The sequence below is a fragment of the Streptomyces sp. NBC_00878 genome (genome assembly GCF_026341515.1).
Lineage (GTDB): Bacteria > Actinomycetota > Actinomycetes > Streptomycetales > Streptomycetaceae > Streptomyces.
The window spans coordinates 170,335-227,296 of the sequence record NZ_JAPEOK010000002.1 but is presented as its reverse complement, the minus strand read 5'-3'; the positions used below and the strand labels follow the sequence as shown (position 1 = coordinate 227,296).

Here is a 56,962-nt window from a genome sequence, read left to right as displayed (position 1 = left end):
CGAGGACGCTCAGGGCGTCTCCGGCCTGGTCCTCTACCGCGCGGTGGCCGAAGACCATTCGATGCTCGCCAAGGACGGGCAGCCGGATCATCGTGTCCCGGTCCGGCTCACTGACTGATCGATTGCGGCAGCTTCAGGGCTCGAACCTGATACCGGCGGCGATCGGAAGGTGGTCGCTGCCGGTGGCGGGCAGAGTCCGGATGTGAGTGACCGTCATCGAGCGGGTCATGACCTGGTCGATCCGGGACACCGGAAGGGCCCTGGGCCAGCTGAAGGCGAAGTCCCGTCCCACCGAGTCCATCTGTGAGGTGACCGGAGCCAGCCCGCGGTCGTCCACCGTGCTGTTGAGGTCGCCCAGCAGGATCACCCTGTTCTGTTTCTCGGCGGCGACGGCCTCGCCCAGCAGGTCGGCGCTTTCGTCCCGCCAACCGGAACTGAAGCCGTTCCAGCGGATGCGGACCGACGGCAGGTGAGCGACGTACACCGCGACATCACCCCGTGGCGTGCGTGCCGTGGACCGCAGCCCGCGGTTCCAGCCCTCGCCGATCCCCGCCGGTTTGATGTCCAGCGGCCGGATGTCCGACAGCGGATACCTCGACCAGAGTCCGACGGTTCCCTCGACCGCGTGGTGGGGGTAGTCCGCTGCCAGGGCGGACTCGTAGACCCGCAACGCGGGAGACGTCAGCTCCTCCAGAGCGATGACATCCGGTGCGGCCCCGATCAGCGCACGCGCGGTGCCCGCCGGGTCGTCGTTCTCGTCGCTGACGTTGTGCTGGACCGCCAGGATGTCGTGCGCGCCGCGGTCCTCCTCGGACAGCAGCGGTCCGCCGAAGAGGGTCCCCCAGACTGCCACGGGCACCAGCAGGGCCACCAGCGCGATGGCCGAGCGGCGCAGCAGCGCCAGAACGAGCAGCAACGGAACGGCCAGGCCGAGCCAGGGCAGAAACGTCTCCAGCAGGCTGCCGAGGCGGCCCACCGCATTGGGTACGGCGGAGTGGAAGACCAGCAGCCCGGCAGTGAGCACGGCGAGCGACGCGAGAACACGCCCGCGTGCCCAGGCAGACCGGCCTCGCGCGTCCCTGCCCCACTGCCATCGCCATCGCTGCCGGTCGACGAGACTCAGCCACCGGCGCGGCCCCGCAGCCTTCGACCCCGGCGCCACACGGCTGTTCGCCTGCTCCCCCACGTCCCACCCATCTGCTGCCGCGGCCCCGTCCTCGCGCCACATCCATGAGCACGACGTGCCCAGTACGACGCCCAGTCCGGTGATCAGGTTCCGCCGGACACATCGGCGTACAGGAGACTGTCCTGCGTGAGCGTGCCTCGTCGCTCGCCGGCGCTGTGTCGGCGGGCGCTGACCCGGGAGGAACCGACAGCATGATCGTCTTTGGTACCAAGGGATACCTGTACCAGCTCGCGATACTGACGCTGGTGTGCGGGCACTGCGGTAATCCCGCCGCACACACCCTCAGGAAGCGCGTCACGAAGTTCACGCTGTTCTTCGTGCCGCTCTTCCCGTTCTCGACGAAGTACACGACGCAGTGCACGTTTTGCGGTGCGGAGCAGAAGGTGACCAAGGAGCAGGCGGAGCAACTGCAGGTCCAGGGCGCCGGCGGACACGGCGGTCAGCAGTACGGGCAGCCGCAGCAGCAGCCGTACCAGTCCTGAGCGGGGCCGGGAAGGAACGAGCGCGAGGGACAGTTCTCTGCAGGGTTCCATCAAGGTCTACCCCGGCGGCAGGGACCAGTGCGCACGCCACCGCGCCGACCCCTGTCTCGGGCCGACACTGGAACAGCTCAGCCTCTCCCGCCTCCGTGCCGACCTCGAGGAACACTTCGCCGATCGCACCTGCATCCCGCACCCCGAGCTCCGGAAGGTGATCGGCGGGCTCTTCGCCCGGTACGGCCTCGACGGCTGGGAGGCACGCCACTTCCAGACGGCCGGCAAGGAACCGGAAGGCTCCTGCGCGGACATCGGCTTCATCGACGAACCGGAACGCGTCATCTGGCTCGGGGACCACAAGGACGGCGCCCCCATCAACTGGCCGTAGACCGCCCCATGCCCGTACGGATGAGCGAGCCGAATCCCGGGACTCCGTGATCAAGGAGCGGCACAATGGCGGGAATGGTCCGATGCCGCTCCGGCGGCCGCACACACCCAGGACGCCTGACGTGTTGTCCGGGGAAGGGAAAAGACATGAGTGAAGCCCAGACCCCGTCCAGCGGTTCGGCGAGGCTGAACACCGGGGTGGCGCACAACGCGCGGGTCTGGAACTACTGGATCGGCGGGAAGGACAACTACGAAGTCGACCAGGCGGTCGGTGACCAGGTCGCCGGTATGTTCCCGGTGATCCGGGACGTGGCCCGTGCCGACCGCGAGTTCCTCGGCCGCGCGGTCCGGCACCTGACCGGTGACCTCGGGACACGGCAGTTCCTGGACATCGGCACCGGGCTGCCGACGCTGGACAACACCCATGAGATCGCCCAGCGGATCGCCCCCGAGTCGCGGATCGTGTACGTCGACAACGACCCCATCGTGCTCGCCCACGCCCGGACGCTGCTGACCAGCACCCGGGAGGGAGCCACCGACTACATAGACGCCGACGTCCACGACCCGGACGCCATCGTCCAGCGCGCCGGGGCGACCCTCGACCTCGACCGGCCCGTCGCGGTCATGATGCTGGGCATCCTCAACTTCGTCCTCGACACCGGCGAGGCGCAGGACATCGTCCGCAAGGTCATGGCGGCGGTCCCTTCGGGCAGTTGGCTGGTCCTGACCCATCCCACCACCGACGCCGATCTCGGCGGCGAGGGCAACATCCCGGCCATGAAGTTCTGGAACGAGAACGCCACCCCGCCGATCACCGCCCGCAGCCGCGCGGAGATCACCACCTTCCTCGAAGGCCTGGACCTCCTCGACCCGGGCCTCGTCTCCTGCGCGAGATGGCGCGCCGGCTCCGGCAGCCCCGCCCTGGTCCCCCAGTTCGGCGCGGTGGCCGTGAAACCCTGACCAGCGCACTGCTCCATGCCCCCCTGCCCGACGTACTGCGGGCAGGGGGCAGGGGGCAGGGTACGTGTCCGGTGGCGAAGCCGGGCGAGCGGGCAGACGATGGAGGGGAGGTTCGGCCGCCGTCGGCCGTGGACGTCGCGGGCCGACGACCGGACGCCGACAGTGCTGGGCAAGCCCAGCCGGGAAGGAGCCGTCATGATCGAGGTCAAGGCGGTCGACAAGCCGGACGAGCGGCGCGATTTCCCTCGCGGTCACCTCGAAGCCGTCCATCTCACCGGGCTCGACTTCGCCGTGGCGACGTTCGAACCGGGCTGGCGCTGGTCCGAGTCCGTGGCACCGATCGCGGGCACCGACAGCTGCCAGGTGCATCACAACGGTTACGTCATCGAGGGCCGTATGCGGATCCGTATGGACGACGGCGCCGAGAGCGAGGTCGGTCCCGGCGACGTCTTCGTCGTCCCGCCCGGCCACGACGCCTGGGTCGTGGGAGACGAACCCGCCGTGGTGCACGACTTCGCCGGAGGCATGGCACAGGACTACGCGAAGGCCGGGGACAGCTGACCGGAGACCGTAGGTTTCCTCGTCCGGTGACTTCGACACATCATCTTCGCCTCGGCCCGCAGCCATTCAGGGCGCCCGCGTCTATTCTGAGGACGCATGGACGGGGCTGTGGGCAGAGACGGGGCTGCGGGCACAGGGGCGACCGGTGAACTGCCGGAATCCAGCGAGCCGTTCTTCATCGCGCCACAGCAACCGGTGATCCTGCGGGCCGCGCGCGTCGAGTTGCCCGAGGAGAGTCCCGACCCCGTCCTGCTGCCCTCGATCACGCTGCTGGAGCGCGCCGCTTCCCGTGGGAGTGACCCGGACGGACTTCCGCTGCCGCCACCGCACATGCTCGCGGGGCAGTACCGGATGATCCGCCCGCTCGGCTACGGCGGTATGGGCGAGGTGTATCTCGCGGTCGACACCAAGGTCGACAACCGCGAGGTGGCGATCAAGGTCCTGCGCGGCGAGCAGGCGGCGGACTCGGCGGGAGTCCTCGCGCAGGAACGGCGGGCGCTGGTCGACCTCACCCACGACGACATCATCCGCGTGTTCAACTACGGGCACAATCCCGAGGTCGGGGACTTCCTGGTCCTCCAGTACGTGGACGGGCTCACCCTGGAGGAGGTGCGTGCGCGGGCGCGGGTGAACCCGGATGAATTCGGCGGCGGCCGCTTCCACGAGTTCGTACTCGCCTACGGGGTACGGATCCTGGGCGCGCTCGGACATCTGCACGCCGACCGGCCCGGCAAGGTCTACGGCGACCTCAAACCGGACAACGTCATGCACGACGGCACGACCACGAAGATCATCGACGTGGGAAGTGTCCGCATGGCCGGCCTGCCCGGCCACACCACGGAGGGGTACCGCGCCCCGACCGTCGGCCCGAGCGGTCAGTCCACCGGCCAGGACGACCTGTTCAGCCTGGGCGAGACCCTGCGGCGGCTGAGCGGACTGGGCGGATCGCCGGACGATCTGGCGGAGCTCGGCCACCTGGACCTGATCAGCGGGCGCGGCACATCGAGCGGCGCATCGGCCGGCACACCCGGCGGCACACCGGGCAGCGAGCCCGAGACTCCGGAGGGCCGCCCGATGACGGCGCCCCCTCCCGTGGGGCTCGGCCTGGTGTCCCTCGCCCGTGTGCTGCACCGCGCGACCCGGAGCGAGCGGGCCGAGCGGTTCGCCACCGCGCGGGAGATGGAGCAGCAACTGCGCGGAGTCTTCCGGGAGTTACGGTCGCTGCGGACCGGACTCGAGACCTTCGAACCGTCGCCGCTCTTCCTCCAGTCGTCGTACGCGCTCGACGCGGCGCTCGGTTCCGCGCCACCCCTCGCCCGGTGGGCCGCGCCGGATGCCCCCGCCCCGTACGCGCCGCCGTCGCCCTCCGAAGCCGCGCAGCGGCTGCCCGTACCGCGGCCCGACCGGTACGACGACCACCACGCGCAGCTGAGCAGGCTGGCCGACGCCGCCCCTGAGGCGCTGCTCCAGCACACCGCGGACTGGCGCGACTCGCCGGAGGTGCATCTGCTGCGCTGCCGGCTGCGGCTGCGCGGTGCCGGGGGCGGGACCGAGGCCGCCGAGCGTGAACTGCGTTCCGCCGAGGCGCTGATCGGGGCCGAGCGCGCTGCCCACGACTGGCGGCTCGGCTGGCACCGCGGGCTGCTCACGCTCGGCCGGGATCAAGTGGCCGCCGCCCGGAGTCACTTCGACGAGGTGTTCGCGGCGATCCCCGGCGAGTACGCGCCGAAGCTGGCCCTCGGCTACTGCGCCGAGCGACTCGGCCGGTGGCAGGAGGCGCTGACGTTCTACGAGGCGGTGCGGCTGCGCAACCCGTCGCTGGGCAGTGCGGCGTTCGGCGCGGTACGGGCACGTCTGGCGCTGGGCGGTGAGCGGGCGTGGGACGACGCCGTGCGCGCCCTGGACGCGGTACCGCAGCATTCGCGGCACCGAACTGCCGCGCGTACGGCCGCCGTTCGCGTCGGCGTCGAGCATGTACGGACCGCCGAGCGCCCCGACGAGGTGACCGAGCGGCTCCGCGAGGTGCTGGAGCGGCTGGCCCGGCTCTTCCACGCACACGGGCTGACGGACGAACAGGCCCGGGTCCGTATGACGGCGGAGGTGTGGGAGACCGTGCAGGGCGCGCTCGCGCGGGGTGCCGTCGACTCGGCGGGCCTGGCCGCGCTGGCCGCGGGCGCCGACGAACGGCTCGGTCTCCCGTCCGACGGACCCGGTCTGCGCAAGGACCTCTCCCGCCTCTACCTCACCCTCGCCCACCAGGCCGCCCGTTCCGCCGCACCGGAGGACGCGGCCGTCGCCGAGACCCTGTTGGACCGTGCCTACGAGGTTCGCCCGCTCGCCTTCCGACACCACAGGGACAGCCCATGGCTCGGAAAGAGAGTCACCACCTGGCTCCGGACAATCGCCCGTACGCCGACACCGACACCCCCAGCAACAGCAACACCGACACCAACAGCACCGGCACCGGCACCGGCACCGGCACCGGCACCGGCACCGGGGAAGAACTCCCGCGGGGTCTGCGAGTGAAGGGAGCCGCGCGTCCGCGGCCCGCGGAGGGCGATGCCCCGCGGCCCGCACGCGTCCCGCGCGCCGCGCGGGCGGCACGTCTCGTCGCCGCCGAACTCGGCCGCCGGGTCTGGCTCTATGTGTGGCCGTCGGCGACAGGCCGACGCAACCGCGCGTACCTGCGGGAGCGGCTCGTGGCGCTGCCGCTGCTCGCCGTGGTGGCGTTCGGGGCGCTCGGGTGGGCGTACACGGATGTACGGGACGACTCGGCGTACGTGCGGGACCGGCTGGCGCCCGCGCTGGTCGGTCTCGCGAACGCCAAGGCCTCGCTGTTCATCGCGCAGGGCGAGGCCGAGGAGAACCTCGCCGAAGGGCGGACCGGCGAGCTGAGCGGGCTCAGCGAGCGGTACCGGACGAGGGTGGCGCGGGCGACACAGAGTCTGAACCAGGTCACGCGCAGCGGTGCGCTGACCGTGGCCGAGGAGCAGGAACTGCGCGTGGTGTCCGCGTTGGTGGTGGACTACACGGGCTGGATCGGCCGGGCGCAGGGGCATGCGGCGGACTCCGTTCTCCGGGACGCCGAGCTCACCTACGCGCGCAGCATGCTCTGTTCGACGCCGGTCGCCGCCGCGCACCGTCAGGACCGCTATCCGCCGTGCAGCCCCACGGTCGGCTCCGCCGCCACCTCCATCGTCGACCGGGTGTCCGGCCTTGAGCGGCAGCTGCGCGAACGCCTCGCGGACCGGGCCGCCTGGGGCGGGGCGGTGCTCGGCGCCGCCGTGGTCGCCGGGCTCGGCGTCGTGCTGCTCGCCGCCGGGCTCTGGCGCACGGTGTTCTTCCTGCGCCGCCGCTTCCGGATCCGGCTCAGTATCCCGCTGGCGGCCGCCGCCCTGCCGCTGCTCGCGGTACCGCTCCTGACGACCGACGCGCTGCTCGCGTGGCACGCGCAGAAGGAGGCCGTGCCCGTGGCGGACGCGCTCGCGCAACAGACCTCGCCGCAGACGGAGACGATCGCGGAGGAGCGCCCGTTCGACGGCCCTGATCCGCAGGCCATAGAGGTGCTGGAGGCGCGGATCGACGACGGGCTGTCCAGCGGGCGGCTCGCCTTTCTGGACGGGGCCGCGCCCTTCGTGTTCCCCGCGGGTCTGGTCAGCGCCGCCCTCGCCGGTGGTGTCCTGCACGCGTACCGCCGCGAGTACCTCGTGGTCGCCCGCCCGGGAGCCGTCTCATGAGCCGTGTCCTCTCGTATCTCATGAGCCGTGGCAACAGCCGTGCCATGTCTGGCGTCAGCTGTGGCCTGCGTACCCTCCTCGCGGTCTGTCTGCTCACCCTCGTCCCCGGCTGTACGTCGGACACACCCGACCCGCTCGTGGTGCTGGGCCCGTGGACCGGCAAGGAGGGCAAGGCCTTCGAAGCGGCCCTGAACCGGCTCGACGACGGGACCGGCAGGACGTACACGTACGAGGGCACCCGCTCCCTGCGCGAGACGCTCGTCTCGCAGCTGGAGGCGGACGCCCCACCGGACGTGGCGATCCTCAACAGCATCGGCGAACTCACCGAGTACGCGCGCCGCGACAAGCTGAGGCCCCTCGTCGAGGAGGCCGCCGAGCGCGCGTACGCGCCGTGGGCACCGACGCTCCTCGTGGACAACAAGCGCCGCACGTACTGGGTGCCGCTGAAGGTCGACCTGAAGAGCCTGGTGTGGAGCAAGGAGGGCACGTCCAGCGACGATCCGTCCTGGTGCGTCGGGCTCGCCTCGCAGGCCACCTCGGGCTGGCCAGGCACCGACTGGATCGAGGACATCCTGCTCCACCAGGCGGGCCCGGACGTCTACGAGGAGTGGGCCACCAGCCGGCTCAGCTGGCTCGATCCGACCGTGCGACGGGCCTGGACGACCTGGGCGGGGCTGCTCGGTGATCGCTCACCGGAGTCGATCGAGCGATCCCTGACCACGTCGTACGAGGGCACGCCCGGGCCCGACGAACCCCTCGGGCTGCTGGCCTCCCCCGGCTTCACATGCACGCACGAGCACCAGAGTGCCTTCATCCGGTACGTGTACGCGGGCGACGACGTCCGGGTGGAGCCGTCGGCGCGGTTCCTGGGCGGGTCGGCCAAATACCGCGACGCGTACGAGGTCGCGGGCGACATGGCCGCCGTCTTCAGCGACGACCCGGCGGCCCAGGAACTGGTGGAGCGGCTGTCGAGTCCGGCCGGGCGGGAGCGCTGGCAGGCGGAGGCGGACCCGGCGGTGCGCCCGCTGTTCCCGAACACCACCGGCCTGCCGCCCACGGAGCCCGCGAACCCGATCGAGCAGGAGATCGACGGCCTGCTCAACTCGCGCGCCCGTACCCTCTGCTTCGACGCCTCGGACGTGATGCCGCCCGAGCTCCGGGACGCGTTCCACCGCGCGGTCCTGGAGTTCTTCCGGGACCCCGCGGAGAAGCATCTCGCCTCGCTGTTGCGGCAGTTGGAGACCGTGCGCGCCCAGGTGGACGAGGAGTCGGCGGACGACCGCTCGTTCCGGCCGCCCGAGGACATCTGCGCGTGACGCGACGGACCCCTGCATCGCGTTTTCAGGCCCGGGCCGCTGCCGCGATGTCCAGTGCCGCGATGTAGCCGAAGGTCATCGCCGGCCCGATCGTCGAGCCCGCGCCCGCGTAGCTGTGGCCCATGACCGCCGCGCTGGCGTTTCCGGCGGCGTACAGGCCGGGGATGACGGATCCGTCCGGGCGGAGCACGCGTGCCCGGGCGTCCGTACGCAGACCGCCCTTGGTGCCCAGGTCACCCGGGACGATCTTGAAGGCGTAGAAGGGGGCCAACCACAGAGGTGCCAGGCAGGAGTTGGGGAGGATCGCGGGGTCGGTGTAGTAGTGGTCGTAGACGCTGTCGCCGCGGTGGAAGTCCGTGTCCGTGCCGCTGCGGGCAAGGCCGTTGAAGCGGTTGACAGTGGCCCGCAGGGCAGCGGCGGGCACGCCGATCCCGGCGGCGAGGGCGTCGAGGGTCCAGGCCTTGTGGGCGGCGCCGGACGCGTACCAGGAGTCGGGAAGTGTGAACGTCGGTGCGATGTCCCTGAACAGGTAGCGGTTGCGGTAGTTCTGGTCGACGATCAGCCAGGCCGGGATGTCCGGGTCGGTCTCGTTGCGTTCGTACATGGTGTGCACGACATCGCTGTAGGGGGCCGCCTCGTTGACGAAACGGGCTCCGGCCGCGTTGACGAGGAGCCCGCCGGGCAGGGTGCGTTCGGCGAGGCAGAAGTAGGGCTGGCCGGGCAGCGGGATCGCCGGGCCCCACCAGGCGTCGTCCATCAGGTCGAGCGCGGCGCCGGCCCGTCGGCCGGCCTGGATCCCGTCACCGGTGTTCTCCCTGGCCCCGACGGTCCACTCGGTACCGATGGGCTGTTGCTGGTACTGCGCCCGCATGGCCGCGTTGTGCTCGAAGCCGCCGGAACCGACGATCACACCGTGCCGGGCCCGGATCAGCCCCGGGATTCCGTCCTTCGTGACGACCGCGCCCGCGGTAGCACCGTTCTCCGTGTACAGATCGGTGAGCGGGGTGTTCAGCCAGACCGGCACCTGGGCCGTGAGCAGTCCCGCGCGCAGGCCGGCCGCCAGTGACTGCCCCATGGTGAGGGGTTTCTGGCCGAGGAGCGCCGCCCTGGTGCCGCGGGCCAGGCATTCGGTGGCGACGGCGGCGCCCTTCACGCTGACCGCGGAGAGCGCGAGCCACTTGTAGTCGGCGCTGAAGACGACCATGCCGCTGGGGACGGTCAGGTACGGCGGGTTCAGCCGGGCGAGTTCGGCGCCGAGGATGTTCCCGTCGAGCTGGGCGGGTTCGATGGAACGGCCGCCGGGCAGTCCGCCGGGCAGCTCGGGGTAGTAGTCGCTGTACCCCTCCATCCAGCGGAAGCGCAGCGGGCTGTTGGCCAGTACGAACGAGATCATGGCGGGACCCTGCCCGAGGAAGGCCTGCCGGCGTTCCGCGGAGACGTCCGGGCCGACCACCGCGGCCAGATAGGCGGCGGCCTTCGCCGGAGTGTCGGGGACACCGGCGGCGAGGATCACCGGATTGTTCGGGATCCAGATTCCCGCACCGGAGCGCGCCGCCGAACCGCCGAAGGTGGCCGCCTTCTCCACGACCACGCAGCTCAGTCCCTGTTTCGCGGCCGTCAGCGCGGCGGTCATCCCCGCCGCTCCGGATCCGATCACGACGACGTCGTACGTACCGAGCAGGGGCGGTTCGGCCGCGTGACCGACACCGGGGAGGCCGGCCGCGAGCGCGAGCCCACCGACCGTCGCGGCACCGAGCACCCGGCGCCGCGACGGGCCAGGACCAGGACCAGGACCGGGACCGGGACCGGGACCGGGACCGGTGCCGGTGCCGGTGCCGGGCGCGGAGGGGGATTCGGTACGTCTCGCAGGATCCGCGCTGGTCGACATGGCAGCACTCCAACAGGGCGATGGAAGGTGAGGTCGCGCTGTGTCCCCCGGGAGTCAACTGACCTGTGGCGTCCCGGTTCTGATACGGAGTCAGGAATCTGGCGCGGGGGTCTTGTGAAGTCAAGAGGCACGCCGCCCCCGCGGACGGCCGTAAGGGGTCGCAGACCATGACGACCCGCCGGCCGGCCATCAGCCGTCCTCCTCATACGGATCGGCAGCCGGGACAAGGAATTCTCCGGCGCCGTAGTTCAGACTCCGCGCGGTTCTCACCAACGGCGTCAGCGGGTCTCTGCGGAAAGGCCGGAAGCGACGAAGTCGTAAGCGAGGAAGCCGGAAGCGTCGAAGGATCCCGCGTCGGCAGATTGTTCTATGGACAAACGCCACGGCGCGCCACCCCTTCCACTGGATAGATATATCTATGAATATGACCCTGGGCATCTCCTCGGGAAACACGGAGCCGCGCCCGCAGAGGGGGTATCACGTCCGCTCACACGGGCTACCGGTTCGAAGAGGAGACACATGAGAAGCGCTCCCCACCATCAAGCCGTGGAGTGGCTGGCGGCAGCCGCGGTGGACCCCCGGGCCTGCAAGCGCGAATGGGAACACGGAGCGAGTGGCGCCGTACTGCTCCCGTCGGGACGGTTCTGGGACGTCCTCAGCGTGCCCGAAGAGATCGGCCTGTTCGCCCTGGACGCTCTGTTGCGCCTCCCGCTGCCGATGCCCGGGCCCACGCTCGCCGATTTCGGCGCCCACCGGATCGGATTCTTCCTGCCCCCGGACCCGGGGAGCCGCTGGGTGGGGCAGGACATCCGCTACTCCGGGAAGGGTTCCTGGATCGCGGTGCCCTCGCCGCGCCGGACCACCGGCACCCTGCGCTGGCTGGTTCCGCCCGATGGCCACGGCACCCTGCATCTCCCGACCGCCCTGGAAGTGGCGCTCCATCAGGCCACGGAGATGCTCTCCGCCCTGGTGAACGGAGAACAAGCGCGCCCCGTCGGCCGCACGGCGCGCCCCGGGCCGGATCGCGGTCTCCTCAACTGAGTACGGCGGTCGGGTTGGGCCGCCGCGCCTCGTGCCACCGAGGTACCACGCGGCCGCGGGCCTGCCAGTCGGCGACCAGCGCGGCGTAGATCGGCGGGTCCGTCCAGTGGGCGTCGGCGCGTTCGACGGACCGCCGGTACTGGCCCTCGCGGCCCAGGAAGGGCCCCGTTGTGGCGAATGTGCTGTCCATGTCCGTGCAACGGGGCTCGTGCGCCGGTGGTACGCCCTCAGCGGCCAGGGCACCGGATCGAGGGAGCACACGCCCCTCGTTCGGGGCCATGTTTTCATCGGACCAGCCGATGTATCCCCGCCATGTGTCCCCCATCGGCAAGGTCATGCCCGCACATGCCGCACCCTGACCGGCTCCGGTGCGATGGAGCCGGCCAGGGCGATCGGGTCAGGAGCTGGGGCACTCCTTCCAGGCCAGGTGGTAGATGGTGCTGATGTCACCGTCGGTCGAGTCCATGGTCATGAAGCTGGTGCTGCCGGGAGTGGATGTGCCCGCGCTCACGCGGAGTTCGGTGTTGATGTTGAAGTTCCGCTGCACACCGCAGGGCGCCCAGACCAGCTGCGCCCACTCCGTTGTGTCCGTGGCCTGCCAGTTGTCGTCGTAGGGGCCCCTGAAGGGGTGCGTGATGGAGGCCGTGTTCGGCGAACCCTGGAAGTAGTACGAGGCCTTCTCGGTGCTGCTCGCACCCGCCTTGAGCGAGGCGAAGCCGCGGTAGTCCGTGCTGGCGATGGCGTATGTGAAGCCCCCCGGCACGGCGACGGTCAGGTTGAGCTGGCAGTTCTTGCGGAACGCGGTGGGGTCGGAGTTGCCGCCCACCTGGGCGAGGTAGTCGCTGTAGGTCACCGTGAACGCGGTGTTGTCCGGGGACACGGCGACGGCGGCGGTGCCCTGGGGACAGCCGGAGCCGTTCACCGTGGCGACCTTGATGACGATCTTGTCCGGGGGCGGGTCGACGATCCCGGTGGACGGGTCCTGCGCGGGGAGTGCGGTGGCGAACAGAGCGGCGACCGCGCCGCTCAACAGCATTGCACCAGCCATGGTGCTCCAATCCGTTGCGTCGGTGTTCCTACGGCGGGCGAACGTGCCCCGCCGTGAAATGGGGGGTGCGGTCGCCGCGTGCGCGACGAGCCGTCACGGACCAGGTGCGTTGGACCAGACATCGAGCATGGCGACGCATGCACATGGTCATGCGCATGCCAAAGTCACGCCCGTACGAGCCCGGCCTTGTGAAGGAGCTGTGAAGACCGGAGCGGTCGCATCGTATGTACGCCCGCCGGAAGCAGCCAGGTCGAACTCCGGCCATTCCTCGGCCTTGTTCCCAGCCACGGGTCCCGGACCTTGCCCTTCCGGTCGCGCCCGCCGGGTTCGTGATCTTCGTTTGTCCAGCATTCACGAGCCCCGGCAGCGCCCGTTGCCGGGCCGCCCCGTGTCATCGCCGTGAGGGGACAGCCGTATGCCCCCAGGCCGCCAGAGACCGTCGTCGCGGCACTCCCCGGAACTGCGGGCCGCCGCGCGCCACGTCGCGCGCCGCCGTTTCCTCACCGTCTCCGCGGCGGCAGCCGCACTCGCCTTCGGCACACACCTGCCCGCCCCCGGCGCGGCGAGCGCCGCCGAGCTCGACGCGGCGAGGATCGCTGAACCTGAGCCCGTGACCGCCGGTCCGGTCCGCGCCCGTAGCCGACAGGCCTCAGGACTCGGCCCGGTGGCGAACTGCCGAGAGCAGCCGCCGCACGCCCACCGCGTGCCCGCCGGTCCCGAGGACGAGCCACCGGTAGAGGCCGCCGGCCGGGCCGGGGAACCTGGCCCGGGTCTCGGCGGTCAACCGTGACCGGCCCGGACCCATGGGTTCCAGACGAAAGATCAGCGTGTACGACGAGAAGTCGGCCGCCCGGTCCTGCGGCCCACCGCCGACGAGTTCGTCAGCCCTCGAACTCCGTCAGGTCGATCCCGTACACCTGCACGTCGTTTCCGTGAACCAGGTCCTGTGCCCCGCCTTCCGCGTGCATACCGAGCTTGTCCAGCACGTTCAACGACCCGGTGTCGGCCGTGCGGCACACGGCCACGATCCGGTCGATGCCACGGTCCTGCAGGGCGAATTCAAGTGTGGCGTGGGCCGCCTCAGAGGCATAGCCCTGCCCCCAGAAGACCCGCGCGAGCCGCCAGGCGATCGCCACCTGCCCCGCGACCACGGCCGGGGAATCAGGAACGTACAGGCCGACCGCCCCCGCCAGTTCGCCCGATCCGAGGAGTTCGACGGCGAAGATCCCGAAGCCCTCCTCGTCCCACTCCTCCTCCCACGCCTCGATGTCCTCGGCGGTCTGTTCCAGGGAGCGGGGCGTACCGTCGCCGATCCATTGCATCACCGTCGGGTCGGCGTGGATCTCGGAGAGGGGTACGAGGTCGTCGTCCTGCCAGCGGCGCAGCAGGAGACGGGGGGTACGGATTTCGGTCATGCCCCCATCATCGCGTGAGCCAGACGACGAGAATGACCACGACCACGGCGAGAACGATCACCGCCGGAAGAGCGCGCTTGAGCACGGCGCCGCGCGCGACGCTCATCAGGTCCAGCGGCTGCGGTGCGGCAGCGGCCGGTGTGCGGGAGGCGGCGGGCACCGCCGCGGGGCGGACGCCGTTCGAGGCGGGGGCGAGGATGGGGGTAGGGGTAGGGGCGGGGGTGGCCGGAGCGGTCTTCCTCGCGGCCTCGGCGGCAGGGGTGCTCGCCTCCGTGGTCCCTCCGGCGGGAGCGGATTCCGCCGTGCCCCCTCCGGCGGCAGCGGTTTCCGCCGTCGCACTCGATCCGGTCACGGCTTCCGCCGTCGGCGCGACCGATTCCTTCGCCTGGTCCTGCCCCTGCCCCTGCTCCTGCTCCTGCTCCTGCTCCTGCCCCTGCTCCTGTCGCCGCTCCGTCGCGAGTTGTCCCTCCAGGTTGTCGACGAACTGGGTCAGCAATTTCCCGCTGACCTCCTCGATCACGCCTCTGCCGAACTGGGCGATCCGGCCCGTGATGGTGAGGTGCGTGTCCACCGTCACCCGCGTTCCGTCGCCGTCCTGGACGAGTCGGGCGGTGACAAGGGCGTCGGCGTTTCCCTGGCCGCGGGTGTCACGGCCGCGCGCGTGGAGTACCGCCGTACGCGCTTCGTCGTCCTTCTCCTCGAAGGAGACGACGCCCTTGTACTGGACGGTCATGGGGCCGACCTTGACCTTGACGACGCCGTTGTAGGTGTCGCCGTCCACGCCGGTGAGCTGGGCGCCGGGCATACAGGGAGCGATCCGCTCCACGTCGGTCAGCAGCGACCAGGCCTGGTCGGGCGGCAGGTTCACTCGGAACTCGTTGGTGAAATCCATGACGGACACACGATGGGCGCGGGCTGTCGGGCCGTCAATCCGCTCTTCAGGGTTTGCTTAAGACGCCGTGCGCGGGAGGCTGGAACCCATGGTTCGACCGCCCGCCGCGAACCCGTCAGCTCCAGATCGTGACGTGGACCGGTGGTCGGAACTCGTTCATCGGAACGCCCTTGGAGCGGGTCAGCACCGCCTGCGTCGCGGCCGGTGTCGTGACGAAGCGGCACAGCGCGGCGGCGGTCGTCGAGCGCCGTTCGCCGGTGAGCGCGCTCGCGTACAGCAGGCCGGTGAGCCGGGCGCCGCACACGTCGAGCACGGCCAGTGACCCGCGCCGCAGTTCGTCGCGTACGACGTGGTGGAAGGCGATGGACAGTCCGGCCCCGCCGGCCACCGCGTTGAGGGAAGCCGTGACGCTGGTGAAGGCCTTGGCCTTCGCGGCTTCGACTCCGACGTGGGCGAGGAAGGCGCCGGACAGGGTGTCCGGGTCCAGTCCGGCAGGGCCCAGCAGCCATGGCTCGTGGGCCAGTTGGGCGGGGGCCAGTCGCTGCCGGTGCCTGAGCGGGTGGTCCGGCGCCGCGACGACGACGAGTCGGAAGCGCAGGAAGGGGATCGACTCGACGCCCGGTTCCGGGCGCGGTGCCGGGCCGATCGCGACATCGGCACGGCGGTCGCGGAGCAACTCGCCGAAGACCGCCACCGGTACGGCGAGGGTGTCGGCGTCCAGGTCGGGCTGTCGCCGCCCGAAGGCCGCGAGCAGCGCGGGGAGGACCTGTTCGGCCCCGGCTTCGGTGGCCGCCACCCGCAGTTGGGCGGTGCCCGAGCTGGCCTGGCGGACCCGGTGGCGGGTCTCCTCGGCGAGGCCGACGATCTCGGCGGCTCCGGCGGCGAGGCGTCTGCCGCCCGGGGTGAGACTGATCCCGCCGGCGGCCCGGATGAACAGCAGGTCACCGAGTTCACGGCGGAGCGCGCCGACCGCACCGGAGACCGCCGCCTCGGTGACGCCGAGCGACTCCGCGGCGCCCTTGACCGAGCCCAGACGGGCCACCGTGACGAATGCGCGGAGCTGAGTCAGCGTCATGTCCGCCATTACAACGGCTGTTCTACCGGTAGGACCCCCTCCGGTACCCAGGTGTCTTAAGCATTCGCTTCAGTCGCCGTTGACCGCCCCCTTCCTGCGCGCAATTGTTCCCCCGGACCACCGGAAACCGGCCAGGTCCTCAATCGACGGACGGCTCCCGAGCGCGGTGCGTCACACCCGCGTGCCGGGCGGCCTGTCCGGGAGGGAGCGTGCCGTGCAGGTACCCGCTTCGTTCGACTACCAGCGCGCCCAGAGTGTGGACGAGGCGCTGGAACTGCTGCGGCGCTACGGCGAGGAGGCGCGGGTCGTGGCCGGCGGACACAGTCTGCTGCCGATGATGAAGCTGCGCCTGGCGGCCCCCGAGGTCCTCGTCGACATCAACGACCTGCACGAACTGGACCACATCGTCCTGGTCGGCGACGAGCTGCGCGTCGGCGCCCTCACCCGGCACCGCACGCTGTTGGAGTCGGAGTTGGTCGGCCGGTACTTTCCCCTCGTCCACGACGCGGAGAAGGTCATCGCCGACCCGCCGGTCCGCAACCGGGGCACGATCGGCGGCTCCCTCTGCCAGGCCGATCCGTCGGAGGACCTCTCCGCGGTGTGCGGCGCGCTGCACGCCCGCGCCGTCATCCGTGGGGCGGGCGGCGAACGCATCGTCTCCATGGCCGACTTCCACCAAGGACCGTACGAAACGGCCGTGGGCGTCGGCGAGATGCTGGTCGAGGTGCGGCTGCCGGTCCTGCCGGGTGCGGGCAGCGCGTACGAGAAGGTCGAGCGCAAGGCCGGGGACTGGGCCGTCGCCGCGGCGGGGGTGGCCCTGACCCTGCGCGAGGGGCGGATCGCCGACGCGGGCGTGGGCCTGGCGGCGGTCGGCGCCGGGGCGCTGAACCTCCACGCGGTCCAGACGCTGCTGAACGGCAGCGAACCGTCCGAGGCGCTGTACGAGGAGGCGGCCCGGGTGGCGTCCGAGAGCTGTTCGCCGGTGACGGACGGCCGGGGCAGCGCCGAGTACAAGCGGCATCTGGCCGGCGAACTCACCCGGCGGGCGCTGCGGCGGGCAGTCGCCCGGGCCGGGCGGCCCACCGGGTCCACGGCAAGGGAGACGTGAGACTCATGCGGATCACCGTCAACGTCAACGGCGACGACCACACCCGGGAGGTCGAGCCCCGGCATCTGCTCGTGCGCTTCCTCCGTGACGACCTGGAACTGACCGGCACCCACTGGGGCTGCGACACCAGCAACTGCGGTACGTGCGTGGTCCTGATGGACGGCGAGCCGGTCAAGAGCTGTACGGTCCTGGCGGTCATGGCGGCCGGTCATGAGATCCGTACGGTCGAGGACCTGGCGGACGGCGCCGAACTCGACCCCGTACAGCAGGGATTCATCGAACAGCACGGCTTGCAGTGCGGGTTCTGCACCCCGGGCATGATGCTCACCGGCCGGGCGCTCCTGGACCGCAACCCGGATCCGTCCGAGCAGGAGATCCGGGAGGCCATCTCCGGCCAGCTGTGCCGGTGCACCGGCTATCTGAACATCGTCAAGTCCATCCAGTGGGCGGCGAGGAACGGCCAGGAGGCCGCGGGGAGTCAGACATGACCACCGTCGAAGAACCGGACTCCGCCCCTCAGGAACGGCCCATCGGCTTCGGCCGGATGAAGCGCAAGGAGGACCCGCGCTTCGTACGCGGCAAAGGCCGCTACGTGGACGACATCCAGCTGCCCGGCATGCTGCACGGGGCCGTGCTGCGCAGCCCGTTCGCGCACGCCCGGATCGTCTCGATCGACACCTCGGCAGCCGAGGCCCACCCCAAGGTCAAGGCGGTGATCACCGGCGAGACGCTCGCGGGCCTGGGCCTCGCCTGGATGCCCACGCTGTCGATGGACACCCAGGCCGTGCTCGCCACCGACAAGGTGCGTTTCCAGGGGCAGGAGGTCGCGTTCGTCGTCGCCGAGGACCACTACGCGGCACGCGACGCGATCGAACTGATCGACGTCGAGTACGAACCCCTGGACGCGGTCGTCAACGCCCGGCACGCCCTGGACGCGGACGCGCCCCTCATCCGGGACGACCTGGAGGGCCGTACGGACAACCACATCTTCGACTGGGAGGCGGGCGACAGCGCGGCCACCGACGAGGTGTTCGCGCGGGCCGACGTCGTGGTCGAGCAGACGATGCTCTACCCGCGGGTCCACCCGGCCCCGTTGGAGACGTGCGGCGCGGTCGCCTCGATGGACCCGGTCGACGGCAAACTCACCCTCTACTCCACCACCCAGGCCCCGCACGCCCACCGCACCCTCTACGCGATGGTGGCCGGCATCCCCGAGCACAAGATCCGGGTCGTCTCCCCCGACATCGGCGGCGGCTTCGGCAACAAGGTCGGCATCTACCCGGGTTACGTGTGCGCGGTCGTCGGTTCGATCGTCACCGGGCGGCCCGTGAAGTGGATGGAGGACCGCTCCGAGAACCTGATGAGCACCTCCTTCGCCCGCGACTACCACATGACCGGCGAGATCGCCGCGACCCGGGACGGCAGGATCCTGGGTGTACGGGTCAAGGTCCTCGCCGACCACGGCGCCTTCAACTCCACGGCACAGCCCACGAAATACCCGGCCGGCTTCTTCCACATCTTCACCGGCTCGTACGACATCGAGGCCGCGCACTGCTCGGTCACCGGCGTCTACACCAACAAGGCGCCCGGCGGCGTCGCGTACGCCTGCTCCTTCCGGGTCACCGAGGCGGTCTATCTGATCGAGCGGATGGTGGACTGTCTGGCGGCCGAACTGGACGCCGATCCGGCCGAGTTGAGGATGCGCAACCTGCTGCGGCCGGAGCAGTTCCCCTACGAGAACAAGACCGGCTGGACGTACGACTCCGGCGACTACCCCGCCTGTCTGCGCAAGGCCCTGGACCTCGCCGGGTACGAGGAGCTGCGCAAGGAGCAGAGCGAGAAGCGGGCCCGGGGCGAACTCATGGGCATCGGGCTGTCGTTCTTCACCGAGACGGTGGGCGCCGGGCCGCGCAAGCACATGGACATCCTCGGCCTCGGCATGGCCGACGGCTGCGAACTGCGCGTCCACCCGACCGGCAAGGCGGTGGTCCGGCTGAGCGTGCAGACACAGGGGCAGGGCCACGAGACGACGTTCGCGCAGATCGTCGCCGAGGAACTGGGCATCCCGCCCGAGGACATCGACGTCGTGCACGGCGACACCGACCAGACGCCGTTCGGGCTCGGTACGTACGGCAGTCGCTCAACTCCCGTATCAGGAGCGGCTGCCGCGGTGGTCGCGCGCAAAGTGCGCGACAAGGCGCGGATCATCGCCGGGGCCATGCTGGAGGTGTCTCCCGACGATCTCGAATGGACCAAGGGCCGTTGGTCGGTCGCGGGCGACCCGGCGATGACGAAGACGATCCAGGAGATCGCGCTCGCCGCGCACGGGGCGCTGGAACTGCCGGAGGGGGTGGAAGGGCACCTGGAGGCGACGACCGTCTACAACCCGCCCAATCTGACGTACCCCTTCGGCGCGTACGTCTGCGTGGTCGACGTCGACTCCGGCACGGGCGCGGTGAAGGTGCGGCGCTTCATCGCGGTGGACGACTGCGGGACCCGTATCAACCCGATGATCATCGAGGGGCAGGTGCACGGCGGGCTGGCCGACGGGGTCGGGATGGCGCTGATGGAGTTGATCAGCTTCGACGAGGACGGCAACTGCCTCTCCGGCTCCTTCATGGACTATCTGCTGCCGACCGCGCTGGAGGTCCCGGCCTGGGAGCTGGACCACACCGTCACCCCCTCCCCGCACCATCCGATCGGCGCGAAGGGCATCGGCGAGTCCGCGACCGTCGGTTCGCCGCCTGCCGTCGTCAACGCGGTCCTCGACGCGATCGGCGTCCGTCACGCCGACATGCCCCTGACGCCGAGCCGGGTGTGGCACGCGCTGCACCGGGGCGGGGTGGAGGCACCCCAATGAGCCCTGCCGCACCCCCACTTGAGGCACGCATGGCCGAACTGACCGGACGCCACGAGCCGTTCGTGAAGGCCACCGTGGTGCGCGCCCGTCGTCCGGCGAGCGCGCGCCCGGGCGACACCGCGCTGGTCCTCGCGGACGGCCGGATCGAGGGTTTCGTCGGCGGTGTCTGCGCCGAGGCCACGGTCCGGGCCCAGGCGCTACGGACCCTGCGCAGCGGCGAGTCCCTGTTGCTGCGCATCTCGCCCGAGGAGACGGCGGCGGGCGTGCGGGAGGAGGGCATGGTCAGTGTCGCCAACCCCTGCCTGTCCGGCGGTGAGTTGGAGATCTTCCTGGAACCGCTGCGGCCCGTGCCGCGCGTCACGGTCGTCGGTGACTCCCCCATCGCCCGCGCCCTGACGGCCTTCGGGCCGACCCTCGGTTACGAGATCACACCGACCGGTGGGATCACCGCGGACGACCTGTCCGGAACCCTGGCGGTGGTGATCGCCTCGCACGGCCGGGACGAGGAACCCGTACTCGTCGCGGCGGTGCGCGCCGGGGTGCCGTACATCGGCCTGGTCGCCAGTCCCCGGCGGGGCGCCGCGGTGCTGGCGGGGCTGGACCTCGACGACGAGCAGCGCGCCCGCGTGCGCACCCCGGCGGGGCTGTGGATCGGAGCCCGTACACCGGGCGAGATCGCGGTGTCGATCCTGGCGGAGGTCATCCAGGTGGCGGGCAGCCGTTCCGCAGAGGCGGAGGCGAAGGCAGGGGTGAAGGCGGAGGCGGAGGAAGCCGTGCGGACAGCCACCGACCCCGTGTGCGGGATGACGGTCGCCGTCGCGGACGGGACCCCGTACTCCGACGCGGGTGGCGGCGACCGCCGCTGGTTCTGCTGCGCCGGCTGCCGTACGGCGTACGAGCAGGACCCCGCCCCCTACGCGGAGGCCGCCGCGTCGTGAGCGAGTACGTCGAGCGCTGTCTGCCGGGCGTCGAGAGTCTGCGGGCCGCGCTGGACTCGCTGGGGTATCTCGCCGACGACGGGCTGGCCACCGCGCTCTTCCTCGCCCTGCGCCTGCCGCAGCCGCTGCTCCTGGAGGGCGAGGCAGGCGTCGGCAAGACCGAGGCGGCCAAGGCGGTGGCCGCGATCCTGGGCAGCCCGCTGATCCGTCTGCAGTGCTACGACGGCCTGGACGCGGCGGAGGCGCTGTACGAGTGGAACTATCCGCGCCAGTTGCTCGGCATCCGCCTCGCCGAGTCCCGGCACGAACAGCTCGGCGAGGCGGACCTGTTCAGCGAGCAGTACCTGCTGCGGCGGCCCGTACTAGCGGCGCTCACCCATCCCGGCCCCGCGCCCGCCGTGCTGCTCATCGACGAGATCGACCGCGCGGACGACGACTTCGAGGCGTTCCTGCTGGAAGTGCTGGCCGAGGCGGCGGTGACCATCCCGGAACTCGGCACCGTCCGGGCCACCGTGCCGCCCGTCGTCCTCCTCACCTCCAACCGCACCCGCGACCTCCACGACGCGCTCAAACGCCGGTGCCTCTACCACTGGATCGACTATCCGGACACGGAACGGATCGTCGAGATCGTGCGCCGCCGGGTGCCCGGGACGTCACGGGAGCTGGCGGTGGCGGTATCGGCGGCGGTACGGCGCCTGCGCGCACTGGAGGTGCAGAAGGCGCCGGGCGTCGCCGAGACCATCGACTGGATCTCCGCGCTGAACCTGCTCGGCGTACCCCGTCTCGACGCCGGCAGTGCCGGGCGCACGCTCGGCTCCCTGCTGAAGTACCGGGAGGACCAGGAGCTGGTGCGCGAGCGCGGCCTGGACTGGCTGGTCGCGGGCCGGCAGCCGTGACCGCGGCGGCGGTTCCGCTCTTCGACCGGGCCGAGTTCGGCGCCCGGCTCGGCGAGGAACTGCGACGCGCCGGGGTGACGGTGACCCCGGAGCGGTCGGTGCGGTGCCTTCAGGCGCTGCGTCTGCTGCCGCCGGTGGACCGTACGGGGCTGTACTGGGCGGCACGGCTGGCGTTCGTGACGGATCGCGAGCAGATCGAGCCGTTCGACCGGGTCTTCGACGCGGTGTTCGCGGGCGGGCGACGCTCGGTGGCCGTTCGCAGGGCTGATGGCACGTCCGAGCCCGCGCCGGGCGCCGAACCCGAACCCGGGCGGCTCCCGCCGCTCTCCGGTCTCGGCCCGGACCCCACCCGCGCTCCCCTGCCCCACGGCGCCTTCGGCCAGGCATCGGACCGCGACCGTACCCAGGCCCCCGACAAGGACCGGCGGACCGAGGAGCTGCCGACGGCGGGCAGTGCGGCCGAAGTCCTCGCGCACAAGGACTTCGCCGCCCTCGAACCCGGCGAACTGGCCGAACTCAACCGCCTCCTGGCCCTGTTGACGCTGAAGGCGCCCATGCGCCGAGGCCGCCGCCAGGAGACCGACCATCGGGGCCGCCGCATCGACCTGCGCCGTACGTTGCGCGCTGGACAGCGCACCGGCGGCGAGGCGGTGGTGCTGGCGCGCAGCCGCCACCGTCTGCGGCGGCGACGGCTGGTGCTGCTGTGCGACATCTCCCGTTCCATGGAGCCGTACACACGGGCCTACCTGCGGCTCTTTCCACGAGCGGCGGCCGGTGCGGCGGCCGAGGCGTTCGTCTTCGCGACCCGCCTCACCCGGCTGACCCCCGTGCTGCGGCACACGGGTCCGTCCGGCGTGAACGCCGCGCTGCGCCGAGCGGGCGCCACCGCGCCCGACTGGTCGGGCGGAACCCGCATCGGCCACGCGCTGGGCGAGTTCACCAACCGGTTCGGCCGCCGGGGCATGGCCCGCGGCGCCGTCGTGGTGATCTTCTCCGACGGCTGGGAGGGCGAGGACCCCGGCGCCGTGGGCCGCGAAATGGCCCGCCTGGCACGACTCGCCCACCGCATCGTCTGGGTCAACCCCCGCAGAGCGACCCCCGGATTCGCCCCTCGCACGGGCGGCATGGCCGCCGCGCTCCCGTACTGCGACGCGTTCGTCAGCGGCCACAGCCTCACGGCTCTCATGGAGGTGGTGGAGGCGATCGCGGGCAACGAGACGGTCGTGCGGCAGCGCGTCGACGTCGGCCAAAAGTGAGCGGAAAGTAGGCAGATTACGCCTGGTGATGGTGTGTAGTGTTCCGTCGCGTGCTGGCTGAACAACGACACCAACTCATCCTGCGGGCCCTGCGTTCCGGCGGCACTGCCTCCGTGATCGACCTCTCCGAGCAACTGGACGTGAGTGCGGCGACCGTCCGCCGTGACCTCCTCAAGCTGGAAGGGGACGGGCTGCTCAGCCGCGTGCACGGCGGTGCGGTCATCGAGGAGGACCGTGCGCCGTTCGACGAGGCCGCCGAGGTCCAGGTGGCCGAGAAGGACGCGATAGCCGCCCGCGCGGCCGAGCTGATCGAGGACGGCCAGTCGGTCATCCTCGACAGCGGCACGACCGTCCACCGGCTGGCACGCCGACTGCACGGGCGCCGGCTCACCGTGATCACCAACAGCCTCGCCGTGTACGAAGAACTCACCGCGGAGGAGAACATTGCCCTGATGCTGCTCGGCGGCATGGTCATACGCGAGTCACGCATGCTGGACGGCTTCATGGCCGAGGACAACCTCCGCCAGGTGCACGCCGACTGGACCTTCATGGGCGCCTGCGGCGTACGCTCCGGCGGCCAGGTCATGGACACCACCGTCGCCGAGGTTCCCGCCAGGCGCGCCATGATCGCCGCCGGCGACAAGGTGGCGCTGCTGGCCGACCGGACCAAGTTCCCCGGAAGCGGCATGGTGAAGATCTGCGGCCCGGAGGACCTGGACGTGCTCATCACCACCGCGTCGGCGGTCGATGCGACCTGCACGGCCCTGCACGAGGCCGGCGTGAGAGTGATCACGACACCTCCGTCTACGGTCGACGGCGGGGCCGAGGTCGGCGTCTAGGCTGCCCTCCGAGGCACCGTGTGCCCGGCCCGAGCCACACGTTCGACGCCCCATGTTCGGCAAGGAGGCAGTCATGAACTCCCCCGGCAACAGTTCACAGAACGTCCCGGTACTGCGTCACCCACCTGGCCCCGCCGACAGCCTCCTGTGGGAGCCCAGCGAGCGCTGGGTACGCGGGACGAAGGGTGATGTCACCGTTGTCGACAGCCGACGGCCGGTTCTGGTGTGGGAGCCCGGTCGGCCGGTGCCGTTGTACGCGTTCCCACGTGAGGACGTGCGTACGGATCTGTTGCGGGAGACGGAGAAGTCCGCCGGGCGGCCGCACGCCGGTACGACACGCTTCTACGACCTCGACATCGGCGGTGAGGTCATCGCCGGCGCCGCGTGGACCTACCCCGGCGAGGAGTTGGGCTCGTACATCTCGTTCGAGTGGTTCGGGCGCGAGGTGCTCGATCACTGGTACGAGGAGGACGAGGAGATCTTCGTCCATCCGCGTGACCCGCACAAACGGGTGGACGCGCTGCCCAGTTCGCGGCATGTCCAGGTCGAGATCGACGGCACGGCCGTCGCGGACACCCACGCGCCGATCCTCCTCTTCGAGACCGGTCTGCCCGTGCGGTACTACATCCCACGCGAGGACGTACGCCTCGATCTGTTCACGCCCAGCGACCTCACGACCCGCTGCCCCTACAAGGGCGTGGCGACCGACTACTGGTCGTGGCCCGGCGGGGACGTACCGCCGAACATCGCGTGGAGCTATCCCGACCCTCTCTCGGCGGTGGGCGTGATCAAGGACCGCGTGGCCTTCTTCAACGAGGCCGTCGACATCACGGTCGACGGGGAGCGGCTTGAACGCCCGGTCACCCCGTTCACCAAGCTTCTGGAGGGATGAGGACGGCGGGCCGGGCGACGCCGGAACTGCCGGAGGCCGAGGCCGGGGCCCGGGCCAGGGCCAGGGCCAGGGCGTCAGCCCGTCTCAAGGGCTTCAGCCCGTGTCGGGCGTCGGGCCTCCGGGAGCGATCAGTCCGGTCTCATAGGCCAGGACGACGGCCTGGACGCGGTCGCGGAGGTCCAGCTTCGAGAGGATGCGGCCGATGTGGGTCTTGACCGTGGTGGGGCTGAGGAACAGGCGGTCCGCGAGTTCGGCGTTGCTGAGGCCCGTCGCGAGCAGGCGGAGCACCTCCAGTTCGCGTGGGGTCAGGCCGGACAGGTCGCGGTGGAGTGTCGGCGGCCGGGGCTCCTCGCGATGGGCGAAGCGTTCGATCAGCCGGCGGGTGATGGCGGGTGCGAGCAGCGCGTCACCGGACTGGACCAGGCGGACGGCGGCCACCAGATGCTCGGGCGTGACGTCCTTGAGCAGGAAGCCGCTGGCACCGGCGGTGAGCGCCGCGTAGACGTAGTGGTCGAGGTCGTACGTGGTGAGGATGATGACCCGGATACCGTCCGCGCCGTCGTCGGCGAGGATCCGGCGGGTCGCCTCGATGCCGTCCATGCGCGGCATCCGAATGTCCATGAGGACGACGTCGGGCCGGGTGCGCCGGACGGCGGCGACGGCCTCCGCCCCGTCGGCCGCCTCCGCCGTCACCTCGATGCCGTCGGCGGCGAGGATCATCCCGAAGCCCGTACGGACCAGGGCCTGGTCGTCGGCGATGACCGCGCGCAGGGGCGGCCCGGTCACGCGGTCCGCCACGGGAATCGTGCCGTGATCCGGTATCCGCCGGTGAGGGTCGGCCCGGCCGTCAGGTCGCCGCCGTAGACCGTCAGCCGCTCGCGCAGCCCGATCAGCCCGCGGCCGTTGCCGTTGCCGTTGCCGTTGCCGCCGGCAGCTCCGTTCCCGTCCAGCGAAGGGGAGTCGTACGCGGCACCGGTGTCGGTGACCTCGATCTCCAGGCAGTCGTCGGTGTGACCGATCGTGACGGAGGCTTCGGCGCCCGGCGCGTGTTTGATCGTGTTGGTCAGTGCCTCCTGCACCACGCGGTACGCCGCGAGGTCCACCCCGGGAGGCAGCGGCTGAGGTGGCAGGGACACCGCGACGGCGACCGGTGTCCCAGCGGCGCGTACGCGTTCGATCAGGGCGTCGAGGTGTGCGAGACCGGGCTGCGGTTCGAGGCCGTCGGCGGGGCTGTCGGGGCGGCCCGTGTCCGGTCCCGCGAGCAGTCCCATCACGTGCCGGAGTTCGGCCATGGCGGCCCGGCCACCGGCCTCGACCGCCAGCAGTGCCTCCTTCGACCGCTCCGGCGCCGCGTCCATCACCTTGCGGGCCGCGCCCGCCTGGATCACCATCACGCTGACATTGTGGGTCACGACGTCGTGCAACTCCGCTGCTATGCGGGCGCGTTCCTCCTCGACGGCCCGGCGCATGGCCTCCTCCTGTGCCTGCTGGAGCTGGGTGAACCGGTCCCGGCTCGCCGCCAGCCGCCGCCGCCCGATGCGGACGAAACCGGCCAGCACCCCGGCTATCAGCAGCACCACCGCCGGGCTCGACCAGCCCGGGAACACCGGCTCCGTCTCGCGGAACGCGACGCCCGCCAGCACGGCGGCCGCGACCAGCCCGGCCATCGCCCCCGCCCGATAACGGCTGTACATGACCGCGCTGTAGGCACCGATGACGCAGGTCAGCACGTTGATCCAGGAGGCGTCCTCGCCGATGGCCAGTGCCGCGCCCAGCACGACCCCGAACGTGGCCAGCGGAAACCGTCGCCTGGCCACGAGCGGCAGCGCCGACACGACGACCACGGGCCAGGGCACGGCGGTGGGCTCCTCCACCAGAGGGCCGGGGCCTGGGCCGACCACGGGGGGTCGTGGTGGGAGCGGCGGCTCGGTCCCGTACCCGGTCGTGGGGTTGATGCGTACCGGTCCGTCGCCGGGATAGCGCGCCGCCACGATCAGCGCGACGACGGTCAGCACGACCGCCAGCACCACATCGGCGTACACCGACCGCCGCGACAGCGGGGCCGGTTTCCTCTCCGGCCGTAGCGCGTCGCGCAGTTGCCGGTACCTGCTGCGGCGGTCCTCCGTCTCCATCGGCTCATTGTGTGGCTCCCTGCCCGGTTCCGCGTCCGCCTGTGCGACCGGAGCACTGTCCGGCAGGCGTACGTCGCAGGGATGACCCCTCGGCCGGGTCGTTCGCGGGGAGGGCCCGATGTCGGTGCCGCGGCCGACGCGCCCCAACACCCCACGCTCCTAAGTTCGCTGAGCCCGGCAACACCGCGAACGAACCGGACGCGACCAAGCGCAACCCAGCCCGGCCACCCCACCCCGGCCACCCCGGCCACCCCGACCACCACGGCCAACCCGGCCAACCCAATCGAAGCGAACCGATGCCACCGAAGGACGGTCGACTCCCATGACTCAGGTGATCCAACTGGACGGCGTGGCCAAGCGCTACGACAGCGTCGGCACGCCCGCGCTCGGGCCGCTCACGCTCTCCGTCGAGCAGGGTGAGGCCCTTGCCGTGACGGGCCCCTCCGGCAGCGGCAAGTCCACGCTGCTGAACCTCGTCGCAGGCCTGGACAAACCGACCGAGGGCACCGTGTCCGTGGCCGGCCGGCAGCTCGACGCTCTCAACGAGCACGCGCTGGCCCGGTTCCGCCGTGAACAGATCGGCATGGTGTTCCAGTTCTTCAATCTGCTGGACGACCTCACCGTCGCCGACAACATCCAGCTCCCGGCCCAACTGACCGGCACCGCACGGCGGAAGACGGCGGCCCGTGCCGCGGAGCTCATGGAGGTCCTCGGCATCCAGAAGCACGCCCGCGCCTACCCGGGCCGGCTCTCCGGCGGCGAGCGTCAACGCGTCGCGGTCGCCCGGGCGTTGGTCAACCGGCCCGCGCTGCTGCTCGCCGACGAGCCGACCGGCGCCCTCGACACCGCCTCGGGCCAGGACGTACGGGAGCTGCTGGTGGAGCTGCACCGCGGCGGGCAGACCATCGTGCTGGTCACGCACGACCTCGCGCTCGCCGAGGCTTGTGCGAGCCGGTCGATCCATCTGGTCGACGGTCATCTCGCCCTCGACACGCGTGCGGAGGCGGTCCGATGACCCGCTTCGGCGGCGGTGCGCTCGGCCGGGTCATCCGTTCCGGCGTGGGGCGGCGCCGGGTGCAGACCGTGGTGATCGCGGTGGCCACGATGATGGCCGTGGCCTCGGCGGTGGTCGCCGGGTCGCTGATCGTCGCCGCGAACGCGCCCTTCGACCGGGCCTTCGCGAAGCAGCGGGGCGCCCATCTGACAGCCCAGTTCGATCCGGCCAAGGCGAGTGCGTCGCAGCTCAAAGCCACCGGCGAACAGAAGGGTGTTGCCGCGAGCGCGGGGCCGTACCCCTCCACGACGATCCGGCCGGTGGACTCGACGGGCGGGCAGATGCCGTCGCTGACGCTCGTCGGGCGGACCGGTGCGCGGGCCGACGTGGACGATCTGGACCTCAAGTCCGGCCGCTGGGCGGCGAAACCGGGCGAGATCGTGCTGAACGCGTCGTTCTCCGGACCTGCCTTCGGGCTCGGCGACACCCTTGAGGTCGTGGACGCCGCGAACAGCCCGACCCTCACGGTCGTCGGCTTCGCCCTGTCGGTCAGCAGGACCGCCGAAGCCTGGGCGACCCCCGCCCAGACCAGGGCGCTGGGGTCGGCGGACAGCCCGCTCACGACGCAGATGCTGTACCGCCTCGACGCCGCCGGGACGGACGCGGAGATCGCCGACGGCCGGAAGAAGCTCGCCGCGGCCGTGCCGTCGGGCGCGCTGCTGAGCAGCCTGTCGTATCTGGAGACCAAGCGCGACGCCGACGAGGGCGCGGCACCGACCATCCCCTTCCTCATCGCCTTCGGTGTCCTCGGCATCGTGATGTCGGTGATCATCGTCGGCAGTGTGACCAGCGGCGCGGTCGGCTCCAGCCTGCGCAGGATCGGCATCCTCAAGGCCATCGGCTTCACACCGCGTGAGGTCGTACGCGCCTATGTGGCCCAGGCGTTGATCCCGGCCGCCGCCGGTATCGCGCTGGGTGTGGTGCTGGGAAACCTGCTGGCCGTGCCGCTCCTGGCCGACACCGAGCAGGCGTACGGCACGGCGTCGCTGACGGTGGCCTGGTGGGTGGACGTCGTGGTGCCGGCCGCCGCGCTGCTGGTCGTCGCGATCGCCGCGCTGGTTCCCGCCCTGCGGGCCGGGCGGCTGCGTACGGTCGAGGCGATCGCGGTCGGACGGGCTCCGCGCACGGGTCGTGGCCAGTGGGCGCACCGGGCGGCGGGACGGCTGCCACTGCCGAGGGCGGTCACGTACGGCCTCGCGAGCCCCTTCGCGCACCCGGTCCGCACGGTCGCGATGCTGCTCGCGGTGGCCTTCGGTACGGTCGCGGCGACCTTCGCGGTGGGGCTGACGGCGTCCCTGACCGCCGTCGGTGAGGCGCAGGATCCCGAGGATCGCGCCGCGGTCACCGTCTTCGCGAGCGGACCGAACGTCGGTCCCGGCGGCCCGCAGGAACAGGGCAGGAGCCAGGCGCACGCCGCCGATCCGGCGCGCGTACGCGCCGCTGTCAAGGCTCAGCAGGGCACCGCCTCGTACTACGGCACGGTGCAGTCGCAGGCCTCCGTGCCCGGGGTTTCGGGCTCGATCCTGACCAGCCTCTACGAAGGGGATTCCCGTCCCGGCAGCTACGAGATGATCTCCGGGCACTGGCTCGACGGCGCGGGGCAGGTCGTCGTGGGTTCGGGTTTCCTGGAGCGGACCGGGGGCGCGGTGGGTGATTCGGTGCGGGTGACCTACCGGGGAGACACCCGGACCCTGCGGATCGTCGGCGAGGCCTTCGACACGTCGAACGGCGGCCTGCGTCTCCACGCCAACATCGCCGACTTTCCCGCGGCCCAGCCCGCGATGTTCCTCGTCGAGGTGAAGCCGGGTGTCGCGCCCGCCGACTACGCGAAGCAACTCGCGGCGGTGGTACGGCCGTTGGGCGGCGACGCCGTCGCCAACTCGCCCTCGCAGCAGGACAACTTCGTCCTCGTCCTGCAGTCGATGGCGGCGCTGCTCACCCTCATGCTGGTCTCCGTGGCCGGCCTCGGGGTCCTCAACTCCGTCGTCATCGACACCCGGGAGCGCGTCCACGACCTCGGCGTCTGCAAGGCGCTCGGCATGTCCCCGCGGCAGACCGTGAGTCTCGTACTCGCCTCGGTGGCCGGGATCGGTGTGCTCGGCGGTCTGGTCGGAGTGCCCGCGGGTTTCGCGCTGCACGGCTTCGTCCTGCCGGTGATGGGACATGCCGCGGGCACCGATCTGCCGCCGTCCGTCCTCGACGTGTACGGGTCCTGGCAGTTGGTGCTGCTGGGACTGGCCGGTGTCGCGATCGCGATGCTGGGCGCGCTGCTCCCGGCGGGCTGGGCGGCCAAGGCCCGTACGGCGGTGGCGCTGCGTACGGAGTAGGCGTCTCCGGCGCCATGGCCAGGTACCGGGGGGAGGCGGCGGGGAGCGGGCGGTGGCCGTCCGCTCCCCGCCTGCCGGTCAGCAGCAACGGCTCTGCGGATGGTCCTCCCGGTGCCGGGCGCGCAGTACCTCGTACTCGCGTGGTGTCGGTACCGGGGCGAGCGGGTGGTGACGCAGATGGCGCTCGCAGTAGCGGTCGTACTCCGCCTCCCCCGTCAGCTCACGCAGGTACCAGCGCACGGCCCGTGCCCACCGGCGGACGCTCACGAACGGACTCCCGCCAGCGGTTCGGCGGACTGCTCCGGGAGGTCGATACGGGACTCGACGTACGGCGACTCGGTCGTCGGCAGCGGAACGGGCGACCGTACGGAACGCACGCACACCACGGCCGCGTTGACGATCACTACCGCTACCAGGACCAGGAACAGGGCGATCAGGACGCCGTCGACCGTGGAGTTGGTGACCACGGTGTGCATGTCGTCGAGGGTCTTGGCGGGCGGCAGGACCTGACCGGCGTCGATGCCGTCGGCGTACCGCTCGCGCTGGGCGAAGAAGCCGACGCGCGGGTCGTCGGAGAAGATCTTCTGCCAGCCGGCGGTGAAGGTGATCGCGACGACCCAGGCCAGCGGAACCCCGGTGACCCAGGCCCAGCGCAGTCGCCCGGACTTGACGAGGACGGTCGTACAGACGGTGAGTGCGATGGCGGCGAGGAGTTGGTTGGCGATGCCGAAGAGCGGGAAGAGCTGGTTGATTCCACCGAGAGGGTCGGTGGCGCCGGAGTGGAGGAAGTAGCCCCAGGCCGCCACGACGAGTGCGCTGCACAGCCAGATGCCCGGCTTCCAGTTGACCCGGCCGATCGGCTTCCAGACGTTGCCGAGCATGTCCTGGAGCATGAAGCGGCCGACGCGGGTGCCGGCGTCGACCGTGGTCAGGATGAACAGCGCCTCGAACATGATCGCGAAGTGGTACCAGAAGGCCTTCATCGCGCTGCCGCCGAAGACTCCGGAGAAGATCTCCGACATGCCGACCGCGAGGGTCGGTGCTCCGCCCGAGCGGGCGATGAGGGTCTGTTCCTCCACTGCCTTGGCCGCCTGCGTCAGTTGGTCGGGTGTGATGGTGAAGCCGAGGCCCGCCACCGCCTGGGAGGCGGACTCGGCCGTCGTGCCGAGCAGCCCGGCGGGCGCGTTCATCGCGTAGTACAGGCCGGGTTCCAGGGTGGCCGCGGCGATCAGCGCCATGATCGCGACGAACGACTCCATCAGCATGGCGCCGTAGCCGATCATGCGGACCTGGGATTCCTTCTGGATCAGCTTCGGGGTGGTCCCGGAGGCGACCAGCGAGTGGAAGCCGGAGAGCGCGCCGCACGCGATGGTGATGAAGAGGAACGGGAAGAGGGACCCGGCGAAGACCGGGCCCGTGCCCGAGGAGGCGAAGTCGCTGACCGCGTCGGTCCGCAGCACGGGCGCGGCCACGATCACGCCGACCGCGAGCAGGGCGATGGTGCCGATCTTCATGAAGGTGGAGAGGTAGTCGCGCGGCGCGAGCAGCATCCACACGGGCAGCACGGAGGCGACGAAGCCGTAGCCGACGAGGCAGAAGACGAGGGTCGTCGGGCTGAGGGTGAAGGTGTCGGCGAGCGAGGACTCCTGGACCCAGCTGCCGCCGACGATGGCGAGAAGCAGCAGCGCCACACCGATCAGGCTGGTCTCGACGACCCGGCCCGGCCGGATGCGGTGCAGCCAGAAGCCCATGAACAGGGCGATGGGGACGGTCATGGCGACTGAGAAAGTGCCCCACGGGGAGTGGGCGAGCGCGTTGACCACGACGAGGGCCAGCACCCCGAGCAGGATGATCATGATGGTGAAGACGGCGATGAGGGCCGCGGCCCCGCCCGCCCTGCCGATCTCCTCCCGGGCCATCTGTCCGAGCGACTTGCCGTCCCGCCGCATGGACAGGAACAGGACCACCATGTCCTGCACCGCCCCGGCGAAGATCACTCCGGCGACGATCCACAGGGTGCCCGGCAGGTACCCCATCTGGGCCGCGAGCACCGGCCCCACCAGCGGCCCGGCTCCGGCGATGGCCGCGAAGTGGTGGCCCAGCAGCACCCGGCGGTCGGTCGGCTGGAAGTCGACTCCGTCCTCCAGGCGTTCGGCGGGGGTGGCCCGCCGGTCGTCGGGCTTCAGCACGCGCCGCGCGACGAAGCGGGAGTAGAAGCGGTAGGCGATGGCGTACGAGCCGAGGCTTGCCACCACCAGCCAGACCGCGGAGATCTCCTCGCCGCGGGCCAGCGCGAGGACGCCCCAGCCGACCGCGCCGAGCAGGGCGACGGCGCTCCACAGCAGCATCGATCGCGGCGTCATCCGGGACCGTACGGGCGGCGGCCCTTCTGGCGCCGGGACACCGGATTCGGGCATGACTGACGTGGGCATGGCGGCTCCTCACCTCTGCGGTGATGTGTGGTGGTACGTACGGATGCGTACGGATCGGCGGCGCGGAACACCGGCCGCGTACGAGCTAGGGATCGTGGCGGTCGTGCCTGGTCAGTGCGTACGCGGCCAAGAGACACAAGGCGCAGCCCGGCACCCAGGCGAGCTGGTACCAGTAGAAGAACGGCGTCCCGGCGAGCCGTGGACTCTCACCGGCGTACCAGGGGACCCACAACAGGCCCGCGGCGGGCGCGAGGAGCAGTGCGGCGATCGCGACGCGCCGTAGCCGGTGGTGACCCGTGGGTGCCATGACCTGCGCTCCTCTCCCCCTGCTTGTCGGTCTGTGCAAGAGTTGCCAACCGGCCGGAACTGGTTGACAGGGAATTTCCAGAAGATTTCCCGCCGGTTTTCTGTCATCCGAATGGGGTGCCCGCGCAACTCTCCAGCAAGGGCACAGGCACACCAAGGACGGTGACCCATGGCGGATGCCGCCATGACCGCGACGTTTCTCGCCGTGATCGGCGGAGCGTCGCTGCTCGCCGTCACGGCGCGCCGGCTGCGCCCCACCGACCGGCTGCCGTCCCTGGAGGGCTGGGCGCTGGCCGACCGGAGCCTGGGCCCGGTGTGGACGTGGCTGCTGCTGGGCGGCACGATCTTCACCGCGTACACCTTCACGGCCGTCCCCGGCCTGGCGTACGGCAATGGGGCGCCCGCCTTCTTCGCGGTCCCGTACACGGTGATCGTCTGTCCGCTCGCCTTCGTCCTGCTGACGCGGCTGTGGGCGGTGGCCCGCCGCCACGGCTACGTGACCGTCGGCGACTTCGTCCGTGGACGGTACGGTTCACCGCCGCTGGCCCTGGTCGTCGCGCTCACCGGGATCCTCGCGACGATGCCGTATCTGGCGTTGCAGCTGCTGGGCATCCGCGCGGTGCTCACCGCCGGGGGCGTCTATCCGCGCGGCGCGGCCGGCGACCTGGTGATGGTGGCGCTCTTCGCGGGCCTCGCGGTGGCGACGTACCGGCACGGACTGCGCGCACCCGCCGTCATCTCCGCGCTCAAGGCGGTGGCCGTCTTCGTCTCGCTCACCGCGGTCTGCTGGCTGGTCCTGGACCGGCTCGGCGGCCCCGGCCCGCTCTTCGACCAGGCGGCGCAACGGCTCGGCGGTACGGACACGGCGCACTCCGCTCTGCTCCTCTCACCCGAGCAGCAGCCCGCCTACGCCACTCTCGCCCTGGGCTCCGCGCTGGCCCTGCTGATGTATCCGCACGTGCTCACCGCGGGGTTCGCCGCCGACGGCCCGCGCACCCTGCGCAAGGTCTCGGTGGCGCTGCCCGCCTGGACGGGCCTGCTCGCGCTCTTCGGCTTCCTCGGCGTCGCGGCCCTCGCGGCGGGGGTACGGGCTCCGGAGGGAGGCGCCGAGGCGGCCGTGCCGATGCTGGTGGACCGGTTGATGCCGGGACCTCTGGCCGGGCTGGTGTTCGGCGCGATCGTCGTGGGGGCGCTGGTCCCGGCCGCCGTGATGTCGATCGCGGCCGCGACCTGCTTCGTACGCAATGTGTACGTCGAGTACGTCCAGCCGACCGCCACGCCGAAACGACAGGTACGCATCGCCAAGGCCGTCTCGCTCACCGCGAAGGTGGGGGCGGTCGCCTTCGTGTTCGGGCTGCGTGACCAGGACGCGATCAACCTCCAACTGCTCGGCGGCGTATGGATTCTGCAGATCTTCCCCGCCGTGGCCGTCGGGCTGTTCACCGGCCGGCTGCATCCGCGGGCGCTGCTCGCCGGGTGGGCCGTGGGCATGACGGCCGGCACGTTCCTGGTGGTGCGCGAGGGGTTCTCGTCCATCGTGGCCTTCGGTTCCGGCACCCGGCCGCTGGAGATCTACGCCGGGCTCGCGGCCCTGGTGCTCAATCTGGTCGTCGCCCTGGTCGGCACCGTGGCCCTCGAACGGCTCGGGGTCCCGCGCGGCGCCGACGTCACCGACCTACCGTCGCGCCTGACCGTCAGGCGCCGCCCCGAGACGGGAGCTCCCAACCCGTGAGACGCAGACAGCACACCCGCTCGACTGTGGCGCAGGCTGTTCCGGCCACCGTCCCCGAGCCACGCGTCCCGCGCGCGGCGACGGCCCGACCGCCGGTCGCGGACGACTTCGGCCTCGATGAAGAGTCCCACCCCGGCGGCGTACGCGAAGGGGCACCCGAGGAAACGTCCCTCTCCCCCGCGGTCGCCGATCCCGTCGACCTGGAACGGGAAGCCGCCCTGGCCCGGCTCTTCGAGGTGCACTACTCCTCGATGCTGCGCCTGGCCGTGCTGCTCGGCGCCGACGACCCGGAGAACGTCGTGGCCGAGGCCTACTACCAGATCTACCGGAAGTGGCGCCGACTACGGGACGCCGAGGCAGCGGAGGCCTATCTGCGCTCCACGGTGTGCAATCTGACCCGGATGCGCATCCGCCACCTCCAAGTCGCACGCAAACACGTCCAGAACCCGCCCAGCGAGGTCGTGGCCTCCGCCGAGAGCACCGCCCTGCTCCACGACGACCAGCGCGTGCTGATCGACGCGCTTCAGCAACTGCCCGCCCGGCAGCGCGAAGCGCTCGTCCTGCGCCACTGGCTCGGTCTGAAGGAAAGCGAGATAGCCGCCGCGATGGGAATCTCCTGCGGATCGGTCAAGACACACACCGCACGCGGCATCGCCGCCCTCACCCAGGCGATGGAGGCCCGGCGATGAACGACACCTCTCCGGACCGTACGGAACAAGAGCTGCGCGAGGCCCTGGAGGCGTTGGCCGGCGGGGTGCACGCGGCCCCTGACGCCTACCGCACGGCCCGCGGCGACTGGGTGCGCCGCGAGCGGCGTCGACGGCTCGTGCTCGCGGTCCTGATCGCGGTCGTCTTCACGCTCGCCACCCTGATCGGTCTATGGGTCCTGAACCAGGCGCCCTCCGAACCCGGGGTCATCTTCTCCGGCACGGGGAGCCACTTCACTTCCAACGGGGCGGCCGGGGTCCCCGGCTGACGGATGGTCGGTGGATCGTGGCCTCTCCCTCTCCGACCGTCCCGCCGTGCCGCCGTGCCCGGCCCGGACTCGATGCGCTCGCGTCGAGAACCTGCAACTCGTCCGTCACCGCTCCTCGCGGCGGGATCCGGGAGATACTGGCCGTATGCGGTTTCGGAGCATGGCCTGTGGTGCCGCCGTGCTGGTGCTGGTGGCCGCGGTGGGCTGCTCAGGGGACGACGGCGACACCGCACCCACGGGCTCGCCGACGTCGGCCCGGGCCACGAGCGGGACCCCCAGCGCGACACCCACGCCTACGCCGACTCCGGCCAACCCCGTGTCGATCCCGGGGCTGATCGAGCGTGAGCACCGGGGCTCCGACCTCAAGCTCGGGAAGGTACGCGTCCGGACCGGCGCCTACACGCAGTACGCGGTCACGTACGAGGCCAACGGGCTGACGATCTCGGGAATCATGAACATTCCCAGGGGCAAGGGGCCCTTCCCTGCCCTGGTCCTGGCGCACGGGTACATCGACCCGGCCGTCTACACCAGTGGCCGCGGACTGGCCCGGGAACAGGATCTGCTGGCCCGTAACGGCTATGTGGTCCTGCACATCGACTACCGCAACCACGCGGGCTCGGACGACGACCCGGACAATGACGTCAACCTGCGCCTCGGCTACACCGAGGACACCATCGGCGCGGTCATGGCGCTGCGCTCGTCGGGGCGGGCGGAGATCGACGGCGACCGGATCGGGCTGCTGGGGCGGTCGATGGGCGGCGGCGTCGTGTACAACACGCTGGTGGTCGCGCCCGGCCTGGTCGACGCGGCCGTGGTGTTCGCCCCCGTGAGCTCACGTCCGGACGAGAACATCGACCACTTCCAGCGCCGCGACGGCGACCCCCTCGTAGCCGAGACGCACGGCACCCCCGAGGAGAACCCGACGTTCTGGAAGGAAGCCTCACCCGTCACCTACGTCGACCGGGTGACCGAGCCGCTGCTCATCCACCACGGCACCGCCGACGAAAGCTGCCCCATCGTCTGGTCGGAGCGGACCACCGCCGCGTTCGAGAAGGCGGGCAAGGACGTCGAGCTGGTGAAGTACAAGGGCGAGCACCACACGTTCGCCCCGCAGTGGCCGGCGTCGATGGACACGACGATGGACTTCTTCGAACGCCATCTGCGCTGACCCACCGCGGTCAGCCGCCGGTCAGCCTGCGGGCACCGCCGAATGAACACTATGAACGCAACGATCAAGCCATGGGTTTTCCGCCCGGTCTCTCCTTAACATCGGCCCCGCCGCGCAACGGTGCGCGATAAGGACAAGGAGTACGCCCATGGAACGGCCGAGACTCGGAACGCCGAGTATCCGTGACATCCGTGATGGGGCCAAAGGACTTCGACGCCGCCGTGCCGCTGTGGCCGCGGGCGTCGCGGGGATTCTCGTCGGCACACTCGCCGGACCGACGTCGGCCTCCTCTTCTGCGTCCGCTTCTACGTCCGCTTCTACGTCCACAGCTGCGAGCGGGCCGACTTCCGTGGAGTGTCCAACCACGCTGACCGGAAAGGCCACTTGTTACACGGGGCAGGATTCCAACGGCGCCTATTACGCGATCGCCGTCCCCAAGGAATGGAACGGCTCGCTCGTGATGCACGCGCACGGAGGTCCCGACCTCGGTGCGGAATCCGACCCGGAGCGCAGCATCGGCGATCTGGAACGCTGGTCGGTGATGGTGGACGAAGGCTATGCGTGGGCCGGCTCGTCGTATCGCCGCGGTGGATACGGGACCCAGATGGCCGCCGCCGACACGGAGAATCTGCGCCGCCTGTTCGTCGAGGAGTTCGACAGTCCGAGGCGGACCTACGTGCACGGTCAGTCCTGGGGCGGCAACGTCGCCGCGAAGGTCGTGGAGACGTACGGCGCGAAGAAGCACGGCCCGTACGACGGCGCCCTGCTCACCAACGGCGTACTCGGCGGCGGCTCACGCGGCTACGACTACCGCGTGGACCTGCGTGTGGTCTATCAGTACTACTGCCAGAACCACCCTCGTCCCTCCGAGCCCCAGTACCCGCTGTGGGAGGGGCTGCGCGCGACCTCGACCATGACGAGCGCGGGGCTGCGGGCCCGCTTGCAGGAATGCACGGGCTTCGAGTCCCCCGCCGGGGAGCGGACCGCTCTGCAGCAGCGCAATCTGGACGACATCCTCGCGGTCACGGGAATTCCGGAGCGCACCCTGGAATCCCATCTGCGCTTCGCGACGTTCACTTTCCGCGACATCGTGCACAACCGGCTCGGCGGGCGCAATCCGTTCAGTAACGAGGGCGTTCGCTATTCCGGCTCCCACGACGACGAGGCTCTCAACGCGGGCGTCGAACGGTTCGCCGCGGATCCGACCGCCGTTCGTGACCTGTCGTACGACAGTGACCTCACGGGCAAGGTCTCGATTCCCGTGCTCACTCTCCACGCCATCGACGATCCGACGGCGTTCATCGAGCACGAGGCGGCCTACCGCGACAGCCTTCGGGGCGCGCACCGGGACAAGCGACTGGTGCAGTCCTTCACCCGGGAAAACGAACACAGCGGGCTGAGCAATTCCGAGTACGCCAACTCGATCTCCGCTCTGGACACGTGGGTGCGCACCGGAGAGAAGCCGACGCCGAAGTCGCTCGCGGCGTCCTGCGGCGCGTTCGACAGCAAGTACGGCACCGGCTGTTTCTACGACCCGGGCTTCTACCCCGGTTCCTACGCCACGCGGGTCAACCCCCGTCCGGGCGGGCTGCGTTGGCCTGCCATGAGCGCCGCCCAGGAGAAGTCCTGGAGCCGGATCAGCGGCGTGGGCATCGCCCCCTGATCGCCCCCTGAAGGTGCCGGGGCCGCTCGGACAACAGCTCCGCCTCCCGGCGGCACGCATGGTGCCGTCCGGGAGGCGGAGCCGCGGGTGTGCGCTACCGCACGAGGATGATCCCGTACGCGTCCGTCACGAGCGGCGCGCGCGGGCCGCGAACACTGCCCCGGCACCCAGGGCGATCACGACGGCGGCACCGCCGGCGATCAGGCCGACCGGCGCGCCGGCGCCCGTCTCCGCCAGCGGCGGCGAGCTGTCGCTGGGCGACGGGTTCGAACCGGAGCCGGCGGGCGGCGTCGACTCCAGCGGCGGCACGTCCGGTGTCGTGGTCGGCGTCGTGGAGGGCTTGGGAGTGGTCGCCGGAGTCGTCTCCTCGGCGGGCGGTGTGCTGCCCGCGGGGGTCGACGGGGTGGGCTCCGACGGGGTCGGAGTCGGGGTGGGCGAGTCCGAGGGGGCATCGGCGCACTCCTTCTCGCCTCCGTTCCACGCCGCTATGAGGTTGTACGGAGTGTTGACGCCGTCGGGCTGGTAGGGAGCGGGGCCGTGCCCCTCTCCCGACTTGCCGTCGTAGGCGATGTCGGAGCCGTACAGGTCGATCTGGCCGAAGCAGTCGGGCAGCTTCACGGCCAGCTTCTGCCAGGACCGCTTCTCGCCGTCATCGCCGGCCACATCCGCGTCGGTGAGGTAGACGGTGGCCTTGTCCACCATGGTCTGGCGGCCGGAGGACAGCCAGTTCGGCCCCTCGGTGGTGTATTCGGCGAGGGAGACGGGGTACTTGCAACCCTCTCCGACCTTCTGTCCGGGGGCGAGCCGGACCTCGACGGGCCCGGGGACGGTGTCCCAGGAGTGGAATCCGCCCTGCGAGGTCCAGTCGGCGCCTACGACGCCTCCGTCGGCGCCGACGATGCGGTACTGGACAGTGGCTGACTGACACGTCCCGCCGGACGTGGCGCTTGCGACGCCGGCCCCGAGCACGGGCGTGGCGGCGACAGCGAGGACAGCGGACGCGGCGAGGGCAGCCGCAGTCCTGGTTTGTTGCGAACGCGACAAGGTGAGCCTCTACGGAATCGACATGTGTGGGAGGTGGCTGAATGCGGGTGGCCGACGCGGGCGGACGCAACGAGAGCGTGCGCGACCGGACCACTCACGTCACTTCGCTCGCTTCAGACACGGCGAAGTGCAGTGATCCGCATTCTTGCCACCTTTCACAACTCCCGTCAATCCTTCACCAGTTCACCATGTTTCGACTTGATCACGACCCTGTTTTCCGGCCCGGGAGAGGCGTGACCCCGGGGGCCCGCCGGGTCGGCCGTGCGGTTCAGTCGTGGTCCCCTTCCGGGTCCACGTGCGGCATGATCCGGTCGAGCCAGCGGGGTGTCCACCAGGCGTGGCGGCCGAGCAGGGTCATGACGGCCGGAACGAGGAGCAGGCGTACGACGGTCGCGTCGATCAGCACGCTCACGGCGAGGCCAAGACCGAGCATCTTGACGACGATGTTGTCGCTCACGATGAACGCGGCGAAGACGCTCATCATGATCAGGGCGGCGCAGGTGATGACGCGCGCGGTGATCTCCAGGGCGTGGGCCACGCTGGCCTTCGCGTCTCCAGTGCGCCGCCAGGCCTCGTGGACGCGCGACAGCAGGAAGATCTCGTAGTCCATGCTGAGGCCGAAGATGATGGCGAACATCATCATCGGTACATAGCTCTCGATGGGCACCTTCCCCGACACGCCCAGCGCCGGCCCGCCCCAGCCCCATTGGAAGACGGCGACGACCACGCCGTACGAGGCGGCGATGGACAGGACGTTGAGGACCGCCGCCTTGACCGCGACGAGCAGGCCCCGGAAGACCATCAGGATGATGAGGAAGGCCAGGGCCACCACCACGGCGATGATCAGCGGGAGGCGCTCCGCGACGATGTCGCGGAAGTCGACCTGGGCGGCCGTGGTGCCCGTGACATAGCCCTTGGCGTCGGTGCCGGAGACCGCCTGGGGGAGGGTCTCGTCGACCAGGCGGTTCGTCAGGTCGGTGGTGTCCGCGCTCTGCGGGGACTCCTTGGAGTAGACCGTGGCGACCAGCACGTCTCCGTCCTGGGTCGGCGTGAGCTGTGTGCTCGTGGCCGAGCCGGGCACGTCGGTGAGCGACTTCTGCGCCTGCGACGCCAGCGACGAACGCTGGTCGGACGGCACGGACGTCTGGTCGATGACGACGGTCAACGGGCCGTTGGAGCCCGGGCCGAAGGCGTCGGACATGATGTCGTAGGCCCGTCTGTCCGTGAAGGACTTCGGGTCCGCGCCGTCACCGATGTGGCCGAGCTGGATCGAGAGCAGCGGGATCGCCAGGACGAGGACGGTGACGGTCCCGCCCGCCAGGAACCACCAGGGACGCCGTTCCACTCGCTGGGCGTAGCGGTGCCAGGTGCCTGTGACGGGCTCGCCCGGAGCGGCGTTCGTCTCCGCGACGGGGCGGCGCACTCGATAGCGGTCGATGCGGTGGCCGATGAGTCCGAGCAGGGCGGGGACGAGGGTCAGCGCGCCGGCGACGGCCGAGACGACCGTCACGGCCGCGGCGACACCCAGTTTGGCGATGAAGGAGACTCCGGAGACCGACAGTCCGGCCAGGGCGATGATCACCGTGCAGCCGGAGACGAGTACGGCCCGGCCGCTGGTGGCGGTGGCCCGTCCCGCCGCACGGACCGGATCGTCGCCGTTCATCAGGTTCTGCCGGTGGCGGGTGATGAGGAACAGCGCGTAGTCGATCCCGACGCCGAGTCCGATCATGGTGGCCAGCGTCGGGGACACCGTGGCGAAGGTGAAGACCGCAGCCAGCAGACCCAGGCAGGCCAGCCCTCCCACGACACTGATCAGGGCGGTCAGCAGGGGGATGCCCGCCGCGAACACGCTGCCGAAGCCGACGAGCAGGACGACGATCGCCACGCCGAATCCGATCAGCTCGCTGACCCGGTCGTCGGGAGCGGGCCTGGCGAGTTCGCCGAGCGGGCCGCCGTACTCGACGTCGACTCCCGCGGTCCTCAGTGACTGGACCGAGCTGTCCACACCGTCGAGGTACGAGTCACCCAGCGTGGACGGCTGCACGTCGAAGCGGACGGTGATGTAGCCGGTCTTCCCGTCGCTGGACAGCGGGCCGACGTTCTGCGGCTGGGACTGTCCCGAGGACTGCTGCGAGGACGAGGCCGTCAACGGGTTCTGTGCCGCGAGCACATGGGGCAGCTTCTGCAGGTCGGTGATCGTCTGGCTCATCTGCGAGCTCACCGACGACAGCGACTGCTTGTCGTCGCGCAGCACGATCTGGCTGCTGTAGCCGCCCGCCGTCGGATCGTGCTGCTTCAGGACCTGCTGGCCCTTGTAGGACTGGGAGTCCGTGAGCGAGAAGTCGTCCGAGTAGTCCCCGCCGAAGGAGTGGTTCAGCACCTGCAGGGCGGCGAGTACGACCAGCCAGGCCACGATGACGATCACGAAGTGCCGGGCACACCACTCCCCCAGCCTGCGCAGCCGCCCGGTCTTCCCCGGACCATCGTTCGTACTCGACCGGGTGCGCGACATGGGCTGCTCCCGCGAAGAGACATTTCCGACTTCCTCATTAAACGACGCATTGATCACTCCGGCACGTGGAGGCCCGTCGCGCCGGAGTCACGAGCGCCGCGTCCCGTCCGCGGATTCGGCGGACAGCCACTCGTCGAGTACGGCGAAGTCCGCGTCCGTGAGGCCCTGGCGGGGGTCGACCCGGTGCAGCAGGGCATGCCCGCGATGGTGTGCCGAGACCCAGGCCCGATCAGTGTCGGTGATCTCGTCGTCGACCCAGACGAACGAACGGCCGGCGGCCCGGGCGACGAGGGCACGGGTCTTCCAGTGCAGCCCACGCCGCGCGTCCCGTTCCGCCTCCGCGTCGGTCGGCTCGGGCCAGCTCACGACGGCCAGTTCGGGGAGACCGAGCAACGGTGCGACGACCTCGTTGGCCTCGGCCATCCAGGCCGTGGCCCACACCAGCTCACACGGCAGAGCCGCCAAGCGGGGGCCGTGCTCGGGGTTGATCCTGACCAGGAGCGGATTCACCTCCGGCCGCGGCGAGTCCGACCCGTAGGTCGGATACCCGTCCGGGTACTGCCCCGGTGCCGCACCGAAGGGGATGAGCGGGCCATCGACATCGAGGAACAGCAGCGGACGCTCTGCGGATCCGGTCATGGCCGCACGATAGCCGCCCGCCCCGGAAATCGACGAAATCGCCCCACGGCTATTCGCACTGTTTCCGTTTCGCAGAGCCCGTAAGACGGTTAGAGTCGCCCCATGCCCACGACTGAATCCACACCCCGCGTGGCCCTCAAGAAAATAACCCCCGACGTGTCCGGAGCAATGGGCGCGCTGCATGGCGCGGCCGTTTTGGCGGCGCAGGACGCCAAGGTCGAGCCGGAGCTGCTCGAGCTCGTCCGGATTCGTGCCTCACAGATCAACGGCTGTGCGTTCTGCCTCGACATGCATACGAAGGACGCCCGCGCCCAGGGCGAGAGCGAGCAGCGCGTGTACGCGCTGAACGCCTGGCGGGAGATGCCCTTCTTCACCGAACGGGAGCGCGCCGCGCTGGCGTTGACCGAGGCGGTGACGCTGGTGCACGACGGTCACGTCCCGGACGCGGTCTACGCGGAGGCGGCCGCGGTCTTCGACGAGGCACAGATCGCGGCACTGATCTGGGCGGCCACCGTCATCAACGCGTACAACCGCATCGCCATCGCCACCCGGATGGTTCCGGGCGCCTATCAGCCGACCACTGAGAAGGCCTGAGCGATCCGCAAGAAGTGATCCCCAAGAATTACTGAATCGAATTACCGAATCCGGATATGGGTAATCGCGCCGGGCCGAATGAAACCGGTCCGGCGCGAACCTTTTCTTCATATCTTGGTTCAGTCGGCCGGCAGGGGTTCCATCAGGCCGTCCAGCCATTCCCGCCATTCCTTGGCGAAGACGTGTGGACCCGCTTCCAACGGCCGGCCCTCCCAGCCGGCCACCGGCCGGATTCCGTGCAGCGCGTTCACCAGCCACACCTCCCGGTCGGCGAGCTGCTCCAGGGTCCGCTCGCAGTGGGCCATCCGGATCCCGCTGTGCAGGGCCCGTTCCTGGATGAGGCCCGTGGTGACACCGGCCAGGATCGGCAGCTGCTGCGGAGGCAGGCACAGGGTGTCGTCCTCCCACCACAGCACGCTGGAGGTCGCCGCCTCCAGCACCAGACCGGACGGGGCGATCAGCACCGCCTCCTCCGCGCCCTGTCCCCTTGCCCGTTGCCGGACCCGGGCCAGCGCGTCCAGATCCGGTCCCTTGCGGCGCGGCACCGTTCTCGGGTCCGGCTGGCCCGCCGCCCACACGCGTACGTCCGAGCCGAGCGGCGGCGCGTACCGCAGGAGCAGCCGCAGCTGGAGGGAGCCGGCCACGAGCTCGACGCGCGGAAACCACGATCCCGTGCGGGGCAGCGCGGCCGTCATGTCCCGCCAGAACTCGTCGAGTTGATCGGGAGAGGGACCTCCGATGTCGCCACAGGCCCGCACGAACCGCTCCCGGTGCCGGTCGAGCGCGCGCACCTGCCCGTCCCGGACCAGCCAGGAGTCCGCGACCAGCAGCTGTGTGTCGGCCGCCAGGCCGGCGATCAGCCCACGGCCGGGCATCCACGCCAACAGCCCCTCTGCGGTTGCCGGTTGTGTCATCAAAGAAACTCTCTCCTCTCAGTACGTCCGTCAGTACGGCCGGTGCTTCAGGTGCTCCGGTCAGTACTTCCGGCCGGCGCTCGCCGGTGATCCGTGCCTGGGTCCGTACGGGGCGTGTTCCAACCAGGCCCCGCACCACGGCAGCACGGGTGCCAGGGCCGCCGCCGCCCGCTGTTTCGCCCGTACGATCCGACGGCTGGGCCGTAAATGGTCCAGGGCCGTGCCCGCCGCCGCGCTGTTGAACAGGGCCGCCGTCCGCCGGGCCGCAGCGAACTCCGCGACCGCCTCCGTCGTGCCGGTGGCCACGGCCGTCGCTGCCGCAGCCGCGTCCGCGATGCCACTGTTCATGCCGCGGGCGCCGAAGGGCGGGAAGAGGTGGGCCGCCTCGCCGACGAGCAGTACGCGGTGCTCGTCGTCGGTGAAGGCCGCCGCGACCTTGCGGAGGAAGCGGTACGTCGACACCCACAGGATCCGGTCGGCGTACCCCTCCCCCACGACCGCGGGCAGCCATCGCCGTACCGCCTCCTCGGTCCCGTGGGACTCCTGCGTGTCGTCGCCCCCGCACTGGAGGTCGACCTGGAAGCCGCCGGTGAACGGCACGCGCATGACGCTGCGGCCGCCGACGCCGGGATGCTCGTAGTGGAAGACCCGCTCCAGCGGCAGGTCGGCGCCGGGGATGTCGGACACGTCCACCACGACGTGGAAGCCGTCCGTACGGGTGCCTTCCATGGGGATGTCCAGCTCGCGCCGGACCGCCGAACGGGCACCGTCGGCGGCGATGACGTGGGTGGCCGTCCAGCCGCGCCCGTCGCCGCTGCTCACCGCGACCCCGGAGTCGGTGACCTTGACGCCCGTCACGCGTGCGCCCCAGGCGAAGTCCACTCCGGCCGCCTCGCAGGCGGAGCGCAGGAACCGCTCGGTGTCCACCTGGCGCAGACTGGTGAAGGGCGGCGGGAAGGTGGGCGGCGGGAACGTCTTGGCGTACACCTCGCGGCCCCGGTACAGGGTGCGTTTGGTCAGCCAGGTCCGACCGTACGACGTGATGTGGGCGGCCAGGCCCGGGCGCATTCCTTCGAGGAGTTGCAGGGTTTCCTTGTGGACGAACAGGGCGCGGCTGCCCGGCCGTTCGCGTCCTTGCGGGTCCGCTTCCAGGACGGTGACCGGGAGTCCGTGTGCGCGCAGGCCGAGTGCGGCCGACATGCCCACGGGTCCGGCGCCCACGACGATGACAGGGCTCACGTCAGGCGCCGCCGGGATGCTCGGCGGTGGCGGCGGCTGTGGCGCCGGCGGTGGCGGTCGCGCTCTCGGTGAGCATGCGGGTGATCTCGACCCGCTTGACCTTCCAGGTGGAGGTCATCGGCAGTTCGTCGAACCGCCACTGCCGCGGGTCGGCCATCGTGGGCAGGTCGGCGGTGGCCTCGTGCCAGCGCCTGAGGTCGAGGGGCTGTTCGCCCCGCACGCACACCACCGGGACCGGTTCGCGGTCGACGCCGGGCACGATGACGACCTCCCGCAGTTCGTCGAGGCGGGACATCAGCGTGTCCTCGATCTCCAGGTTGCTGTGCACGGAGTCGATCTGGTCGATCTCACGGTCGATCAGATAGAGCGCGCCCCACCGGTTCCGGTACCCCATGTCGCCCATCTGCCACCAGCCGTCGCCCAGTTGACGGTCGTACCGTTTTTGGGCGCCGAGGTAGGTGAGGATGCGGCCCCTGGTGCGGGCCTCGATGCGGCCCGGTGTCCCGGGCCGGGCACGCCGTCCCACGCTGTCGGCGATCCGGACGCGGGTGAAGCCGGGGATGCCGATGCCGACCCGGCGGCCGTCCGCCCGGGCAGCGCCGCGGCGCGTGTACCACTGGAAAGCGACCGGACCCGTCTCGCTCTGCCCGTACAGCTGCATCAGCCAGGGCGAGCGCCGGTTCGAGGCGCCGAGCAGTCGCTGCACGGTGCGCGGGTGGATCGCGTCGAAGGTGCTGCCGTACGAGCGGACGCGGGCCAGCGGTGCGCCGGGGGCGTCGGCCAACTCCTCCCACAGCACGAAGGTGTTGGGGTGGGTCTCGACGATGCCGGGGCGGTGCCGGGCGAGCAGCGGGCCCGCGGCGGCGGGTTCGGGGTCGGTGATGAACAGGAGCGGGCTGCCGAAGTGCAGCAGCACGCCGAGGAGATGGTAGAAGCGCGAGTGGACGAAGGACATGTGCAGTGCGGCCGTCTCGCCGCGGGTGGGCCAGCCCATGGCCTTCTGCGGAACGAGCCGGTTCCACATGGTGTTCGGGCAGTGCACGGCGAGCTTGGGGGTGCCGGTCGTGCCCGAGCTGTGGGTGATGAGCGCGGGTTCGCGGGGGTGCAGCCGGACGGGTCCGTGCGGTGGGGCGCCCGCGTACTTGTCCAGCGGGACCGCTCCGGGCGCGTCGTCGACGGAGAGGGTCTGCCGGACGAGCCGGTCGACCTCGATGTCCTTGAGGCGTCCGGTGAGCTTCGCCCGGTCGGTGACCAGCCAGGGCTCGCGGAGCCGCTTCATGAGCCGGCCGACGACGTGGCCCTGGAGGCCCGGTGAGAGCAGGACGGGGACGGCGCCGATCCGGGAGACGGCACAGGTCAGCAGGACGATGTCGACGTTGTCCGTCTTGTGGACGACGACCTGCTCGGAGGGCCGGACACCGGCCTCCCACAGCCGCCCGGACAGGTCCTCGACCAGGGCGGCCAGGACCGGATAGCTCAGGTCGAGTCCGAGCTCGGGGTTGACGTCCAGCGGCCGGTCCAGGGTGACCGGGACGGCTCCGTGCCGGGCGGCGGCCTGCTGGAACACGGGGCCCAGGTAGTACCCACGATCGGAGAACAGGGACTGCGGCTGTGGCATGTGCCCTTTCCTTTCTGGGGTGTTCGCGGTCACGGACACGCTCACCACGCGCCCTGGCGGAGGAGGTGGCGGCGGAGCTTCCCGGTCGGGGTGCGGGGCAGTGCGGGCACGACGTGGACGGTTCTGGGGGCCTTGAAGGCGGCGAGGTGTTCGCGGGCCAGGCCGATGAGTTCGGACTCCAGGCCGGACCTGGTGGCGGCGAAGGTGGGGGCGGTCTTGGCCGACACGCCGATGACGACGTAGGCCCGCAGAGCGGTCGCGCCACGGTCGTCGGTGACGGCCGCGACGGCTACCTCGCGTACCGCCGGATGCTTGCGCAGTACGGTCTCCACCTCCAGCGGGGAGACGGTGATGCCGCCGACCTGCTCCATGTCGTCGGTGCGGCCCACGTGCCGGTAGGTGCCGTCCGGTTCGCGCCACGCGCGGTCCCGGGTGTTGAGCCACCCGTCGACGAGGACGCGTGCCGTCTCCTTCGGCAGGTTCAGGTAACTGGGCGTCAACGTCGGCCCCTTGACCCAGAGTTCGCCCTCCGAGCCGTCCGGCACCGGGTGTCCCGCGCGGTCCCGCAGCTCCAGTTCGAAGCCGGGGACCGGGCGGCCGACGGTGCCGGGGGTGTTGGCGTCGAGGCTGTTGGCGCAGAAGGCGTGCCCGGCCTCGGTGGAGCCGATCTGCTCCAGGACGGGCGCGCCGAGCAGTTCGGTGACGCGCTCGCCGAGTCCGGCGGGCATGGTTTCACCGGCCGACACCGCCGCGCGTACGGAGGCGAAGCAGGCGGCGTGTCCGTCGGCTCGGTCGGCGACCAGGGCGGCGTACGCGGAGGGGACGGAGTAGAGCAGGGTCACCCGGTGGCGGGCGACGAGTTCGTCGACGGCGGCGGGTGAGGGGCGCCGGTCGACCAGTACGGCGGAGGACCCCGAGAAGAGCGGGAAGACGAAGGCGTTGCCGAAGCCGTACGCGAAGAACAGCTTCGACACCGAGAGGGTGACATCGTCCGGGGTGATCCGCAGCAGCCGGTCGCCGATGAGCTCGTAATACGTCCCGGGGTCGCCGTGGCAGTGCACGACTCCCTTGGGGGTGCCGGTCGTTCCGGAGGTGTACTGGATGTAGAGCGGGGTGCGCGGCCCGGCCGGGTTGGCGTCGGTGGTGGGCGGCGCACTGCGGGTGAGCGCGACGAGCTGGTCGGCGCCCAGCCGCGTCCGGCCGGCGAACCGGCCCTCCAGGCCCGGCCCGGTCACGCACAGCGCGGCCCCGGCGTCCTCGGCCATGAACTCGTGGTCGGCCGCGGGCAGTTCGGGATTGACGAGGACCGCGACCGCGCCGAGCCGGGCGGTGGCCAGGAACGCTGTCACCCAGGCGAGGGAGTCGGGCAGCGCGAGCAGCACCCGGTCGCCGGGGCAGACACCGTGGTCGGCCAGGACGCTGGCGGCGCGGGCGGCGAGGTCGTGGACCTCGCCATGGGTCCAGGCCCGGTGGCCCTGGTGGAAGGCGGGCCGGTCGGTCCAGCCCTGCCCCTCGGCCAGTGCGGCCAGCCCGGAGGCCAGGTTCCCGGCCTCGCTGTCGGTGGCACCGGCCGTGTCGGTGGGGCTCGGGGCGGCGGTCGTGGGCGTCATCGGATCTGCTCCTGCAGGGTGACCGGCTCGGCGGTCGTGGACTCGCGATGGGCGCGCAGTTGCGCGGCGGTCTTCAGCAGCATCTCGTCGTACTCCGCTTCGGGATCGGAGCCGAGGACGATGGCGCCGCCCGCTCCCAGGTGCATCCGGCCGCCGGTGAGGACGGCGGTGCGGATGACGATGTTGAGGTCGGCTCCACCGCTGCACCCGAGATAGCCGACGGCTCCGGAGTAGACCCCGCGGGCGGCGGTCTCCAGCGAGTCGATGATCTCCATCGTGCGCAGCTTCGGCGCTCCGGTCATCGAGCCGCCGGGGAAGCAGGCGCGTACGCAGTCCACGGCGTCCGTGCCCGCGCGCAGGCGGCCCTCGATGGTGGAGACGAGCTGGTGCACGGTGGCGTAGGTTTCCGTGGCCATGAGGCGCGGCACCCGGACCGTTCCGGTCTCGCAGACCCGGCCGAGGTCGTTGCGGAGCAGGTCGACGATCATCAGGTTCTCGGCGCGGGTCTTGGCGTCCGTGGCGAGCGAGTCCCGCAGCCGGGCGTCCTCCTCCGGCCGGTCGCCGCGGGGCGCGGTGCCCTTGATGGGCTTGGCCTCGGCGACGCCGTCCCGGGTGATCCGCAGGAACCGCTCGGGGGACGCGCCGGCCACGGTCAGGTCACCGAACCGCAGGAAGGCCGCGTAGGGCGCCGGGTTGATGCGCCGGAGCACCCGGTAGTAGGCCAACGGGTCGGGTGGCGCGGGTAACTCGGCGGCGTTGGTCAGACAGATCTCGTAGCTCGTCCCGGCGTTCAGCTCGCGCTTGCATGCCTCGATGTCGGCGAGGTAGGTCTCGCGGTCGCGCGCCAGCCAGGGTTCGGCGGCGTGCAGGTCCGACTCGGACGCGGTCGGCGGGGCGAGGGCGGGCCCGGCCGCCGACACGAAGCTCAGCTGCGCCACCGCGCCGTCGAGCCAGTCGGCGGCGTCCCGCGTGCCCTGCGGCGTGTTCTCCGCCAGGCAGACGGCGTAGGTGAAGCCGTCCTGGTGGTCGACCGCGATCAGCCGGTCGGCGAAGAGCCAGGAGGCGTCCGGGGTGTCGGCCCGGTGGCGGTTCGGCGAGCCGCAGTCGGCTTTCAGCTCGTAGCCGAAGTAGCCGACGTATCCGCCGGTGAAGTCGAAGGGCAGCTCGCCCGCGTCCACCCGGCGGGTCGCCAACTGCCGTTTCAGATAGTCGAAGACGCCGGCCCGGACCTTGCGCGGGGGCCGCCCGGGCCGCTCGACCTCACACACCCCGGACTCGACGTCGTACCGTACGAACTCGGCCAGCGGGCCGGTGCCGTCGCCGAAGAACGAGAAGCGGGACTGCCCCTCCTCGACCCGCGAGCTGTCCAGCCAGAACGCCCTGGGCGCGTCGGCGCACATCCGGGTGAAGGCCGCCTCGGTGTCCACGGCGGTCGCGATCCGACGGGTGTGCAGTCGGTGTCCGACGGACGCGGAGCGCCGGGGGCGCGGCACGAACACCGTGGAGGTGTTGCCTTCGGAAAGGGGCTGTCGGGTACGGGACTTGGTCAGCCGGACCCCGCGACGCCGGGCCGCCGTGAGGCTGCGGAAGTTGAGGAACAGCCGGTGGCCGTACTCGGTGAGGATCGACTCGGGGTGGAACTGCACACCCCACAGCGGCCGGGTGCGGTGCCGCAGCCCCATCAGGACGCCGTCCTCGGCCCAGGCGGTGCCCTTGAGGCTCGCCGGCAGCGGTTCCCGTACGGACAGGGAGTGGTAGCGGACCGCGGTGAAGTCCTGCGGGAGTCCGCTGAACAGGCCCTCGCCCGTGTGCCGGATTCTGGAGAGATGCCCGTGCCGGGGCTCCGGTGCGGCCGTCACCCGGGCGCTCTCGCCCGCGGCGATGCCCTGGTGTCCGAGGCAGACGCCCAGGACGGGAATCGAGGACTCGGCCAGCACCGTGGCGCTGATACCGAAGTCGCGTGGCCGGGCGGGGTGTCCCGGTCCCGGGGACACCACCACGTTGTCGAAGCCCCGGAGATCCGGAACGTCGTCGGCCGGGGTGTCGTTGAGGATCACCACCGGCTCCTCGCCGTTGACCTCGGCAATCAGCTGGAACAAGTTGTACGTGTACGAATCATAATTGTCGATGAGCAGGGTCTTCACCCGCCCACCCCCCTTATGGTCGTTCTCAGCCTTGCGCAGCCCGTCGTTTGTGTCGTCCACGGATCGCCTGCAGCGGTGGGTACAGCCATTTCTTGAAGAAACGCTGAAGTCGCGGCATGAGAATCCACGTGACAATGGCCGTCACAGCCAGGCAAAGGAACAGAGTGCGGATGAGAGGGTTGAAGCTTCCGAGATAAGGAAGTACCGCCAAGTTGAATATGAGTACGGGCGGGAAGACCGCGCTCATATTCACGAACCATAACTTCCACTTCGGTGGCGGCCGAGGTGCCGCCGCAGCGGCACCGGCCGTTTCGGCCTGGGAATCGAACCAGGCCCTGGAGCCCTGCACGGTCTGCCGGCCGGTCTCCTGGGCCAGCGTCTCTCCACGCGCCTGCCACTCCGCCCGATCGGCCGAGCGGTCCCAGGCCAGGGCGGAACCTTCGCTGTTGAAGCGGTAGACCACATGCCACTCCGCCTCTCCGTCGACGAGCACGCCACCGCCGAGAAAGCCCGGCTGCCGTGCTGTCGCACGCAGTGCACCCCACCCCCAGGAGTGGAACTCGGCCTCGCGGCCCGGTACCACTCGATACGCGACGGTGACGGTAACGGGATTCCTGGTCACGGCTCTGAATACGGAAAGAGAAGGCTTGCTGTTCAACTCTCAACGGAGTTTTTGCGAGCAGCCGGGAAAGCAGCCCTTTGTCACCCTTCTGCCCGCCTTGACATCTTTTGTCACACGGTTCTTCGGACAACATTCACGAATTCATGGAATCGCTTGGCGGGCGCCCCAACAAAGCGGGACCATCGACCTCGGAGGCACCTTTCACCGACGACACGAAGATCCAAAAATTGAGCCGAAAAAACGAATCAGCTGGATCTGAAAGAGCAAGAAGGAGATCCATGTCCAGGTATGACTGGAGCATGAACCACGAGGGAATCGACCGGGTGCGCGCCGAGATCGAACCGGCCCGAAAAGAAGTGACCGCCCATCCGGTCTATCAGCGGATGAGCACCCGGGAGGACCTGGCGACCTTCATGGAGCACCACGTCTTCGCCGTGTGGGACTTCATGTCGCTGCTGAAGTCCCTCCAGCGGGAGCTGACGTGTGTGGACGTCCCCTGGGTGCCGCGCGGCTCGCAGGTGGGCCGGCGGCTCGTCAACGACATCGTGCTGGTGGAGGAGAGCGACGAGCAGGACGGCGGCTTCATCAGCCACTTCGAGCTCTACCGGGACGGCATGGTCGAAGCGGGGGCGGACACCTCACGGCTAGACACGTTCCTCGCGCTGCTCGGGGAGGGCCACGACGTTCCCGCGGCACTGCGAGCCGCCCAAGTCCCGGGCCCCGCGGCCGAGTTCGTCACCACGACGTTCGGGATCATCCTCGGCACGCCCGTCCACTGCCAGGCGGCGGCCTTCGCCTTCGCCCGGGAGGACCTCATCCCGGACATGTTCGACCAGGTGATCAAGAAGGAGGGCGCCGACCGGTTCCCGATCTTCCGCGACTACCTGGCGCGGCACATCGAGGTGGACGGCGAGGAGCACACCCCCATGGCGATGGCCATGGTGGCCGACCTCTGCGGCGAGGACGACACCCGCTGGCAGGAGGCCGCGGAGACAGCGATCCTCGCGCTGGAGGCCAGGTCCCGGCTCTGGGACGCGATCGTGGAGGCCATGGAGAAGACGAACAACTGATCCCGGCTCCCGGACGGCCGACGGCTTCCCCGGACCGCGTGACCCCACGACGCCTTCCCCGCGGGCCGGTACCGCCCCGCCCCACAGGGGCGCGGGGAACCGCGCGACCAGCCACCGCCAACCCGCGGACGACACACACGCACAGCACGTCCCGCGCCGAGCTCAAGACACCCGCGGCGCCGCCGTACTGTCACGCACCACGAGCCGCGTAGGCACGAGCGTGGTCCCGTGTTCCGGCGTAGCGTGGCGCATCTGCCGCAGCACGCCCTCGACGCAGCGGCGTCCGACCTCGGCGAAGTCCTGGTGGACGGTGGTCAGGGGAGGCAGGAAGGAGCCCGCCTCGGGGATGTCGTCGAAGCCGATGACGCTGACGTCGTCGGGCACATACCGGCCCCGCTCGTGCAGGGCCCGCAGCAGGCCCAGCGCCATCTGGTCGTTGGCCGCGAACACCGCCGTGCAGTCCCGCTGTTCGGCGAGTTCGAGGCCGGCCCGGTAGCCGGACTCGGCCGACCAGTCGCCGCGTACCAGCGGTGGCGCCGTGCAGCCCGCCTCGGTGAGTTCGGCACGCCAGGCGTCGGCGCGGCGCTGGGCCGCGAAGGACTCTTCGGGTCCGGCCAGGTGCCAGACCGTGCGGTGGCCGAGGTCGAGCAGATACCGCACGGCGGCACGGGTCCCGCCGGCCTGGTCGGTGTCGACCACGGTATAGCGGTCGCCCGCGTCCGAGTCGGCCACGACGACCTGGATGTGGGGCGGCAGAGTGAGGGCCACCGCGTCGAGCAGGTGCACCTCCAGGATGACGATGACGGCGTCGACGGCCAGCTCCCCCAGCCGGGAGAACGCACCGCGCACCTCGTCCTGCGTGGGAACGGCGACGGGCAGCAGCGTGACGGCGTACCCCTCGTGCGCCGCCGAGGTCGCGATCGCCTCCAGCGTGCGCACGTTGCCCGTGGTCGACAGGCCGAAGGTGATGACGCCGATCGTCCGGAACTCGCCGCGCTTGAGTGCCCGGGCGGCGCTGTTGGGCCGGTAGCCCAGTTCCCGCATGGCCGCCAGCACCTGCTGCCGGGTCTCCTCGTTCACACCCGCGTAACCGTTCGAGACACGCGAGACGGTCTGCGAGGAGACGCCGGCCAGCCGGGCGACGTCCGCCATGGACGCACTCTGCGTCCGGCGGGAGGCCCGTTTCCCGGTCCGCGCCACCGACTTCGGCCTGCTCGCCGAGGCACTGTCCGCTGTGTCCACCCGTCTCCCTCCCTAGGCCCTGTCCGGCGGATCATGCCGCAGACGCGGGGTCTGTCACGCCCATCTGCGACTTGATCCGCCGGACAGGCCCTAGCCGAACCGCGTTTTCTCAAATGACCCTTGACCACCGTCAACAGGGCAGTGTAGACATGCCGCCATCAGATGTTTACGTAAACATAACAGGCCAAGGACATCTCCGGGACTGGACGTTTGCGCAAACATCAGCGGCGCAGGACGCCGGGTTCGCGAGAGGGACGAGCGAGGAACGAGATGACGACGCTACAACCGCCGGCGGCAGCCAAGCGGCGCCCGGACCGGCCTCCGGCGAAACGGGACCGCCGCTCCTGGACGGGGTGGGGTTTCATCGGTCCCTTCGTGGCCGTGTTCGCCCTCGTCTTCCTGGCACCGATCGTGTACTCGGTCTACCTCAGTCTGTTCCGGGACCAGCTGATCGGCGGCACCACCTTCGTCGGCCTGGACAACTACACACAGGCGCTGAAGGACGACCGGTTCTGGGACTCGCTCGCGCGGGTGTCGCTCTTCCTGGCCGTACAGGTTCCGATCATGCTCGGCATCGCCCTGCTGATCGCCCTCGCGCTGGACAGCGGGCGCCTGTACGGCAAGGACTTCTTCCGCATCGTGATCTTCCTGCCGTACGCCGTGCCCGCCGTGGTCGCCACCCTGATGTGGGGCTTCATGTACGGCACGAAGTACGGACTGGTGGGCGACATCAACTCGGCCTTCGATGTCACCCTGCCCGACCCGCTCTCGACCGACCTGATCCTGGCGTCGATCGGCAACATCGTCACCTGGGAGTTCATCGGCTACAACATGCTGATCTTCTACTCCGCGCTGCGGGTCATCCCGCACTCGCTCTACGAGGCCGCGGAGATCGACGGTGCCGGACAGTTCCGCATCATCAGCGCCATCAAGCTCCCCGCGATCCGGGGCGCCCTCGTCATCGCGACGATCTTCTCGATCATCGGCAGCTTCCAGCTCTTCAACGAGCCGAGCATCCTGCGGCCGATCGCGCGCAACGCCATCACGACCGACTTCACCCCGAACTTCTACACGTACTCGCTGTCCTTCAACGGCCAGCAGCACAACTACTCCGCGGCGGTCGCCATCATCATGGGGCTCATCACCATGGTCATCGCCTATGTCGTGCAGCTCCGCGGCATGCGCAAGGGAGCGTGACCCGATGACCAACACGAGCGGCTCCGTCACCACCGCCTCCCAGCCCGCACCCGTCCAGGCCTCCGGCGGTTCCACGGGCGCGCCCCGACTGCGCACGCGACGGGCGCACACCCCCGGGCGCCCCAGGCGCAGCGTCCTGCTGACCGTGCTCACCGGCCTGGTCCTGCTGTACACGGTCGTACCCCTGGTGTGGCTGGTCATCAGCGCCACCAAGACCCAGGAAGGGCTGGCCGATTCGTCCGGACTGTGGTTCAGCGACGACTTCGCCCTCTGGGACAACATCGGCGAGACGTTCACGTACCACGACGGAATCTTCGTCCGCTGGCTGCTGAACACCCTGCTGTACGTCGTGCTCGGCGCCGGCGGCGCCACCCTCCTGGCGATCCTGGGCGGCTACGCGCTGGCGAAGTTCGCCTTCCCCGGCAAGCGCGCCGTCTTCGCCGTGGTCATCGGCGCCGTCGCCGTCCCGGGGACCGCGCTCGCGGTGCCCACGTTCCTCATGTTCAGCAAGATGGGCCTGACCGACACCCCGTGGGCGGTGATCATCCCCTCGCTCGTGTCGCCCTTCGGTCTGTATCTGATGTGGGTCTTCGCCACCGAGGCCATCCCCACCGAACTGATGGAGGCGGCCCGCATCGACGGAGCGGGCGAGGTACGCACCTTCTTCCAGGTGGCCCTGCCGCTGCTCGCCCCCGGCACCGTGACCGTCCTGCTGTTCACCACGGTCGCGACCTGGAACAACTACTTCCTGCCGCTGATCATGCTCAAGGACCCGGACTGGTACCCCCTGACCCTGGGGCTGGACGCCTGGAACAACCAGGCTCAGACGATCGGCGGTGACGTGATCTTCAACCTGGTGATCACCGGTTCACTGCTCACCATCATCCCGCTGATCGCCGCGTTCCTGCTGCTGCAGAGGTACTGGCAGTCCGGGCTCGCCGCCGGAAGCGTCAAGGAATGACCCGCCCTCAGGCCCCCACCCCCCGCGGCCCCGTCTCTTTCCCCCTCGCCCTGTCCCACCCACGAAGAAGTGGAAGCACCTCCATGCGCCGAACCACAAGCCGCCTGCTGCGCGGCATCGCTCTCCTCTCCGCCCTCGCCATGGGGGCGACCGCCTGCGGCGGCTCCGACGACGACAGCTCCGGCCAGAAGGCGGTCTCCGCCGGGGACATCCAGGCGGCCCTGAAGAAGGGCGGCTCGGTCACGGTCTGGGCCTGGGAGCCCACCCTCAAGACCGTCGCCGCGGACTTCCAGAAGAAGTACCCCAAGGTCAAGATCAACCTCGTCGGCGAGCGGTCCGGTGACAAGCACTACACCGCCTTGTCGAACGCCATCTCCGCCGAGAAGGGCGTCCCCGACGTCGCCCAGGTCGAGTACTTCGCGCTGAGCCAGTACGCCCTCACCAAGGGCCTCAGCGACCTGGCCCCCTTCGGCGCCGACAAGCTCAAGGCCAAGTACACCCCCGGCCCGTGGAACGCCGTGAGCGACGGTGACAAGGTCTACGGCCTGCCGATGGACTCCGGCCCGATGGCGCTTTTCTACAACAAGAAGGTCTTCGACAAGTACAAGGTCGCGGTCCCGACCACCTGGGACGAGTACGTCGAGGCGGCCCGCAAGCTGCACAAGGCCGACCCCAAGGTCTTCATCGCCGCCGACGCGGGCGACGCGGGTCTGACCACCAGCCTGCTGTGGCAGACCGGTTCGCGTCCCTACAAGGTCGACGGCACCAAAGTGAAGATCGACTTCAACGACGCGGGTGCCAAGAAGTACACCGACACCTGGCAGAAGCTCATCGACGAGAAGCTCGTCGCGCCCATCAACGGCTGGACCGACGACTGGTACAAGGGCCTGGGCGACGGCACCCTCGCCACACTGCCCAGCGGCGCCTGGATGCCCGCCAACTTCGTCACCGGCGTGCCGAACGCCGCCGGTGACTGGCGAGCGGCCCCGATGCCG

General features: G+C 70.5%; 51 protein-coding genes and 1 pseudogene (2 of these 52 running past the window's edge). 29 read left to right on the top strand and 23 right to left on the bottom strand.

Annotation, left to right across the window (positions count from 1 at the left end; translation table 11 throughout):
- Positions 1 to 118 carry the end of a pyridoxamine 5'-phosphate oxidase family protein gene (locus OHA11_RS45535; protein ID WP_266508253.1) on the top strand. Its footprint begins 365 nt before the window's first position, so 118 of the gene's 483 nt are visible here — the last part of the coding sequence; its start codon lies beyond the left edge, outside the window; the stop codon is at positions 116 to 118.
- Positions 119 to 133: 15 nt separating this feature from the next.
- On the opposite strand, the gene OHA11_RS45530 is transcribed toward OHA11_RS45535, so the two are convergent.
- Positions 134 to 1,024, bottom strand: coding sequence for an endonuclease/exonuclease/phosphatase family protein (locus OHA11_RS45530; protein ID WP_323186795.1), 891 nt, complete (start codon positions 1,022 to 1,024; stop codon positions 134 to 136).
- Between the two features lie 353 nt (positions 1,025 to 1,377).
- On the opposite strand from OHA11_RS45530, the gene OHA11_RS45525 reads away from it, so the two are divergent.
- The 7 genes from OHA11_RS45525 (at position 1,378) to OHA11_RS45495 (ending at position 8,623) form a co-directional block, all read left to right on the top strand.
- Positions 1,378 to 1,668: a zinc-ribbon domain-containing protein gene (locus OHA11_RS45525; protein ID WP_266508251.1), complete on the top strand. Its 291-nt coding sequence runs from the start codon at positions 1,378 to 1,380 to the stop codon at positions 1,666 to 1,668.
- Between the two features lie 208 nt (positions 1,669 to 1,876).
- Positions 1,877 to 2,050: a hypothetical protein gene (locus OHA11_RS45520; RefSeq protein WP_266508250.1), complete on the top strand. Its 174-nt coding sequence runs from the start codon at positions 1,877 to 1,879 to the stop codon at positions 2,048 to 2,050.
- 146 nt (positions 2,051 to 2,196) lie between these two features.
- Positions 2,197 to 3,009 carry an SAM-dependent methyltransferase gene (locus OHA11_RS45515; protein WP_266508249.1) on the top strand — a complete coding sequence of 271 codons (813 nt, stop codon included), beginning with the start codon at positions 2,197 to 2,199 and terminating at the stop codon, positions 3,007 to 3,009.
- A 195-nt stretch (positions 3,010 to 3,204) separates the two neighbouring features.
- Positions 3,205 to 3,570, top strand: coding sequence for a cupin domain-containing protein (locus OHA11_RS45510; protein WP_266508248.1), 366 nt, complete (start codon positions 3,205 to 3,207; stop codon positions 3,568 to 3,570).
- Positions 3,571 to 3,666: 96 nt separating this feature from the next.
- The gene (locus tag OHA11_RS45505) at positions 3,667 to 6,096 is read left to right on the top strand and encodes a serine/threonine protein kinase (protein WP_266508247.1); all 2,430 of its coding nucleotides are present in this window, start codon (positions 3,667 to 3,669) and stop codon (positions 6,094 to 6,096) included.
- Positions 6,093 to 7,307 (top strand): hypothetical protein, encoded by a 1,215-nt coding sequence (locus tag OHA11_RS45500; protein WP_266508645.1) that lies wholly within the window; start codon positions 6,093 to 6,095, stop codon positions 7,305 to 7,307. Before OHA11_RS45505 ends, OHA11_RS45500 begins: the two co-directional genes overlap by 4 nt.
- Entirely contained in the window at positions 7,304 to 8,623 is a 1,320-nt protein-coding gene (locus OHA11_RS45495; RefSeq protein WP_266508246.1) for an extracellular solute-binding protein, read from the top strand. Before OHA11_RS45500 ends, OHA11_RS45495 begins: the two co-directional genes overlap by 4 nt.
- A gap of 25 nt (positions 8,624 to 8,648) precedes the next feature.
- Here OHA11_RS45495 and kstD read toward each other — a convergent pair whose 3' ends face one another.
- Entirely contained in the window at positions 8,649 to 10,511 is a 1,863-nt protein-coding gene (gene kstD / locus OHA11_RS45490) for a 3-oxosteroid 1-dehydrogenase (RefSeq protein ID WP_266508245.1), read from the bottom strand.
- Positions 10,512 to 11,030: 519 nt separating this feature from the next.
- Here kstD and OHA11_RS45485 point away from each other — a divergent pair.
- Positions 11,031 to 11,552 (top strand): hypothetical protein, encoded by a 522-nt coding sequence (locus OHA11_RS45485; RefSeq protein ID WP_266508244.1) that lies wholly within the window; start codon positions 11,031 to 11,033, stop codon positions 11,550 to 11,552.
- Here OHA11_RS45485 and OHA11_RS45480 read toward each other — a convergent pair.
- The 6 genes and pseudogenes from OHA11_RS45480 to OHA11_RS45455 form a co-directional block, all read right to left on the bottom strand.
- Positions 11,545 to 11,742, bottom strand: a complete 198-nt coding sequence (locus tag OHA11_RS45480; protein WP_266508243.1) for a hypothetical protein — start codon at positions 11,740 to 11,742, stop codon at positions 11,545 to 11,547. The two genes, OHA11_RS45485 and OHA11_RS45480, sit on opposite strands and share 8 nt — an antisense overlap.
- 207 nt (positions 11,743 to 11,949) lie before the next feature.
- Positions 11,950 to 12,600 carry a DUF4360 domain-containing protein gene (locus OHA11_RS45475; protein ID WP_266508242.1) on the bottom strand — a complete coding sequence of 217 codons (651 nt, stop codon included), beginning with the start codon at positions 12,598 to 12,600 and terminating at the stop codon, positions 11,950 to 11,952.
- Positions 12,601 to 13,249: 649 nt separating this feature from the next.
- Positions 13,250 to 13,441, bottom strand: a pseudogene (locus OHA11_RS45470) (hypothetical protein); the annotation flags it as partial.
- 40 nt (positions 13,442 to 13,481) lie between these two features.
- The gene (locus OHA11_RS45465) at positions 13,482 to 14,015 is read right to left on the bottom strand and encodes a GNAT family N-acetyltransferase (RefSeq protein WP_266508241.1); all 534 of its coding nucleotides are present in this window, start codon (positions 14,013 to 14,015) and stop codon (positions 13,482 to 13,484) included.
- Positions 14,016 to 14,022: 7 nt separating this feature from the next.
- Positions 14,023 to 14,907, bottom strand: a complete 885-nt coding sequence (locus tag OHA11_RS45460) for an SRPBCC family protein (RefSeq protein ID WP_266508239.1) — start codon at positions 14,905 to 14,907, stop codon at positions 14,023 to 14,025.
- Between the two features lie 115 nt (positions 14,908 to 15,022).
- A complete protein-coding gene (locus tag OHA11_RS45455; RefSeq protein ID WP_266508237.1) occupies positions 15,023 to 15,982 on the bottom strand; it encodes a LysR family transcriptional regulator in 960 nt (319 codons plus the stop codon).
- 214 nt (positions 15,983 to 16,196) lie between these two features.
- Between OHA11_RS45455 and OHA11_RS45450 the strand changes: the two genes are divergently transcribed.
- The 8 genes from OHA11_RS45450 (at position 16,197) to OHA11_RS45415 (ending at position 24,771) form a co-directional block, all read left to right on the top strand.
- Positions 16,197 to 17,090, top strand: coding sequence for a xanthine dehydrogenase family protein subunit M (locus tag OHA11_RS45450; RefSeq protein ID WP_266508235.1), 894 nt, complete (start codon positions 16,197 to 16,199; stop codon positions 17,088 to 17,090).
- 5 nt (positions 17,091 to 17,095) lie between these two features.
- Positions 17,096 to 17,578, top strand: a complete 483-nt coding sequence (locus OHA11_RS45445) for a (2Fe-2S)-binding protein (protein WP_266508234.1) — start codon at positions 17,096 to 17,098, stop codon at positions 17,576 to 17,578.
- Complete coding sequence (locus OHA11_RS45440; RefSeq protein WP_266508233.1) at positions 17,575 to 19,950, top strand: aerobic carbon-monoxide dehydrogenase large subunit; 2,376 nt, start codon at positions 17,575 to 17,577, stop codon at positions 19,948 to 19,950. The genes OHA11_RS45445 and OHA11_RS45440 overlap by 4 nt, the downstream gene beginning before the upstream one ends.
- On the top strand, positions 19,947 to 20,888 hold the full coding sequence (locus OHA11_RS45435; RefSeq protein WP_266508232.1) for an XdhC family protein: 942 nt from the start codon (positions 19,947 to 19,949) through the stop codon (positions 20,886 to 20,888). Before OHA11_RS45440 ends, OHA11_RS45435 begins: the two co-directional genes overlap by 4 nt.
- Complete coding sequence (locus OHA11_RS45430; RefSeq protein WP_266508230.1) at positions 20,885 to 21,784, top strand: MoxR family ATPase; 900 nt, start codon at positions 20,885 to 20,887, stop codon at positions 21,782 to 21,784. The genes OHA11_RS45435 and OHA11_RS45430 overlap by 4 nt, the downstream gene beginning before the upstream one ends.
- Positions 21,781 to 23,040 (top strand): VWA domain-containing protein, encoded by a 1,260-nt coding sequence (locus OHA11_RS45425; RefSeq protein WP_266508228.1) that lies wholly within the window; start codon positions 21,781 to 21,783, stop codon positions 23,038 to 23,040. The genes OHA11_RS45430 and OHA11_RS45425 overlap by 4 nt, the downstream gene beginning before the upstream one ends.
- Positions 23,041 to 23,090: 50 nt before the next feature.
- The gene (locus tag OHA11_RS45420; RefSeq protein WP_266508226.1) at positions 23,091 to 23,879 is read left to right on the top strand and encodes a DeoR/GlpR family DNA-binding transcription regulator; all 789 of its coding nucleotides are present in this window, start codon (positions 23,091 to 23,093) and stop codon (positions 23,877 to 23,879) included.
- 73 nt (positions 23,880 to 23,952) lie between these two features.
- Positions 23,953 to 24,771, top strand: coding sequence for a DUF427 domain-containing protein (locus OHA11_RS45415; RefSeq protein ID WP_266508225.1), 819 nt, complete (start codon positions 23,953 to 23,955; stop codon positions 24,769 to 24,771).
- A gap of 93 nt (positions 24,772 to 24,864) precedes the next feature.
- Here the strand turns inward: OHA11_RS45415 and OHA11_RS45410 are convergent, their stop codons facing one another.
- Together OHA11_RS45410 and OHA11_RS45405 are read right to left on the bottom strand one after the other, a co-directional pair.
- Positions 24,865 to 25,569 (bottom strand): response regulator transcription factor, encoded by a 705-nt coding sequence (locus OHA11_RS45410; RefSeq protein ID WP_266508223.1) that lies wholly within the window; start codon positions 25,567 to 25,569, stop codon positions 24,865 to 24,867.
- Entirely contained in the window at positions 25,554 to 26,903 is a 1,350-nt protein-coding gene (locus OHA11_RS45405; RefSeq protein ID WP_266508222.1) for a sensor histidine kinase, read from the bottom strand. Before OHA11_RS45405 ends, OHA11_RS45410 begins: the two co-directional genes overlap by 16 nt.
- Before the next feature lie 322 nt (positions 26,904 to 27,225).
- On the opposite strand from OHA11_RS45405, the gene OHA11_RS45400 reads away from it, so the two are divergent.
- Both OHA11_RS45400 and OHA11_RS45395 read left to right on the top strand, forming a co-directional pair.
- Entirely contained in the window at positions 27,226 to 27,918 is a 693-nt protein-coding gene (locus OHA11_RS45400; protein WP_266508221.1) for an ABC transporter ATP-binding protein, read from the top strand.
- Positions 27,915 to 30,284 carry an ABC transporter permease gene (locus OHA11_RS45395; RefSeq protein WP_266508219.1) on the top strand — a complete coding sequence of 790 codons (2,370 nt, stop codon included), beginning with the start codon at positions 27,915 to 27,917 and terminating at the stop codon, positions 30,282 to 30,284. Before OHA11_RS45400 ends, OHA11_RS45395 begins: the two co-directional genes overlap by 4 nt.
- 78 nt (positions 30,285 to 30,362) lie before the next feature.
- Here the strand turns inward: OHA11_RS45395 and OHA11_RS45390 are convergent, their stop codons facing one another.
- From OHA11_RS45390 to OHA11_RS45380, 3 genes are all read right to left on the bottom strand, one after another.
- A complete protein-coding gene (locus OHA11_RS45390) occupies positions 30,363 to 30,551 on the bottom strand; it encodes a YbdD/YjiX family protein (protein ID WP_266508217.1) in 189 nt (62 codons plus the stop codon).
- Positions 30,548 to 32,716, bottom strand: coding sequence for a carbon starvation CstA family protein (locus tag OHA11_RS45385; RefSeq protein ID WP_323186794.1), 2,169 nt, complete (start codon positions 32,714 to 32,716; stop codon positions 30,548 to 30,550). The genes OHA11_RS45390 and OHA11_RS45385 overlap by 4 nt, the downstream gene beginning before the upstream one ends.
- Before the next feature lie 85 nt (positions 32,717 to 32,801).
- Positions 32,802 to 33,023: a DUF3311 domain-containing protein gene (locus OHA11_RS45380; protein WP_266508216.1), complete on the bottom strand. Its 222-nt coding sequence runs from the start codon at positions 33,021 to 33,023 to the stop codon at positions 32,802 to 32,804.
- A 168-nt stretch (positions 33,024 to 33,191) separates the two neighbouring features.
- Here OHA11_RS45380 and OHA11_RS45375 point away from each other — a divergent pair, with 168 nt between their 5' ends.
- The 5 genes from OHA11_RS45375 (at position 33,192) to OHA11_RS45355 (ending at position 38,561) form a co-directional block, all read left to right on the top strand.
- Positions 33,192 to 34,754 (top strand): sodium:solute symporter, encoded by a 1,563-nt coding sequence (locus OHA11_RS45375; RefSeq protein ID WP_266508214.1) that lies wholly within the window; start codon positions 33,192 to 33,194, stop codon positions 34,752 to 34,754.
- Positions 34,751 to 35,443, top strand: coding sequence for a sigma-70 family RNA polymerase sigma factor (locus OHA11_RS45370; RefSeq protein ID WP_266508213.1), 693 nt, complete (start codon positions 34,751 to 34,753; stop codon positions 35,441 to 35,443). Before OHA11_RS45375 ends, OHA11_RS45370 begins: the two co-directional genes overlap by 4 nt.
- Positions 35,440 to 35,730 carry a hypothetical protein gene (locus OHA11_RS45365; protein ID WP_266508212.1) on the top strand — a complete coding sequence of 97 codons (291 nt, stop codon included), beginning with the start codon at positions 35,440 to 35,442 and terminating at the stop codon, positions 35,728 to 35,730. The genes OHA11_RS45370 and OHA11_RS45365 overlap by 4 nt, the downstream gene beginning before the upstream one ends.
- A gap of 145 nt (positions 35,731 to 35,875) precedes the next feature.
- Positions 35,876 to 36,898, top strand: coding sequence for a S9 family peptidase (locus OHA11_RS45360; protein ID WP_266508210.1), 1,023 nt, complete (start codon positions 35,876 to 35,878; stop codon positions 36,896 to 36,898).
- A gap of 148 nt (positions 36,899 to 37,046) precedes the next feature.
- Positions 37,047 to 38,561 carry a hypothetical protein gene (locus OHA11_RS45355; protein WP_266508208.1) on the top strand — a complete coding sequence of 505 codons (1,515 nt, stop codon included), beginning with the start codon at positions 37,047 to 37,049 and terminating at the stop codon, positions 38,559 to 38,561.
- A gap of 126 nt (positions 38,562 to 38,687) precedes the next feature.
- Here the strand turns inward: OHA11_RS45355 and OHA11_RS45350 are convergent, their stop codons facing one another.
- The 3 genes from OHA11_RS45350 to OHA11_RS45340 all read right to left on the bottom strand — a co-directional run bounded on the left by OHA11_RS45350 (position 38,688) and on the right by OHA11_RS45340 (position 42,756).
- Positions 38,688 to 39,605 (bottom strand): hypothetical protein, encoded by a 918-nt coding sequence (locus OHA11_RS45350; RefSeq protein ID WP_266508206.1) that lies wholly within the window; start codon positions 39,603 to 39,605, stop codon positions 38,688 to 38,690.
- A gap of 268 nt (positions 39,606 to 39,873) precedes the next feature.
- Positions 39,874 to 42,117, bottom strand: a complete 2,244-nt coding sequence (locus OHA11_RS45345; protein WP_266508205.1) for an MMPL family transporter — start codon at positions 42,115 to 42,117, stop codon at positions 39,874 to 39,876.
- Between the two features lie 87 nt (positions 42,118 to 42,204).
- Positions 42,205 to 42,756 (bottom strand): HAD domain-containing protein, encoded by a 552-nt coding sequence (locus OHA11_RS45340; protein WP_266508204.1) that lies wholly within the window; start codon positions 42,754 to 42,756, stop codon positions 42,205 to 42,207.
- 102 nt (positions 42,757 to 42,858) lie between these two features.
- On the opposite strand from OHA11_RS45340, the gene OHA11_RS45335 reads away from it, so the two are divergent.
- Entirely contained in the window at positions 42,859 to 43,350 is a 492-nt protein-coding gene (locus OHA11_RS45335; protein ID WP_266508203.1) for a carboxymuconolactone decarboxylase family protein, read from the top strand.
- 119 nt (positions 43,351 to 43,469) lie between these two features.
- Here the strand turns inward: OHA11_RS45335 and OHA11_RS45330 are convergent, their stop codons facing one another.
- From OHA11_RS45330 to OHA11_RS45305, 6 genes are read right to left on the bottom strand one after another with little or no spacing between them, the layout of a single operon-like run.
- Positions 43,470 to 44,264 (bottom strand): aminotransferase class IV, encoded by a 795-nt coding sequence (locus tag OHA11_RS45330; RefSeq protein WP_266508201.1) that lies wholly within the window; start codon positions 44,262 to 44,264, stop codon positions 43,470 to 43,472.
- A 60-nt stretch (positions 44,265 to 44,324) separates the two neighbouring features.
- Positions 44,325 to 45,503 (bottom strand): FAD-dependent monooxygenase, encoded by a 1,179-nt coding sequence (locus OHA11_RS45325; protein WP_266508199.1) that lies wholly within the window; start codon positions 45,501 to 45,503, stop codon positions 44,325 to 44,327.
- A gap of 1 nt (position 45,504) precedes the next feature.
- Positions 45,505 to 47,121, bottom strand: a complete 1,617-nt coding sequence (locus tag OHA11_RS45320; RefSeq protein WP_266508197.1) for a class I adenylate-forming enzyme family protein — start codon at positions 47,119 to 47,121, stop codon at positions 45,505 to 45,507.
- 41 nt (positions 47,122 to 47,162) lie between these two features.
- On the bottom strand, positions 47,163 to 48,731 hold the full coding sequence (locus tag OHA11_RS45315) for an AMP-binding protein (RefSeq protein ID WP_266508195.1): 1,569 nt from the start codon (positions 48,729 to 48,731) through the stop codon (positions 47,163 to 47,165).
- A complete protein-coding gene (gene pabB, locus OHA11_RS45310; RefSeq protein WP_266508193.1) occupies positions 48,728 to 50,875 on the bottom strand; it encodes an aminodeoxychorismate synthase component I in 2,148 nt (715 codons plus the stop codon). Before pabB ends, OHA11_RS45315 begins: the two co-directional genes overlap by 4 nt.
- A gap of 25 nt (positions 50,876 to 50,900) precedes the next feature.
- A complete protein-coding gene (locus tag OHA11_RS45305) occupies positions 50,901 to 51,497 on the bottom strand; it encodes an antibiotic biosynthesis monooxygenase (RefSeq protein ID WP_266508192.1) in 597 nt (198 codons plus the stop codon).
- Positions 51,498 to 51,775: 278 nt separating this feature from the next.
- Between OHA11_RS45305 and OHA11_RS45300 the strand changes: the two genes are divergently transcribed.
- Positions 51,776 to 52,567, top strand: a complete 792-nt coding sequence (locus tag OHA11_RS45300; protein WP_266508191.1) for a DUF3050 domain-containing protein — start codon at positions 51,776 to 51,778, stop codon at positions 52,565 to 52,567.
- Positions 52,568 to 52,729: 162 nt separating this feature from the next.
- Here OHA11_RS45300 and OHA11_RS45295 read toward each other — a convergent pair whose 3' ends face one another.
- Positions 52,730 to 53,719: a LacI family DNA-binding transcriptional regulator gene (locus OHA11_RS45295; RefSeq protein ID WP_266508189.1), complete on the bottom strand. Its 990-nt coding sequence runs from the start codon at positions 53,717 to 53,719 to the stop codon at positions 52,730 to 52,732.
- Between the two features lie 360 nt (positions 53,720 to 54,079).
- Here OHA11_RS45295 and OHA11_RS45290 point away from each other — a divergent pair, with 360 nt between their 5' ends.
- The 3 genes from OHA11_RS45290 to OHA11_RS45280 all read left to right on the top strand — a co-directional run.
- A complete protein-coding gene (locus OHA11_RS45290; protein WP_266508187.1) occupies positions 54,080 to 55,006 on the top strand; it encodes a carbohydrate ABC transporter permease in 927 nt (308 codons plus the stop codon).
- A 4-nt stretch (positions 55,007 to 55,010) separates the two neighbouring features.
- Complete coding sequence (locus OHA11_RS45285) at positions 55,011 to 55,967, top strand: carbohydrate ABC transporter permease (protein WP_266508185.1); 957 nt, start codon at positions 55,011 to 55,013, stop codon at positions 55,965 to 55,967.
- A gap of 83 nt (positions 55,968 to 56,050) precedes the next feature.
- Positions 56,051 to 56,962, top strand: partial view of an ABC transporter substrate-binding protein gene (locus OHA11_RS45280; RefSeq protein ID WP_266508184.1) — the 5' portion only. The gene runs 426 nt beyond the window's last position; only the first 912 of its 1,338 coding nucleotides appear in the window; the start codon lies at positions 56,051 to 56,053; its stop codon lies off the right edge, out of view.

Bases quoted from the DNA above. Each gene is read 5' to 3' on its own strand.
- OHA11_RS45525 (WP_266508251.1), top strand. From the start codon at position 1,378: ATGATCGTCTTTGGTACCAAGGGATACCTGTACCAGCTCGCGATACTG.
- OHA11_RS45515 (WP_266508249.1), top strand. From the start codon at position 2,197: ATGAGTGAAGCCCAGACCCCGTCCAGCGGTTCGGCGAGGCTGAACACC.
- OHA11_RS45510 (WP_266508248.1), top strand. From the start codon at position 3,205: ATGATCGAGGTCAAGGCGGTCGACAAGCCGGACGAGCGGCGCGATTTC.
- OHA11_RS45505 (WP_266508247.1), top strand. From the start codon at position 3,667: ATGGACGGGGCTGTGGGCAGAGACGGGGCTGCGGGCACAGGGGCGACC.
- OHA11_RS45495 (WP_266508246.1), top strand. From the start codon at position 7,304: ATGAGCCGTGTCCTCTCGTATCTCATGAGCCGTGGCAACAGCCGTGCC.
- kstD (WP_266508245.1), bottom strand. From the start codon at position 10,511: ATGTCGACCAGCGCGGATCCTGCGAGACGTACCGAATCCCCCTCCGCG.
- OHA11_RS45485 (WP_266508244.1), top strand. From the start codon at position 11,031: ATGAGAAGCGCTCCCCACCATCAAGCCGTGGAGTGGCTGGCGGCAGCC.
- OHA11_RS45480 (WP_266508243.1), bottom strand. From the start codon at position 11,742: ATGGACAGCACATTCGCCACAACGGGGCCCTTCCTGGGCCGCGAGGGC.
- OHA11_RS45475 (WP_266508242.1), bottom strand. From the start codon at position 12,600: ATGGCTGGTGCAATGCTGTTGAGCGGCGCGGTCGCCGCTCTGTTCGCC.
- OHA11_RS45465 (WP_266508241.1), bottom strand. From the start codon at position 14,015: ATGACCGAAATCCGTACCCCCCGTCTCCTGCTGCGCCGCTGGCAGGAC.
- OHA11_RS45460 (WP_266508239.1), bottom strand. From the start codon at position 14,907: ATGGATTTCACCAACGAGTTCCGAGTGAACCTGCCGCCCGACCAGGCC.
- OHA11_RS45455 (WP_266508237.1), bottom strand. From the start codon at position 15,982: ATGACGCTGACTCAGCTCCGCGCATTCGTCACGGTGGCCCGTCTGGGC.
- OHA11_RS45445 (WP_266508234.1), top strand. From the start codon at position 17,096: ATGCGGATCACCGTCAACGTCAACGGCGACGACCACACCCGGGAGGTC.
- OHA11_RS45440 (WP_266508233.1), top strand. From the start codon at position 17,575: ATGACCACCGTCGAAGAACCGGACTCCGCCCCTCAGGAACGGCCCATC.
- OHA11_RS45435 (WP_266508232.1), top strand. From the start codon at position 19,947: ATGAGCCCTGCCGCACCCCCACTTGAGGCACGCATGGCCGAACTGACC.
- OHA11_RS45415 (WP_266508225.1), top strand. From the start codon at position 23,953: ATGAACTCCCCCGGCAACAGTTCACAGAACGTCCCGGTACTGCGTCAC.
- OHA11_RS45405 (WP_266508222.1), bottom strand. From the start codon at position 26,903: ATGGAGACGGAGGACCGCCGCAGCAGGTACCGGCAACTGCGCGACGCG.
- OHA11_RS45400 (WP_266508221.1), top strand. From the start codon at position 27,226: ATGACTCAGGTGATCCAACTGGACGGCGTGGCCAAGCGCTACGACAGC.
- OHA11_RS45395 (WP_266508219.1), top strand. From the start codon at position 27,915: ATGACCCGCTTCGGCGGCGGTGCGCTCGGCCGGGTCATCCGTTCCGGC.
- OHA11_RS45385 (WP_323186794.1), bottom strand. From the start codon at position 32,716: ATGCCCACGTCAGTCATGCCCGAATCCGGTGTCCCGGCGCCAGAAGGG.
- OHA11_RS45380 (WP_266508216.1), bottom strand. From the start codon at position 33,023: ATGGCACCCACGGGTCACCACCGGCTACGGCGCGTCGCGATCGCCGCA.
- OHA11_RS45375 (WP_266508214.1), top strand. From the start codon at position 33,192: ATGGCGGATGCCGCCATGACCGCGACGTTTCTCGCCGTGATCGGCGGA.
- OHA11_RS45365 (WP_266508212.1), top strand. From the start codon at position 35,440: ATGAACGACACCTCTCCGGACCGTACGGAACAAGAGCTGCGCGAGGCC.
- OHA11_RS45360 (WP_266508210.1), top strand. From the start codon at position 35,876: ATGCGGTTTCGGAGCATGGCCTGTGGTGCCGCCGTGCTGGTGCTGGTG.
- OHA11_RS45355 (WP_266508208.1), top strand. From the start codon at position 37,047: ATGGAACGGCCGAGACTCGGAACGCCGAGTATCCGTGACATCCGTGAT.
- OHA11_RS45345 (WP_266508205.1), bottom strand. From the start codon at position 42,117: ATGTCGCGCACCCGGTCGAGTACGAACGATGGTCCGGGGAAGACCGGG.
- OHA11_RS45340 (WP_266508204.1), bottom strand. From the start codon at position 42,756: ATGACCGGATCCGCAGAGCGTCCGCTGCTGTTCCTCGATGTCGATGGC.
- OHA11_RS45335 (WP_266508203.1), top strand. From the start codon at position 42,859: ATGCCCACGACTGAATCCACACCCCGCGTGGCCCTCAAGAAAATAACC.
- OHA11_RS45330 (WP_266508201.1), bottom strand. From the start codon at position 44,264: ATGACACAACCGGCAACCGCAGAGGGGCTGTTGGCGTGGATGCCCGGC.
- OHA11_RS45320 (WP_266508197.1), bottom strand. From the start codon at position 47,121: ATGCCACAGCCGCAGTCCCTGTTCTCCGATCGTGGGTACTACCTGGGC.
- OHA11_RS45315 (WP_266508195.1), bottom strand. From the start codon at position 48,731: ATGACGCCCACGACCGCCGCCCCGAGCCCCACCGACACGGCCGGTGCC.
- OHA11_RS45300 (WP_266508191.1), top strand. From the start codon at position 51,776: ATGTCCAGGTATGACTGGAGCATGAACCACGAGGGAATCGACCGGGTG.
- OHA11_RS45295 (WP_266508189.1), bottom strand. From the start codon at position 53,719: ATGGCGGACGTCGCCCGGCTGGCCGGCGTCTCCTCGCAGACCGTCTCG.
- OHA11_RS45290 (WP_266508187.1), top strand. From the start codon at position 54,080: ATGACGACGCTACAACCGCCGGCGGCAGCCAAGCGGCGCCCGGACCGG.
- OHA11_RS45285 (WP_266508185.1), top strand. From the start codon at position 55,011: ATGACCAACACGAGCGGCTCCGTCACCACCGCCTCCCAGCCCGCACCC.